71 protein-coding genes and 2 pseudogenes (2 of these 73 cut by a window edge) are annotated in these 55,496 nt (G+C 33.7%); 58 read left to right on the top strand and 15 right to left on the bottom strand.

The window, feature by feature from the left end:
• The 18 genes and pseudogenes from CQZ94_RS07855 to CQZ94_RS07770 all read left to right on the top strand — a co-directional run.
• Positions 1–425 carry the end of an LLM class flavin-dependent oxidoreductase gene (locus CQZ94_RS07855; RefSeq protein WP_105584930.1) on the top strand. Its footprint begins 562 nt before the window's first position, so 425 of the gene's 987 nt are visible here — the last part of the coding sequence; its start codon lies beyond the left edge, outside the window; the stop codon is at positions 423–425.
• Between the two features lie 230 nt (positions 426–655).
• A complete protein-coding gene (locus tag CQZ94_RS07850) occupies positions 656–2,731 on the top strand; it encodes a HelD family protein (RefSeq protein WP_105584929.1) in 2,076 nt (691 codons plus the stop codon).
• A gap of 83 nt (positions 2,732–2,814) precedes the next feature.
• The gene (locus CQZ94_RS07845) at positions 2,815–3,147 is read left to right on the top strand and encodes a DUF952 domain-containing protein (protein WP_105585139.1); all 333 of its coding nucleotides are present in this window, start codon (positions 2,815–2,817) and stop codon (positions 3,145–3,147) included.
• 189 nt (positions 3,148–3,336) lie between these two features.
• A complete protein-coding gene (locus CQZ94_RS07840; RefSeq protein WP_105584928.1) occupies positions 3,337–3,684 on the top strand; it encodes a PadR family transcriptional regulator in 348 nt (115 codons plus the stop codon).
• A complete protein-coding gene (locus CQZ94_RS07835) occupies positions 3,671–4,678 on the top strand; it encodes an HAAS signaling domain-containing protein (RefSeq protein ID WP_105584927.1) in 1,008 nt (335 codons plus the stop codon). The genes CQZ94_RS07840 and CQZ94_RS07835 overlap by 14 nt, the downstream gene beginning before the upstream one ends.
• A gap of 74 nt (positions 4,679–4,752) precedes the next feature.
• Positions 4,753–5,265 carry a GNAT family N-acetyltransferase gene (locus CQZ94_RS07830; RefSeq protein WP_105584926.1) on the top strand — a complete coding sequence of 171 codons (513 nt, stop codon included), beginning with the start codon at positions 4,753–4,755 and terminating at the stop codon, positions 5,263–5,265.
• Between the two features lie 178 nt (positions 5,266–5,443).
• Positions 5,444–5,644 (top strand): annotated as a pseudogene (locus CQZ94_RS07825) (serine hydrolase); the annotation flags it as partial.
• Positions 5,641–6,012, top strand: a complete 372-nt coding sequence (locus CQZ94_RS07820; protein WP_105584925.1) for a hypothetical protein — start codon at positions 5,641–5,643, stop codon at positions 6,010–6,012. The pseudogene CQZ94_RS07825 and the gene CQZ94_RS07820, both read left to right, overlap by 4 nt.
• Before the next feature lie 34 nt (positions 6,013–6,046).
• A complete protein-coding gene (locus CQZ94_RS07815; RefSeq protein WP_016095582.1) occupies positions 6,047–6,463 on the top strand; it encodes a GNAT family N-acetyltransferase in 417 nt (138 codons plus the stop codon).
• Between the two features lie 36 nt (positions 6,464–6,499).
• Complete coding sequence (locus CQZ94_RS07810) at positions 6,500–6,904, top strand: GNAT family N-acetyltransferase (RefSeq protein ID WP_105584924.1); 405 nt, start codon at positions 6,500–6,502, stop codon at positions 6,902–6,904.
• Positions 6,905–6,918: 14 nt separating this feature from the next.
• Positions 6,919–7,272 carry an MmcQ/YjbR family DNA-binding protein gene (locus tag CQZ94_RS07805; RefSeq protein ID WP_070143336.1) on the top strand — a complete coding sequence of 118 codons (354 nt, stop codon included), beginning with the start codon at positions 6,919–6,921 and terminating at the stop codon, positions 7,270–7,272.
• 21 nt (positions 7,273–7,293) lie between these two features.
• Positions 7,294–7,992: pseudogene (locus CQZ94_RS07800) on the top strand (class I SAM-dependent methyltransferase).
• 81 nt (positions 7,993–8,073) lie between these two features.
• Positions 8,074–8,460 carry a ribosomal maturation YjgA family protein gene (locus tag CQZ94_RS07795; RefSeq protein WP_105584923.1) on the top strand — a complete coding sequence of 129 codons (387 nt, stop codon included), beginning with the start codon at positions 8,074–8,076 and terminating at the stop codon, positions 8,458–8,460.
• Positions 8,461–8,485: 25 nt separating this feature from the next.
• Entirely contained in the window at positions 8,486–9,358 is an 873-nt protein-coding gene (locus tag CQZ94_RS07790; protein WP_105584922.1) for a phosphotransferase enzyme family protein, read from the top strand.
• Positions 9,359–9,411: 53 nt separating this feature from the next.
• Complete coding sequence (locus tag CQZ94_RS07785; protein ID WP_105584921.1) at positions 9,412–9,924, top strand: DNA topology modulation protein; 513 nt, start codon at positions 9,412–9,414, stop codon at positions 9,922–9,924.
• A gap of 54 nt (positions 9,925–9,978) precedes the next feature.
• Positions 9,979–10,656 (top strand): formylglycine-generating enzyme family protein, encoded by a 678-nt coding sequence (locus tag CQZ94_RS07780; protein WP_105584920.1) that lies wholly within the window; start codon positions 9,979–9,981, stop codon positions 10,654–10,656.
• 88 nt (positions 10,657–10,744) lie between these two features.
• Positions 10,745–11,947: a macrolide family glycosyltransferase gene (locus CQZ94_RS07775; RefSeq protein WP_105584919.1), complete on the top strand. Its 1,203-nt coding sequence runs from the start codon at positions 10,745–10,747 to the stop codon at positions 11,945–11,947.
• 300 nt (positions 11,948–12,247) lie between these two features.
• Positions 12,248–13,972, top strand: coding sequence for an ABC transporter ATP-binding protein (locus tag CQZ94_RS07770; protein ID WP_105584918.1), 1,725 nt, complete (start codon positions 12,248–12,250; stop codon positions 13,970–13,972).
• Between the two features lie 142 nt (positions 13,973–14,114).
• Here the strand turns inward: CQZ94_RS07770 and CQZ94_RS07765 are convergent, their stop codons facing one another.
• From CQZ94_RS07765 to CQZ94_RS07755, 3 genes are all read right to left on the bottom strand, one after another.
• Positions 14,115–14,549: a GNAT family N-acetyltransferase gene (locus CQZ94_RS07765; RefSeq protein WP_105584917.1), complete on the bottom strand. Its 435-nt coding sequence runs from the start codon at positions 14,547–14,549 to the stop codon at positions 14,115–14,117.
• A 102-nt stretch (positions 14,550–14,651) separates the two neighbouring features.
• Positions 14,652–15,314, bottom strand: coding sequence for a ribose 5-phosphate isomerase A (gene rpiA, locus CQZ94_RS07760; protein ID WP_105584916.1), 663 nt, complete (start codon positions 15,312–15,314; stop codon positions 14,652–14,654).
• Between the two features lie 4 nt (positions 15,315–15,318).
• On the bottom strand, positions 15,319–15,639 hold the full coding sequence (locus CQZ94_RS07755) for a 2Fe-2S iron-sulfur cluster-binding protein (RefSeq protein WP_105584915.1): 321 nt from the start codon (positions 15,637–15,639) through the stop codon (positions 15,319–15,321).
• Between the two features lie 143 nt (positions 15,640–15,782).
• Between CQZ94_RS07755 and CQZ94_RS07750 the strand changes: the two genes are divergently transcribed.
• Together CQZ94_RS07750 and clpP are read left to right on the top strand one after the other, a co-directional pair.
• Complete coding sequence (locus tag CQZ94_RS07750) at positions 15,783–16,469, top strand: RNA polymerase subunit sigma-70 (RefSeq protein WP_105584914.1); 687 nt, start codon at positions 15,783–15,785, stop codon at positions 16,467–16,469.
• A gap of 21 nt (positions 16,470–16,490) precedes the next feature.
• A complete protein-coding gene (gene clpP, locus CQZ94_RS07745) occupies positions 16,491–17,072 on the top strand; it encodes an ATP-dependent Clp endopeptidase proteolytic subunit ClpP (RefSeq protein ID WP_105584913.1) in 582 nt (193 codons plus the stop codon).
• 45 nt (positions 17,073–17,117) lie between these two features.
• Here clpP and CQZ94_RS07740 read toward each other — a convergent pair whose 3' ends face one another.
• On the bottom strand, positions 17,118–17,975 hold the full coding sequence (locus tag CQZ94_RS07740; protein WP_105584912.1) for a glycine betaine ABC transporter substrate-binding protein: 858 nt from the start codon (positions 17,973–17,975) through the stop codon (positions 17,118–17,120).
• 170 nt (positions 17,976–18,145) lie between these two features.
• Here CQZ94_RS07740 and CQZ94_RS07735 point away from each other — a divergent pair, with 170 nt between their 5' ends.
• A complete protein-coding gene (locus tag CQZ94_RS07735) occupies positions 18,146–19,351 on the top strand; it encodes a quaternary amine ABC transporter ATP-binding protein (RefSeq protein ID WP_105584911.1) in 1,206 nt (401 codons plus the stop codon).
• A complete protein-coding gene (locus tag CQZ94_RS07730) occupies positions 19,344–20,180 on the top strand; it encodes an ABC transporter permease (RefSeq protein WP_098266583.1) in 837 nt (278 codons plus the stop codon). Before CQZ94_RS07735 ends, CQZ94_RS07730 begins: the two co-directional genes overlap by 8 nt.
• Before the next feature lie 49 nt (positions 20,181–20,229).
• Here CQZ94_RS07730 and CQZ94_RS30860 read toward each other — a convergent pair whose 3' ends face one another.
• Positions 20,230–20,466 carry a hypothetical protein gene (locus CQZ94_RS30860; protein WP_142395779.1) on the bottom strand — a complete coding sequence of 79 codons (237 nt, stop codon included), beginning with the start codon at positions 20,464–20,466 and terminating at the stop codon, positions 20,230–20,232.
• 208 nt (positions 20,467–20,674) lie between these two features.
• On the opposite strand from CQZ94_RS30860, the gene CQZ94_RS07720 reads away from it, so the two are divergent.
• From CQZ94_RS07720 to CQZ94_RS07695, 6 genes are all read left to right on the top strand, one after another.
• A complete protein-coding gene (locus tag CQZ94_RS07720; RefSeq protein ID WP_105585138.1) occupies positions 20,675–20,848 on the top strand; it encodes a glycine zipper domain-containing protein in 174 nt (57 codons plus the stop codon).
• Positions 20,849–20,976: 128 nt separating this feature from the next.
• Positions 20,977–21,477 carry an HIT family protein gene (locus CQZ94_RS07715; RefSeq protein WP_142395778.1) on the top strand — a complete coding sequence of 167 codons (501 nt, stop codon included), beginning with the start codon at positions 20,977–20,979 and terminating at the stop codon, positions 21,475–21,477.
• Positions 21,461–22,285 (top strand): PP2C family serine/threonine-protein phosphatase, encoded by an 825-nt coding sequence (locus CQZ94_RS07710; RefSeq protein WP_142395777.1) that lies wholly within the window; start codon positions 21,461–21,463, stop codon positions 22,283–22,285. Before CQZ94_RS07715 ends, CQZ94_RS07710 begins: the two co-directional genes overlap by 17 nt.
• Before the next feature lie 23 nt (positions 22,286–22,308).
• Entirely contained in the window at positions 22,309–22,674 is a 366-nt protein-coding gene (locus CQZ94_RS07705; protein WP_105584908.1) for a DUF4181 domain-containing protein, read from the top strand.
• 30 nt (positions 22,675–22,704) lie between these two features.
• A complete protein-coding gene (locus CQZ94_RS07700; protein WP_105584907.1) occupies positions 22,705–23,142 on the top strand; it encodes an NUDIX domain-containing protein in 438 nt (145 codons plus the stop codon).
• Between the two features lie 23 nt (positions 23,143–23,165).
• A complete protein-coding gene (locus CQZ94_RS07695; RefSeq protein WP_105584906.1) occupies positions 23,166–23,549 on the top strand; it encodes a DUF4181 domain-containing protein in 384 nt (127 codons plus the stop codon).
• A gap of 94 nt (positions 23,550–23,643) precedes the next feature.
• On the opposite strand, the gene CQZ94_RS07690 is transcribed toward CQZ94_RS07695, so the two are convergent.
• Positions 23,644–24,489, bottom strand: coding sequence for an oxidoreductase (locus CQZ94_RS07690; protein ID WP_219845212.1), 846 nt, complete (start codon positions 24,487–24,489; stop codon positions 23,644–23,646).
• A gap of 261 nt (positions 24,490–24,750) precedes the next feature.
• Here CQZ94_RS07690 and CQZ94_RS07685 point away from each other — a divergent pair, with 261 nt between their 5' ends.
• The 5 genes from CQZ94_RS07685 (at position 24,751) to lpdA (ending at position 30,078) form a co-directional block, all read left to right on the top strand.
• Positions 24,751–25,230, top strand: coding sequence for a DinB family protein (locus tag CQZ94_RS07685; RefSeq protein WP_105584904.1), 480 nt, complete (start codon positions 24,751–24,753; stop codon positions 25,228–25,230).
• 169 nt (positions 25,231–25,399) lie between these two features.
• Entirely contained in the window at positions 25,400–26,398 is a 999-nt protein-coding gene (acoA, locus tag CQZ94_RS07680) for an acetoin:2,6-dichlorophenolindophenol oxidoreductase subunit alpha (protein ID WP_105584903.1), read from the top strand.
• A gap of 17 nt (positions 26,399–26,415) precedes the next feature.
• A complete protein-coding gene (gene acoB / locus CQZ94_RS07675) occupies positions 26,416–27,450 on the top strand; it encodes an acetoin:2,6-dichlorophenolindophenol oxidoreductase subunit beta (protein WP_105584902.1) in 1,035 nt (344 codons plus the stop codon).
• A 27-nt stretch (positions 27,451–27,477) separates the two neighbouring features.
• On the top strand, positions 27,478–28,680 hold the full coding sequence (locus CQZ94_RS07670) for a dihydrolipoamide acetyltransferase family protein (RefSeq protein ID WP_105584901.1): 1,203 nt from the start codon (positions 27,478–27,480) through the stop codon (positions 28,678–28,680).
• 15 nt (positions 28,681–28,695) lie between these two features.
• A complete protein-coding gene (gene lpdA, locus CQZ94_RS07665; RefSeq protein WP_105584900.1) occupies positions 28,696–30,078 on the top strand; it encodes a dihydrolipoyl dehydrogenase in 1,383 nt (460 codons plus the stop codon).
• A 119-nt stretch (positions 30,079–30,197) separates the two neighbouring features.
• Here lpdA and CQZ94_RS07660 read toward each other — a convergent pair whose 3' ends face one another.
• Positions 30,198–30,791, bottom strand: coding sequence for a hypothetical protein (locus CQZ94_RS07660; RefSeq protein WP_105584899.1), 594 nt, complete (start codon positions 30,789–30,791; stop codon positions 30,198–30,200).
• Positions 30,792–31,011: 220 nt separating this feature from the next.
• On the opposite strand from CQZ94_RS07660, the gene CQZ94_RS07655 reads away from it, so the two are divergent.
• The 4 genes from CQZ94_RS07655 to CQZ94_RS07640 all read left to right on the top strand — a co-directional run bounded on the left by CQZ94_RS07655 (position 31,012) and on the right by CQZ94_RS07640 (position 33,751).
• Positions 31,012–31,644: a DUF4085 family protein gene (locus CQZ94_RS07655; RefSeq protein WP_105584898.1), complete on the top strand. Its 633-nt coding sequence runs from the start codon at positions 31,012–31,014 to the stop codon at positions 31,642–31,644.
• Positions 31,645–31,727: 83 nt separating this feature from the next.
• Positions 31,728–32,129, top strand: a complete 402-nt coding sequence (locus tag CQZ94_RS07650; RefSeq protein ID WP_105584897.1) for an Rrf2 family transcriptional regulator — start codon at positions 31,728–31,730, stop codon at positions 32,127–32,129.
• A gap of 87 nt (positions 32,130–32,216) precedes the next feature.
• Positions 32,217–33,122, top strand: coding sequence for an NAD(P)/FAD-dependent oxidoreductase (locus tag CQZ94_RS07645; RefSeq protein ID WP_105584896.1), 906 nt, complete (start codon positions 32,217–32,219; stop codon positions 33,120–33,122).
• Between the two features lie 26 nt (positions 33,123–33,148).
• Positions 33,149–33,751, top strand: a complete 603-nt coding sequence (locus CQZ94_RS07640; RefSeq protein WP_105584895.1) for a class I SAM-dependent methyltransferase — start codon at positions 33,149–33,151, stop codon at positions 33,749–33,751.
• Between the two features lie 59 nt (positions 33,752–33,810).
• On the opposite strand, the gene CQZ94_RS07635 is transcribed toward CQZ94_RS07640, so the two are convergent.
• Positions 33,811–34,308, bottom strand: coding sequence for a hypothetical protein (locus CQZ94_RS07635; RefSeq protein WP_105584894.1), 498 nt, complete (start codon positions 34,306–34,308; stop codon positions 33,811–33,813).
• Between the two features lie 252 nt (positions 34,309–34,560).
• On the opposite strand from CQZ94_RS07635, the gene CQZ94_RS07630 reads away from it, so the two are divergent.
• From CQZ94_RS07630 to CQZ94_RS07605, 7 genes are all read left to right on the top strand, one after another.
• Entirely contained in the window at positions 34,561–35,328 is a 768-nt protein-coding gene (locus tag CQZ94_RS07630) for a DeoR/GlpR family DNA-binding transcription regulator (RefSeq protein WP_105584893.1), read from the top strand.
• 15 nt (positions 35,329–35,343) lie between these two features.
• Positions 35,344–35,940 (top strand): GNAT family N-acetyltransferase, encoded by a 597-nt coding sequence (locus CQZ94_RS07625; protein WP_105584892.1) that lies wholly within the window; start codon positions 35,344–35,346, stop codon positions 35,938–35,940.
• Positions 35,913–36,251: an NIPSNAP family protein gene (locus CQZ94_RS07620; RefSeq protein ID WP_105584891.1), complete on the top strand. Its 339-nt coding sequence runs from the start codon at positions 35,913–35,915 to the stop codon at positions 36,249–36,251. The genes CQZ94_RS07625 and CQZ94_RS07620 overlap by 28 nt, the downstream gene beginning before the upstream one ends.
• 17 nt (positions 36,252–36,268) lie before the next feature.
• Positions 36,269–36,442: a hypothetical protein gene (locus CQZ94_RS31140; RefSeq protein WP_181149450.1), complete on the top strand. Its 174-nt coding sequence runs from the start codon at positions 36,269–36,271 to the stop codon at positions 36,440–36,442.
• Positions 36,443–36,562: 120 nt separating this feature from the next.
• On the top strand, positions 36,563–38,413 hold the full coding sequence (locus tag CQZ94_RS07615; RefSeq protein WP_105584890.1) for a sigma-54-dependent Fis family transcriptional regulator: 1,851 nt from the start codon (positions 36,563–36,565) through the stop codon (positions 38,411–38,413).
• Positions 38,414–38,529: 116 nt separating this feature from the next.
• Complete coding sequence (locus CQZ94_RS07610; protein WP_105584889.1) at positions 38,530–38,775, top strand: DUF3977 family protein; 246 nt, start codon at positions 38,530–38,532, stop codon at positions 38,773–38,775.
• Between the two features lie 21 nt (positions 38,776–38,796).
• Positions 38,797–39,036 (top strand): YczI family protein, encoded by a 240-nt coding sequence (locus tag CQZ94_RS07605; RefSeq protein ID WP_105584888.1) that lies wholly within the window; start codon positions 38,797–38,799, stop codon positions 39,034–39,036.
• Between the two features lie 47 nt (positions 39,037–39,083).
• On the opposite strand, the gene CQZ94_RS07600 is transcribed toward CQZ94_RS07605, so the two are convergent.
• Positions 39,084–39,695, bottom strand: coding sequence for a TetR/AcrR family transcriptional regulator (locus tag CQZ94_RS07600; protein ID WP_105584887.1), 612 nt, complete (start codon positions 39,693–39,695; stop codon positions 39,084–39,086).
• Positions 39,696–39,854: 159 nt separating this feature from the next.
• Here CQZ94_RS07600 and kynU point away from each other — a divergent pair, with 159 nt between their 5' ends.
• From kynU to CQZ94_RS07575, 5 genes are all read left to right on the top strand, one after another.
• Positions 39,855–41,141, top strand: a complete 1,287-nt coding sequence (kynU, locus tag CQZ94_RS07595; RefSeq protein ID WP_105584886.1) for a kynureninase — start codon at positions 39,855–39,857, stop codon at positions 41,139–41,141.
• Positions 41,142–41,143: 2 nt separating this feature from the next.
• Positions 41,144–41,773 (top strand): arylformamidase, encoded by a 630-nt coding sequence (kynB, locus tag CQZ94_RS07590; protein WP_105584885.1) that lies wholly within the window; start codon positions 41,144–41,146, stop codon positions 41,771–41,773.
• 32 nt (positions 41,774–41,805) lie between these two features.
• Positions 41,806–42,645 carry a tryptophan 2,3-dioxygenase gene (kynA, locus tag CQZ94_RS07585; RefSeq protein ID WP_105584884.1) on the top strand — a complete coding sequence of 280 codons (840 nt, stop codon included), beginning with the start codon at positions 41,806–41,808 and terminating at the stop codon, positions 42,643–42,645.
• A gap of 126 nt (positions 42,646–42,771) precedes the next feature.
• Positions 42,772–43,689, top strand: a complete 918-nt coding sequence (locus tag CQZ94_RS07580) for a serine hydrolase domain-containing protein (protein WP_105584883.1) — start codon at positions 42,772–42,774, stop codon at positions 43,687–43,689.
• Positions 43,690–43,709: 20 nt separating this feature from the next.
• Entirely contained in the window at positions 43,710–44,345 is a 636-nt protein-coding gene (locus tag CQZ94_RS07575) for a Pr6Pr family membrane protein (protein ID WP_105584882.1), read from the top strand.
• A gap of 56 nt (positions 44,346–44,401) precedes the next feature.
• On the opposite strand, the gene CQZ94_RS07570 is transcribed toward CQZ94_RS07575, so the two are convergent.
• Positions 44,402–44,734 (bottom strand): DUF3889 domain-containing protein, encoded by a 333-nt coding sequence (locus CQZ94_RS07570; protein ID WP_105584881.1) that lies wholly within the window; start codon positions 44,732–44,734, stop codon positions 44,402–44,404.
• Positions 44,735–44,879: 145 nt separating this feature from the next.
• Here CQZ94_RS07570 and sleB point away from each other — a divergent pair, with 145 nt between their 5' ends.
• From sleB to CQZ94_RS07540, 6 genes are all read left to right on the top strand, one after another.
• The gene (gene sleB, locus CQZ94_RS07565) at positions 44,880–45,659 is read left to right on the top strand and encodes a spore cortex-lytic enzyme (protein WP_105584880.1); all 780 of its coding nucleotides are present in this window, start codon (positions 44,880–44,882) and stop codon (positions 45,657–45,659) included.
• A 15-nt stretch (positions 45,660–45,674) separates the two neighbouring features.
• Complete coding sequence (gene ypeB / locus CQZ94_RS07560; RefSeq protein WP_105584879.1) at positions 45,675–47,015, top strand: germination protein YpeB; 1,341 nt, start codon at positions 45,675–45,677, stop codon at positions 47,013–47,015.
• 26 nt (positions 47,016–47,041) lie between these two features.
• The gene (locus tag CQZ94_RS07555; protein ID WP_070143265.1) at positions 47,042–47,638 is read left to right on the top strand and encodes a YhcN/YlaJ family sporulation lipoprotein; all 597 of its coding nucleotides are present in this window, start codon (positions 47,042–47,044) and stop codon (positions 47,636–47,638) included.
• 104 nt (positions 47,639–47,742) lie between these two features.
• Positions 47,743–48,099: a hypothetical protein gene (locus tag CQZ94_RS07550; protein ID WP_105584878.1), complete on the top strand. Its 357-nt coding sequence runs from the start codon at positions 47,743–47,745 to the stop codon at positions 48,097–48,099.
• A 27-nt stretch (positions 48,100–48,126) separates the two neighbouring features.
• On the top strand, positions 48,127–48,624 hold the full coding sequence (locus CQZ94_RS07545) for a GNAT family N-acetyltransferase (RefSeq protein WP_105584877.1): 498 nt from the start codon (positions 48,127–48,129) through the stop codon (positions 48,622–48,624).
• A gap of 161 nt (positions 48,625–48,785) precedes the next feature.
• The gene (locus CQZ94_RS07540; protein ID WP_105584876.1) at positions 48,786–49,322 is read left to right on the top strand and encodes a DUF1697 domain-containing protein; all 537 of its coding nucleotides are present in this window, start codon (positions 48,786–48,788) and stop codon (positions 49,320–49,322) included.
• Positions 49,323–49,364: 42 nt separating this feature from the next.
• On the opposite strand, the gene CQZ94_RS07535 is transcribed toward CQZ94_RS07540, so the two are convergent.
• The gene (locus tag CQZ94_RS07535) at positions 49,365–49,769 is read right to left on the bottom strand and encodes a hypothetical protein (RefSeq protein ID WP_002110239.1); all 405 of its coding nucleotides are present in this window, start codon (positions 49,767–49,769) and stop codon (positions 49,365–49,367) included.
• A gap of 209 nt (positions 49,770–49,978) precedes the next feature.
• Between CQZ94_RS07535 and CQZ94_RS07530 the strand changes: the two genes are divergently transcribed.
• Both CQZ94_RS07530 and CQZ94_RS07525 read left to right on the top strand, forming a co-directional pair.
• A complete protein-coding gene (locus CQZ94_RS07530) occupies positions 49,979–51,148 on the top strand; it encodes a ParM/StbA family protein (RefSeq protein ID WP_105584875.1) in 1,170 nt (389 codons plus the stop codon).
• Positions 51,149–51,159: 11 nt separating this feature from the next.
• Entirely contained in the window at positions 51,160–51,495 is a 336-nt protein-coding gene (locus CQZ94_RS07525) for a hypothetical protein (RefSeq protein WP_105584874.1), read from the top strand.
• A gap of 130 nt (positions 51,496–51,625) precedes the next feature.
• On the opposite strand, the gene mleBCA is transcribed toward CQZ94_RS07525, so the two are convergent.
• Positions 51,626–52,480, bottom strand: coding sequence for a BCA family alpha/beta fold macrolide esterase (gene mleBCA / locus CQZ94_RS07520; RefSeq protein WP_105584873.1), 855 nt, complete (start codon positions 52,478–52,480; stop codon positions 51,626–51,628).
• A gap of 235 nt (positions 52,481–52,715) precedes the next feature.
• On the opposite strand from mleBCA, the gene CQZ94_RS07515 reads away from it, so the two are divergent.
• Positions 52,716–53,642 carry an NADP-dependent oxidoreductase gene (locus CQZ94_RS07515; RefSeq protein WP_105584872.1) on the top strand — a complete coding sequence of 309 codons (927 nt, stop codon included), beginning with the start codon at positions 52,716–52,718 and terminating at the stop codon, positions 53,640–53,642.
• Between the two features lie 61 nt (positions 53,643–53,703).
• On the opposite strand, the gene CQZ94_RS07510 is transcribed toward CQZ94_RS07515, so the two are convergent.
• The 3 genes from CQZ94_RS07510 to CQZ94_RS07500 all read right to left on the bottom strand — a co-directional run.
• Positions 53,704–54,408, bottom strand: coding sequence for a class I SAM-dependent methyltransferase (locus CQZ94_RS07510; RefSeq protein WP_105584871.1), 705 nt, complete (start codon positions 54,406–54,408; stop codon positions 53,704–53,706).
• Positions 54,405–55,307, bottom strand: a complete 903-nt coding sequence (locus CQZ94_RS07505) for an SMP-30/gluconolactonase/LRE family protein (protein ID WP_105584870.1) — start codon at positions 55,305–55,307, stop codon at positions 54,405–54,407. Before CQZ94_RS07505 ends, CQZ94_RS07510 begins: the two co-directional genes overlap by 4 nt.
• Positions 55,308–55,436: 129 nt before the next feature.
• Positions 55,437–55,496: the final stretch of a cell wall hydrolase gene (locus tag CQZ94_RS07500; protein WP_105584869.1), read on the bottom strand. The gene runs 369 nt beyond the window's last position; the window shows 60 of its 429 coding nt (coding positions 370–429); its start codon lies off the right edge, out of view — the gene reads right to left on this strand; the stop codon is at positions 55,437–55,439.

Here is a 55,496-nt window from a genome sequence, read left to right as displayed (position 1 = left end):
GTATGGGAAACAATTTCATGGGGCTTGGGTTTAGTAAATCACGAGATGAATTAGCAAAGCTGATTGATACTTACAAGAACACGTATCTAAAGTCAGGATACGGTAATCCAGAAGAGTTGGAAATCCCTATTGCATTTCATGTTCATGTTGGTGAAACATATGCAGATGCTGAATCAAATGCAAAAGGCCCTTATCAACTATTTATGAATACTCCGCGTGGGACGAATATTTCATATGAAGACCTTAAACATAAATTCAATCCAGTAATAGGAAGTCCTGATGAAGTTATTAAACAAATTCAGTCTTACAGTGAAATAGGTGTTACGAATTTTATGGCAGTAATGAATTTTGGTGGATTAGAACATCATAAAGTACTTTCATCTTTAGACTTATTTGGTAAGTATGTAATTCCTGCATGTAAGTGAAAAATTGATTGTTCCCCAAAATAAAAAAATGAATATAATTCTCATAAATAAATATAGAGAGAAAATTTTATTTTAAGGATACTTCAAAATCTTAGATAAAGAGGTATGGTTTTTTTGTGTTTTTCTTTATTTCGGAAAATTCTCACTTAGACTATTGACTTTATGAATGGATTTTTAATACAATTATATCTCGACTGAAAAAATTGGAACGGACAGGAGGGAATCATCAAATGAGCAACATTTTTGAAGAAGAGTTACAAAAAATGAAAGATACGTTAAGTACGATGGATGATCAATTAGAACAGCTTGAAAAAATCCCGGTTTATTATGGAGAAGATTTTAAAGAGCAAATTCTTGAAAGTATGAGGGAGTCTAATAGACAAAGCTTACGGATTGGTGTACAAGAGCCGTATTTTGGAAGATTAGACTTTCAGGAGGATGGCAAGGAAGTAGTTATGCCGATTTACATCGGTAAAGTAGGTGTTTCAGATAAAGATACGATGAAACCAATTGTAATTGATTGGCGAGCACCTGTCGCAAGTATGTTTTATTCATTTACTGGTGGTGATGAATTAGCATTTTATCATTCACCAGACGGATTAGTAGAAGGCGATGTTTATTTAAAGCGAAACATTTCCATTCGAAAAAGAGAGCTTGAACGTGTTGTTGATACATATGTGAAAGGAAATGAAGATGTCTCGCATGCTGATGATTTTCTTCTATATCGATTAGGTGAGAATAAAGATAATAAATTAAAAGATATCGTTTCGACTATACAATCGGAGCAAAATGATATTATTCGTGCGGAAAGAAACTTACCATTATTAATTCAAGGGGTTGCAGGGAGCGGAAAAACAACGATCGCTTTACATCGCCTTGCTTTTTTAATTTATGAATATCGTGAACAGCTAGAAGCGGAGAGAATGATCGTATTTGCTCCAAACAGTTTGTTTTTAGACTATATTTCGAGCGTACTTCCCGAATTAGGTGTAGGCAATATTAGTCAAACAACGTTTCCAGATTGGGCATTGCGTATGTTAGAGGGTTCGGTGAAACTAAAGCAGACAGAAGAAAAATTGAAAGAAGCATTTTCAATTAATCGCGATGAAAAAAAGGTTATGCTCGGTAAATTAAAAGGAACGCTGGAGTTTAAGTCGTTTATTGAAGAGAGAATGGTTCAATTTGAAAAAGATTTAGTACCGACAAAAGATTTTGAGGCGTGGGATAAAGCAGTTATTCCAGTGGAAGACGTTAAAAAATGGATGCAAGTTGAATATAAACATTATCCATTAAAGAAAAGAAGAGAACGTTTAGCCGGCCGTATGAAGCGCTGGATTGAAATTGAACTTAAAAAGTTTGGAGAAACAAACGAGAAAAAGTTACTAAAAAAAGAAGCTACAAAGAGATTGAACACATATATGAATTTTTGGCCGAAAATGAGCCCGCTTTCACTATACAGTTCAATGTTGAAAAGTAAAGAAATACTCGAAGTGTTACCTGAAGAACTTGTTCAAGAAACAGAAAAGAATTGTCGTAAAAAAGAAGTGTATGTAGAAGATTTACCAGCTCTAATTTACATACATCATCGAATAACTGGAATTGAAATTGGACAGAAGTTTCATCATGTCGTTATTGATGAAGCGCAAGACTTCTCACCATTCCAAGTTTATGTACTAAAAGAAATTACACTAGGTAATTCTTTCACCATATTAGGTGATTTATCTCAAGCGATTTATGATTATCAAGGAATTGAAGACTGGAATGCTTTTAAGGAAGTATTCCAAGAAACAGGTTATTATGAACTGACGAGAAGTTATCGTTCTACAAAAGAAATTATTGAATTTGCGAATGAAATAATTAAAAATGCAGAGATTCCAGTGGGACTGGCAACACCAGTTTTCCGTAGTGGTGAAGACGTTAAGGTGATCCATGCAGAAGATCAATTCACTGAAATTATGAAGACTTTACAGCACTTGCAAAATGAAGATGTGAAAACAATCGCGGTAATTGGAAGAACAGACGATGAATGCCGTGATATATATGAGAAGTTAACAAATACAGGATTAACTGTTAACGTGATTGAAGCAGATCAAAGTAAATACGAAGGTGGTATTTCGGTAGTACCTGTATATTTAGCAAAAGGCTTAGAATTTGACGCAGTACTTCTTATCGATGTCGATGAGGAGCACTACAAAAATACAAAGCACGATGCGAAATTATTGTATGTCGGATGTACGAGATCGCTTCATGATTTATGGATTTTCCATAGTGGGGAAGTGTCACCATTAATAAAGGGATTAAAATAATAAAAAAATTCAAGAGGCTTTTCTAGTAATGAACAGAAAAACCTCTTGTTTTTCTATATAAAGATATGGGGGAGAAAATGGGTATGGTCACAAAAGTAATAACAAAAAGAAATTGGGAAATCGCAAAAACAATTGGAGAGATTAATGAAGCCTCCCTTAAAGAAGAGGGATTTATTCATTGTTCATTATTAGACCAAGCTTTAAAAGTTGCTCAAAAACATTTCAATCATGAAAAAGATGTTTTATTACTTACAATAGATCCATCTCTTGTAAAAGCAGAAATAAAATATGAACTTGCTTCAAACGGTCAAGAATACCCGCATGTATATGGAGTAATCAATGTTGAGGCGATTGTAGAGGTTGTCCCATTTTCTAAAGAAAAAGGAGAGTTTATATTACCAGAGGTGCATAGTTAAAAGTATTATTGGTATTTAAGTTTGTTAGTGAGCTGCAAGAAAATAAGAAAAGTACAAATTATATAGTTTGTGCTTTTCTTATTTTCTGATTTTTATAAAAACCGATTGTTTTTGTCACAACTATACTGTACGATACATAGTATAAAACATATACTGTATGACATATAGTAATAAAAATGAGGTGGGTGAATGGAGAGTTTATTAAATTCATTAATTACAGAGTTAAGAAGAGGGACGTTGACATTAGCGGTTTTAAGCCAATTAAGAACACCGCAGTATGGATATTCACTAGTCCAACTATTAGAGAAATCAGGAATTATAATCGATCAAAGTACTTTATATCCACTACTTCGCCGATTAGAAAAGCAGGAGCTAGTGACGAGTAGCTGGGATAAAACGGAGAGTAGGCCTCGTAAGTATTATGTTTTAAGTGAATATGGATTAGAGATATTTTTACAATTGAAAAAGGAGTGGATAAAGGATTCGAAAGAACTTTATAACTTATTAAAGGAGGAGGACGAGAATGAGTTTGATTGATATCTACGTCCATGAAGTTGCGAAAAGATTACCTGAAAAAAATCGTGAAGATATTACACTTGAACTACGGTCAACAATAGAGGATATGTTACCAGACGATTATAATGAGGATGATGTGAAGAGTGTTCTTGAAAAATTGGGAAGTCCAGTTTCATTGGCTAATGGGTATTTGGATAGACCGATGCATTTAATTGGACCACGTTATTTTGATGGATATACGACATTATTAAAAATGATTATACCAATTGCAGCTGTTATTGCACTCATTTCAATGGTTGCAGAAAATCTTATAGGCTATAGTGGTGATCAAGCGGTATTAAATGTTATTTTAAAATTGATAGGTAAAGGCATTGGGGAAATTTTCGAAGTGGGCCTTCATGTATTTTTCTGGTTGACACTTGTATTTGTTATTTTAGAAAGAACGGATAAAGACAAAGATACCCAACCGTTGACGACAAGTTTTAAAAAATGGACGCCAGATGATTTGAAAAATATTTCGTATATCCCGAAGAAGAAAGCAATCTCAAAGTTTGAAGTTTTTGGAGGTTTGATGTGGACCGCAGTTTGGGCTACACTTTATTTTTATGCGAATCATCTCGTTGGCGTATATAATGGTACAGCAAATGGACTGAAGTTTGTCGCACCAACTTTTAATCAAGATGTTTTACTTCAATATTGGCCAATTGTTGTGATTATGATCGTTTTCGAAATAGGTATATCTCTTTATAAGTTAGTACAGGGACAATGGACGAAAAGGTTGGCAATTGGGAATGCAATTCTTCAAATAACCGGAACAATAGTATTCATTGTAATTGTATTAAATCCGCATTTATTTAACGAAGGGTTTATTGCGTATGTGTCAAATGTGTTTACTATTTCTCCAGAGGAATTTAAAACGTGGTTAATCGGCGGTGGAATTTTCTTTTACACGTTGTCTGCTGCGATAAATATATTTGATGGTTTCCGAAAAGCTAGTATTCGTGTGTGGAAATAAATCAGAAATTTCGGTAAAATAAAACTGTTAAAAAGATAGTGAAAGAAGATAAACATTATGAAAGGAAGAAAACAATGATAAGGGAAGCAACTAAAAGAGATTTAGCATATATTTTAGATATTTATAATGATGCGATACTTTATACAACAGCTGTATATGCGTATAAACTTGTAACCCTTGAAAATAGAATAGATTGGTATGAACAAAAAAAGGCTGATAGCTATCCAATTTTCGTATACGAACTAGATAATAAAGTAGTAGGATTTGCGACATTTGGTCCATTTAGAGCGTGGCCTGCCTATAAATATTCAATTGAACATTCTGTGTATGTTGATAAGGAATATAGAAAAAATGGAATTGGATCCTCTTTAATGGAAGAATTAATCACAATTGCAAAGAAAAGAGGATATATGACCTTAATTGCAGGAATTGATGCGGAAAACAAGAAAAGTATTGCCTTGCATCAAAATTATGGATTTGTTCATGCAGGAACAATAAAAAAAGCTGGTTATAAGTTTAATAGATGGCTAGATTTAGCTTTTTATCAATTGGAGCTTAACGGGCCTGAAAATCCTATAGAAGAATAGAGATATTTATTACTGTACAAATAATTTTAAAAAGAAATTGTATATATTTCAAAAGATAGTATGAAGAAATCTCATGCTATCTTTTTATATTCACCAACATAATTAAACAAAAAAGGTTTTTTACATTTTATATCGAATTTTCAGGGGTGATAAAACAATATAAAAATAGAGATGAATATATATGACAGGTGGATTACCCACAGCTACAATAAATATTGGTATAATGGGAATGTTTAATGAACTCCCGTTTCTTTATGTAATTGGAGGAAAAGATTTACCCGAGCGAGTTCATAATATAGAGGTCGATGAAACTATTACAACAGCTTTGAAATACATATACAAAGAATATAGTGAAAGCATGCTAGGAGTGAGCGATTGAAAAGAAACTTAAAGACTTCAACAATCATTATTTTAATTATAACGATTATTGCTCTTGAAGTTGGAATCGCACTATACGATCACAATTTGTCATTAGATACAATTTACTTTGCAGCGATTCTTATTTTTATTGTATTGCTTTTTGGCACACGTGTTTCTGAAGAGAGAGAAAGTACATCGAAACAGAGACGAAGACAAACAGCTCTTATATTTTGGCCATCTATTTTATTATTAATTGTTAGTTTTGCAGTTATAAGTTATGTAAGAACAGGCCATGTCTCTATACCAGGAGTAATTGGTTTTTCGTGCTTTGTTACATATGGCGGATTTGTATTTATTAGTATTTTAAAGAAAAGAAATAAAAATTAAATGTGGCTTACTAAGTTGAAAGGAAGAAATATATATGAAACACATAGAGAATGGTACTCGCATTGAAGGAGAATACATAAAAAATAAAGTAATTCAATATAATATGTCCATCTTAACAGATGAAGTAAAACAGCCGATGGAACAAGTAAGTTTTGTAGTGAAAGATGAGGAAGGAAAAATTTTCGGTGGCGTAACAGGAACGATGTATTTTTATCACCTACATATCGATTTTTTATGGGTTGATGAATCAGTTCGCCACGATGGATACGGCAGTCAATTGTTACATAAAATCGAAGAAATTGCGAAGGAAAAAGGGTGTCGACTAATATTACTAGATTCATTTAGTTTCCAAGCACCAGAATTTTATAAAAAGCACGGATACCGAGAATATGGTGTTGTTGAAGATCATCCGAAGGGGCATAGTCAACACTTCTTAGAAAAGAGATTATAATAATATTATGTATACTAACTAATGGGAGAAAGAAAAATGTACACATATAAATTTCAACATGAACAACCGATTTGTGCAGGGAAAATAAAGCAGCTTTATGATTCTGTCGGCTGGTGGCCAGAAAGAAAAGAAATCGATATTGAAAAAATGTTAAAGAATAGTATAGCAATCGGTGTATGGGAAAAAAATGAATTAATTGGATTTGCTAGAGTTGTTTCTGATGGTGTTTTTAGAGCATACATAGAAGATGTTGTCGTACATGATAGTGTAAGAAATAAAGGTATTGGAGAGAATATGCTTACAATGTTACTTCGAGAGGTATCTCATATTGATATTGTTAGTCTATTTTGTGAAGAAAAATTAATAAAGTTTTATGGTGAACAGCAGTTTAAAGCGACGAAGCAAATTGTGATGCATCGTAATCAAATAGTGAAAGAATAAGAGGTGCTAGAAGAATGAATGCAACGAGAGAGTATTGTTTATCGAAAAGAAAAGCGACAGAAGATTCTCCAGATGGCTGGAGTGCAACATGTATGAGACTCAATAATAAAATATTTGCGATAGTGAACCATGAAGAAGGTGAAAAAGCTGCGATTACATTAAAATGTGATCCAGAACTCGCATTAAGAATAAGAGAGGATTACCCAGAAACAATAATTCCTGGATATCATATGAACAAAAAGCATTGGAATACAGTGTACATACATAAAGATGTAGGACAAGAACAAATTAATAAGATGATAGATTGGTCGTATGATTTAGTACTACAATCATTTTCAAAGAAAAAGCAGCAAGAGTTATTGGATTAATATGTATTAGGAGTGGATGTAATGAAAGACTCAGTAAAAGATACGTATGATAAATTAGCGAGTACATATAAAGAAAATCTAGATTTGGTAAATCCATATAACAGTTATTATGAAAGACCTGCGATGATGGAGATTATTCCAAAGAAACTAGAAGGGAAGAGAATACTAGATGCTGGATGGTATACTTCTCAATTCGTAGGAAGAGGAGCAAACGTTACAGCAATTGACGTAAGTTCTGAAATGGTAAAAGCCGCAAAGGAAAGTACAGGTGATAAAGCAACGTTTCTTTGTCATGACCTTCAAGAAACATTACCATTTGAAGATAATGCTTTTGATATGATTGTAAGTTCGCTTACTCTTCATTACTTGCAAAATTGGAGTAATGTATTTCAAGAGTTTCATCGCGTCCTTAAACCAGGTGGTTTATTTGTGTATACCGTTCATCACCCATTTATGGATTTTACAAAGTTTCCGTGTGAAGATTATTTTAAAACGCAATTGCTAGTAGATACTTGACGGAAACCCAATATTACAATTGAAGTAAGTTTCTTTAGAAGGTCACTTCAAGATATTATAAATGAAACAACGAGTAATTTTGTATTAGAAGAGTTAGTCGAGCCGAAACCGATTGAAAAGATGAAGGAAGTAGATGAAAAGTCATATTATTATTTAAATACTAACCCGCATTTCCTTATTATAAAAGCGAAGAATACAAAGTGAAACCGTATATAAATAGCTAGTAAAATGATTATATTTTACTAGCTATTTGCAGTTTTACATTATATATTAGGAGATTTTGAAATGAATACGAAACGAAATAGATTACTATATGCAATGTTTACTATAGTTGTTATTATTTTAGGTCTTAGTTCAAGAAAGTTTGCTTTTGTGTTACCTGATTTATTAAATGATTACTTAGGTGATGCTTTATGGGCACTAATGATTTTCACGGGATTTGGTTTCTTATTTCCTAAAATAGAAACGAAGAAATTAGCTTTTATTAGTTTGATATTTTGCTACGGGATTGAAATTAGCCAATTGTACCATGTACCTTGGATTGATAATATTCGTGCAACGACTTTAGGTGGTCTCGTATTAGGCTATGGATTTTTGTGGAGTGACTTAGTGGCTTATACAATTGGTGTTGGAGCGGGAATGCTTTTTGAGTTTATATTATGGAAGAAATAAGAGAGTTAAAAAGGAGTATTTGTATATGGAGGATATTTTAGAAATTGCAAAGTATTGGTTTCAAGATAAAAATCTCGCGGTTACTGTAATTCAACCGAAAGTAACAAAAATTCATTGTAATAATAAAACGTATATTTTAAAAGAAAAAGGATCCATCAAGCAGCTTCTAAATGAATTAAATGTATTGGAGCAGCTGTATGAAAAAGGAATTAAGGTACAAAGAGTAGTAGAAACGGAAAATGACGAAAAGTATGTATTATATAAAGAAAAATATTATTGCTTATATGAGTATTTTGCCGGAAGTGTTTTAGAAATAAAAGATACGAACAAGCTGACAGGGCTAGCAAGCACAATTGGAGAAGAAATAGCTACTCTACATAAAGCACTAAATTCAATGGATAGTGCTAACGAGCTAATAAAAAGGGATTTGTATAAAGTGGTATACGGATGGGCTTTACCGATTTTAGAAAAGCATGAGCATGTTCATCAGGATGTAATTCAAAAAATGGATCAAATACATACAGCTTTCAAGGAAACGGCGCACTTATTACCGAAACAAATTATTCATCGTGATATGCACTTATCGAATATTATCTTTCAAGACAATGAATTTCAAGGGTTTATAGATTTTGAGCTTTTAGAAAGCAATGTAAGAGTATTCGATTTATGCTATTGTTGTACGAGTATTTTGAGTGAGTTATATAGTAATGAAAGCCTAAAAGGGAAATGGTTTCAAATCGTAAGCAAAATCTTTGAAGGATATTATAAGCAAAAAATTTTAACGAGAGAAGAACTACAATCCATTTGGTATGTCATACTTTCTATTCAAGTTATATTTATTACTTATTTTGTTCAGTTACCAGATTTATTAAAGATGAATGAAGAAATGTTCTTCTAGATTTTTGCTAATAAGAAAGATATTGAAGAATCTATAGAAAGGACCATACTAATATGAAAAAAATAATATTAATTGGTTCTGGTGGTTCAGGAAAATCTACATTAGCTAAGCAGTTAGGAAATAAACTAAATATTAAGGTGTATCATCTGGATGCACTATTTTGGAAACCGAATTGGCAAGGTGTTCCGAGAGACGAACAAATAACAGTTCAAAACAACTTAATTAAAGATGAGAAGTGGATTATTGATGGGAATTACGGCGGGACAATGGATATAAGAATTAACGCAGCTGATACAATCATCTTTCTTGATATTCATAGAACGATTTGTATTTATCGTGCTTTTAAAAGAATTGTACAATATCGAAATAAAACAAGACCGGATATGGGTGCTGGATGTGAAGAAAGGTTTGACTTACAATTCTTCAAATGGATATGGGAGTATCCTAAGACGAAAAGACCTTCAATTTTCAAAAGACTAAATCAATTAAGTCAGGATAAAGAAATTATTATTTTAAAATCTCCAAATGAAGTTCAGCGATTTTTAAAAGAAGTGCAGCAAGTATAAACTTATGCACTAAAAGAGTAAATTTTGTTCCATTTTAAAATGGAGGGGATAACATTGAATGAAATCATTCGCTCGATTGATTCTTATATGGTAAAAATTCCAGCAGGAGAGGTGGTATTAAGAGATGATCGAATAAAAAAAGAATGGCAAGTTCAAATTAAACCATTTCTTCTTGCAAAGTATGTTGTAACGATGGAAACATATTATGCTATTACGAATAGTACAGCAAATAATAATAAAGATAATCATAAACCAGTTGTAAATATTTCATGGAATGATGCAATTGCTTTTTGTAATTTACTTTCTAAAAAAGCGGGATTAACAGAGTATTATTCTATTAGTAATGACGGCCAAAAAGTTAGTTGTAATGTAGAGTCCAACGGTTACCGATTACCTTCTGAGGCAGAGTGGCAATACGCATGTAAAGCAGGTACAACGGGATATACGTATGGGGAACTTCAGAAAATAGCATGGTATAATGAAAATTCAAGTGGACGAATTCATGACGTCGGTAAAAAAGAGCCGAATACATGGGGACTTTACGATATGTTAGGGAACGTTTGGGAATGGTGCTATGATTTGTATGATGAAAAAGTGTATGGGTCGTACAGAATTTTTCGTGGCGGTAGTTGGGCTGAAGCTGCTAGAGGTTGCGGCGCTACTTGTCGCCGTCGTAGCCATCCTACATTTCATATAGATGATCTCGGTTTTAGGATTGCTAGGTCAATTTAGCAGGAAAATGATACATATAAAAAGCAAAAGGTATGGAGAGTACTCATAATAACAACATAGAAATGATTTAACTTAAGGAGTGTTTATAATGACGCGTGTTTTATTCATTAACGCTGGATCAGAAGGACATATAAACCCAACATTGAAAGTTGTAGAGGAACTGATTTCCCGCGGTGAAGAGGTCGTTTATTTTTCAATAGAAGCTTTCAGGGAGCGTATTGAGAAGACAGGTGCTACGGTACGAACAATTGATGATCAAAAATTTTTACAAGCTTTTCTTTCCGGTGGCCGAAATTATTTGCATGAAAGAATAAATGGTCTATTACATACAGCGGATGTTGTAATACCTAGTGTTCTAGAACAAATAGAAGGAGAACACTTTGATTACATGATTCATGATTCCATGTTTGGCTCGGGCCATTTAATTGCTCAAATTCTTAAGCTTCCAGCAATAAATTCGTGTACATCTTTTGCACAGGATGAAACATCGTTTAATAAAATGTTAGAACATCTTTCGCAAAACATACCAGCAGAAATTCACCATAAAATAAACGATGATTTTCATAACTTAGTAACAAATATTCAAGATAAATATGACGTTGAAATTAAAACACCGTATGATATCTTTTGTAACCCAGCACCATTAACTATTGTTTATACAACAAAGGAGTTCCAACCTTTTAGTAATACGTTTGATGAAAGTTTCAAATTTGTAGGACCATCTATTTCTGCACCAATAGTAAAAGATAGCTTTGATTTTAATTTAATGAAAGAGAATAGCCCGATTTATATTTCATTAGGTACTGTTTTTAATGAAGCAATTGATTTTTATAAACTTTGTTTTAAAGCATTCGAAAATAGTGAGCATACAATTGTAATGGCTATTGGGAATAAAACGAAAATAAGTGATTTGGGGGATATTCCGAAAAACTTCATTGTGAAAAATTATGTACCACAAACTGAACTGCTTACATATACAAAATTATTTATTACACATGGAGGAATGAATAGCACACATGAAGGCTTATATAACGGTGTTCCGCTCATTGTAATTCCGCAAAGTGCAGATCAGCCAGTAATTGCAAAGCAAGTAGCAGATCTTGGAGCAGGTGTTAAGTTACATATGAAAGAATTAACTGCAAGTCAGTTACGTGAAACAGCAGATTATGTGTTAGAAGATTCATCTTTCCATAAAGCTGTTGCGAATGTGAAGGACTCCTTCCGGAAGTCAGGTGGGTATGAGCAAGCTGTTGATGAGATTTTAAAGTTTAAAAGTAAATACGATATTTAATTCAAAACTTAAATTTATATAAAAACAAGTGTCTATATTACATGGTATAGGCATTTTTTGTTAATATATATTAACAGTTTCATGTTATATAAAGTGGTGCTCCCCATCCTTAAGTTGATGGGGAGCACCACTTTTTCGAATGAAAAGAAGAGATTTCTTAATATTAAGATATAAACTTAAATTTCTATGATTGTTCCATATTACGCTTTATAATGATAAAATGGTATTTTGTGGTTATAAAATTGCATTATCCTATTGAAGCACTATTTGAATTAAATAATATAAAGGAGTAATTAGAATATGGAAGAGGAAAATAATTTTTCAATTAAGAAAATGTGGAAGATAACTAATCCTTCTAAAATTCATTTTATCTCAGGATTAGTATTATCTATTGTTTCAAGTGTAATTTCATTGATAATACCTTTATTAATAAAAGATATAATGGATGAACTTTCGAAAGGCATATCTTTTGGTTTAATAAGTCAAATTTCTATTTTATTAATTTTGGAAATAATTTTTTCAGCTTTTTCTCTTTATCTACTATCTAAAGTAGGGGAAGAAATAGTGAAAAACTTACGTGATAAACTTTGGGAGAAGTTTTTGAAATTACCTGTAAAATATTACAACGATAATAAATCTGGTGAGATGGTAAGTAGAATAACTAGTGATACTACTGCAATAGTGAATATTATTTCATCTGAAATTGTTGATTTAATCACGAGTTGTATAACATTAATACTTTCTTTAATTATTTTATTTACGTTAGATGTTCCAATGACATTGGTTTTGATTTTAGTAGTACCAATAACCCTTTTTATTGTAATTCCTTTGGGAGAGAAGGTATATGATCTTTCTTTTCAAGAACAAAATAAAATGTCTCAGTTGACGGCTTATTTATCACAAACTCTTTCTGAAATAAAGCTTGTGAAATCTTATAATACTGAATTGAAAGAAGCGGAAAATGGCAAAAAACATTTTGAGTTTCTTTATAAGAATGGAATAAAGAGGGCTAAAATTAATTCTATATTGACTCCAGTTTTAGGGACATTTACTACTTTAGTTTTAATTGGTGTAATAGGTTTTGGTGCCTGGAGGGTAGATCAAGGTCTTATTAGTTCTGGTGAGTTAGTAGCATTTTTATTGTATTTGTTTCAAATTATGTCTCCTTTTATACAAATGAATCATTTTTTAACGAGTTTTCAAGAGGCAAAAGGATCTATGAAAAGATTATTTGAAATTTTAGAAGAAGAAGAGGAAGTTCAAGTTGTTACTAAAACATGTATTGAATCTCCAACACAATTAGAGTTTAAAGATGTTTCTTTTAGATATGATGAAAAAGAGAATGTTATTGAAAATATTTCTTTTAAAATTAAGAAAGGTTCTTTAACAGCACTAGTTGGACCAAGTGGTTCTGGAAAAAGTACGGTATTTTCGTTAATAGAAAGATTTTATGATCCAACTAATGGAGATATTTTACTAGATGATGTATCTTATAAAAATATACATGTAGAAGAATGGAGACAGAAATTTAGTTATGTTTCGCAAGATACTCCAATTTTTTCAGGTACAATTAAGGATAACATTTTATATGGGAAAAATGATAAGGTTACAGATGATAAATTGATAGAAATTGCAACATTTGCAAATACACATGAATTTATTGTTGATTTATCGGATGGGTATAATACGCAGGTAGGAGAAAGAGGTAATCAACTTTCAGGTGGACAAAAACAACGTATTGCAATAGCTAGAGCTTTAATGCGTGATGCGGATTTCCTGTTATTAGATGAGGCTACAGCAAATCTAGATTCTGATTCAGAAAAACAAGTACAAAAGGCTATAAATACATTAATTCACAAACAAACAACTTTTGTAATAGCTCATAGGCTGTCTACTATTATACATGCTGATCAAATTATTGTATTAGAGGATGGTAGAATTACAGGCTTTGGAACTCATGATGAGTTATTAAGTAATCATGAGTATTATCAAAAAGTTATTAAACAGCAATTCGAAATACAATAATTCACAAATCAATACAAGTTTAATAGGGAAATTAAAAACCCATTACAGTGAAGCATATGATAAGTTTTATGAAATCAACGAATAGGATACAGAAAGGGTATTATATGAATCCATAATGTAGATTCATATAATACCCTTTTTATTACGCCAATATTTTTGTCATAAGAATATGAGGAATGCCATCTTCCATAAATACATCAGAAGAAGTTTGATAGCCTAATTTTTTATAAAATCCTTCAGCTTGTGTTTGACCGTGTAGTTTAACTTTATTTGCTTCTTTGTTACATGCAATTTCTTCTAGTGCTTGAATGATTACTTTACCTAATCCGTATTTACGGAAGTCTTTTAAAATACAAATTCTTTCTAGTTTACCAACACCGTCAACAAATCGTATGCGGCCAGTTCCTACAGGAAGCTCATTATGAAAAACTAAAATATGTTTACATTCTTCACCAATTTGGTCAAATGTATCGAATTCATCTTCAAGAGGAACACCTTGTTCTTTTACAAATACTTCTTTTCGAATGTGAAAGGCAGTTTCTAAATCTGTAAGTTCTGTTATGAGTTTGGATTGCAAATTGTTCAGTCCTTTCTAGTGTGATATGAATGTGTTTTCATAGTATATCATACAGTATCGTTATAAAAGGAAAAAGAAAAACTGACTTTCAAAAGTCAGCCTTTAAAATTCCTTTATGCCGTTTTCTGTTCCGATGATTGCTTTGCTCGTCATATTTATAAATAATCCTGTTTCGACTACACCAGTAATCATCTTTAATTCTTTATGTGTTTCATTTGGATTTAATATTTTATTTGGAAAGATACAATCAATAATTAAATTACCGTTATCGGTTATAAATGGTCCAGCACCTTTCATACGCAAATGTGTATTGCACCTTAAAGTTTGAATTCGTTTTTCAGTTTGTTTCCATGAAAAGGGGGTGATTTCAATGGGAAGTGGAAATCCTCCTAAATGAGTAACGATTTTCGATTCATCAGCAATAATTATTAGTTCTTTAGAGGAGGAAGCAACAATTTTTTCACGAAGTAATGCACCACCACCGCCTTTTATAAGCTGTAAATCAGAATCAATCTCATCAGCTCCATCGATTGTAAGATCAAGAGTTTGTATGTCGTTTAAAGAAATTAATGGGATGGATAGTTGCTTTGCTAATGCTTCAGTTTCCTTTGATGTCGGTACAGCTTGAATGGTTAAACCTTCTTGTACACGTTTTCCTAATTTTTGCATCGTCCAAAATACTGTAGAACCTGTACCAAGCCCAACCTTCATTCCATCTTTTACAAAGCCAGCAGCGTATTCACCGGCGAGCTGTTTTAAATTCATCGCTTTACTCCGCCGGACGTGGTCCAGCATCAAGACCTGAATTTTCGACTGTAAGTACCGGACGAACGACTATATCTTTATGTACACGCATTTGACACGATAAGCGTAAATGATCTTCAATTCCTTTTTCCGTAATCGCGCTTTTTTCATTAGTGTCTGCTTCACAAAAATCACCGGCTATAATTTCTACTCTACAAGTTGTGCAACGAGCTTTCCCGCCGCAACGATGAAGTATGTGTACACCGTTATCTTCAATTGCTAATACTAACTTTGTACCTTCCTTTACATCAAAAGTTCCAGTACCTTCAATTGTTAATTTTGGCAAATTTGTTCCTCCTCACGTAAAATTGTACATAACATATTTATGACCGCGAATTCTTGAACATAAACATTATTTTTTTATTAGCCCCGTAACTTTTTTATTTATTCAATCGTTTATTAAGTAAGCGCTGAAAAGGAGTGGTTATTTTGTGCACAAAAGTAACTCGGATTTTAAAGAATCATATCGATATGAATCATTCAAATATAAATTTTTTAATTGAGAATTATGCGGAGTTAAAAAGATATTGTACATTTTTAACGAAAAACAAATGGGATGGCGAAGATCTCGCCCAAGAAACAGTGTGTAAAGTTCTTCAAAAATATAGTAATAAAGAAATTTGTAGAACGCTTCTCTATAAAATAGCTAGAAACCGTTGGCTAGATCAAGTGAAGGTAAAATCAGTTCAAGAGAAAATGGAAGAGCAAAGTACATTTGAAGAACCGCATGAAAAAATTGCAGATTTGCATGAAATGGTAGGGAAAGTATTATCTTCATTAAATGTACAACAATCCGCAATTTTATTATTAAAGGATGTTTTTCAATATAGTATCGCTGATATCGCTAAAGTATGTTCTGTATCAGAAGGAGCAGTGAAAGCTTCTTTATTTAGGAGTAGAAATAGGCTGAAAACTGTTAGTGAAGAAGGGACTGAGATAGTCGAATACACAGATGATATTGAAATTGTAGTAACGTCTATTCGTGAAGAAAGGCCGGAATTGTTAACTAAGCTTCTTCCAACAATAGATTTTACTAAGTTACCAACTAAACAGCCAGTCTTATTATTCAGTGCGAAAAGCCCTTCTTCCTACAGTTGTATGCTTTGCGCGGCATAACAATTATTGGGGGGATTAAACATGAATACAATTCCATACGTCGTAGAACAAACGAAATTAGGAGAGCGTTCTTATGATATATATTCGAGGTTATTAAAAGACCGCATTATTATTATTGGTTCAGAAATTAATGATCAAGTTGCGAGCAGTGTAGTAGCACAATTATTATTTTTAGAAGCGGAAGATGCAGAGAAAGACATATATTTATACATCAATAGCCCAGGCGGATCAACGACAGCAGGTTTTGCAATATTAGATACGATGAATCTTATTAAGCCAGATGTGCAAACACTTTGTATGGGATTTGCAGCATCATTTGGTGCATTGTTACTCTTATCAGGTGCAAAAGGAAAACGATTTGCGTTGCCAAACAGTGAAATTATGATTCATCAGCCGCTTGGTGGTGCGCAAGGGCAGGCAACTGAAATCGAAATAACAGCAAAAAGAATATTAAAGTTAAAGCATGATATTAATAAAATGATTGCAGATAAAACAGGCCAACCAATTGAAAGAGTAGCACATGATACAGAAAGAGATTATTTTATGACGGCAGAAGAGGCGAAGGAATATGGAATTGTAGATGATGTCGTTACGAAAAAATAACATAAAGTAGGCTAGAGATTATATTTTATTCTCTAGCCTACTTTTTTAATCTTTTACCCATTCATCGACTAACGATTGATTCTTTTTTATCCATTTTCGAGCAGCTTCTTCCGGATCTTTCGTTTTATTTAGCATGACCATTAAAGTACCTAGTTGTTCATCGTTCATTTTCCATTGATCAAAGTATTTCACAATATCCGGATGATCTTTTTCGAAACCTTTGCGAACGGAGTAATAAATGTCATCTTTTTCACCATATACTTTCTTAGGGTCTTCTAAATATTTTAAGTCAAATTCTGAAAAGCCCCAATGTGGGTTCCAAAGCGTAACAGCGATTGGTTTCTTTTTCGTATATGCCTTTTTTAATTCGCTCATCATTGCAGCTTCTGAAGATTGGACAAGTTTTAATTTTATATCATATGCCTTCATTGCTTTATCCGTTAAATTCATAAGGCTACTACCCGGTTCAATCCCAACAATTTTATTATCTAGCTCATCTTTATGTGCGTTTAAATCTTCTATGCTGTTTATGTTTTTCATATAAGAAGGGACGACCAAACCAAGACCAGTACCTTCATACCATTTTGATTTTAAGACAATGTCATCTTTATAACGATCATTTAGCGGTCTATCAGTAACAGGTAGCCATACTTCTAAATTAGCATCAACATCACCACGGGCGACACCAGTCCAAATCGCAGCTTTTTCTAAATACATGAGCTCAACTTTGTAACCTTTTTCTTCTAATAAAACTTTCCACATGTTTGCAGTTGCAATATTTTCTTTCCAACTTGTTACACCAAGTTTAATTTTCCCTTTCGAATTTGCATTTGTTGCATTACATGAAGTGAAAATCATAGTAATAAATAATGCAAGGCATATAAGCCATATTTTCTTTCGCATCGAAAACCTCCTAAGTAACGTTTGCCTTTTTAAATAAATGTATAAGTAAGCATTCTTATTATGAACGGAAATGAGAATTTTAAAGAAAGCTTATGAATGTAATTTTTATGTAATATTTCTTTGTAAAATCGCAACACTATATGAAAGATGGGTAGAAAAGGAGTAGTGACATGGATAATACAAAGGTGCGTGTTGAAAACGTAACAAAAGTATTTGGGAAACACCCTCAAAGGGCAGTTGCTTTATTAAAGGAAGGAAAAAGTAAATCTGAAATATTAAAAGAAACAGGAATGAACGTTGGGGTGAAAAAAGCGACGTTTGAAGTATATACGGGAGAGATTTTTGTCATTATGGGTTTATCCGGTAGCGGAAAATCTACGTTAGTTCGAATGCTAAATCAATTAATTAAACCGACAGCAGGGCATATATACATAGATGGTGAAGACATCGCAACGATGGGAAAAGAAGAATTGCGAAGAGTAAGAAGGACGAAAATGAGTATGGTTTTTCAGAAGTTTGCTTTATTTCCGCATCGTACAGTGATACAAAACGTTGCGTACGGGTTAGAAATTCAAGGAGTTCCAGTAGAGGAACGAGAAAATAAGGCGTTAGAATCGTTGAAGTTAGTAGGACTCGATCATCATAAAGATAATTACCCAAGTCAACTTAGTGGTGGTATGCAGCAGCGTGTTGGAATCGCAAGGGCACTAACGAATAATCCAGATGTATTACTAATGGACGAGTCATTTAGTGCATTAGATCCACTAATTCGAAAAGAAATGCAAGATGAATTGTTAGAGCTACAAGATAAAATGGAAAAAACAATTATATTTATTACACACGATTTAGATGAAGCGCTTCGAATTGGAGATCGTATCGCATTAATGAAAGATGGAGAAATCGTTCAAATTGGAACGCCGGAAGAAATTATGATGAGTCCTGCCAATGAATTTGTAGAGAAATTCGTTGCGGATGTGAATTTAGGAAAAGTAATTACGGCGGAATCTATATTAAAACGACCGGAGACTTTATTAATTGACCGTGGACCGCGTGTAGCACTTCAAATTATGAGGAATGCGGGTGTTTCTACAGTATATGTTGTAAACAAAAAGTATGAGTTCTTAGGTATATTAACAGCAGACGATGCGAGCAAGGCGGTACAAAAGCAGTGGCCAATTGCTGATTTATTACTTAACGATATTCCGCACGTTTATTTAGATACTTTACTTGAGGAAACGTATGCAAAAATGGCGGAGATGAAATATCCGTTACCCGTAATTGATGAGAAGAAAAGGCTAAGAGGAATTATTAAACGTGAAAGTGTCATTCAAGCTCTTGCAGGAAACATTGAGGAAGAGGTGAAGGACGATGAATAATATTCCGCGTATTCCATTAGGCGAATGGGTTGATTCATTTGTTGCAAGTTTATATGAGCACTTTGAAGGGCTGTTCCGAGGATTCTCATATATTATCGGTGGATTCGTTGATTTACTCACTAATTTTTTAACAATAATACCAGCCATATTGATGATTATTATCCTATGTTTCCTCATTTGGTACACAACGAGAAAATTATCTTTAGTCATTTTTACGCTCATCGGATTATTATTTATTTTAAATATTAACTACTGGGCACAAACGATGCAAACATTAGCACTCGTACTTACGTCCGTTATTATTTCAATTATTGTCGGAATTCCAATTGGTATTTTAGCATCTCAAAATGAGCGTTTCTCAAAATTTTTAAAACCGACATTAGATTTTATGCAAACGATGCCGGCCTTCGTTTATTTAATACCAGCCATTACGTTTTTTGGTGTAGGCGTTGTTCCTGGTATTATTGCTTCCGTTATTTTTGCAATGCCGCCGACAATTCGCTTTACAGACCTAGGGATTAGACAAGTTCCAGAAGATTTAATTGAAGCAGCGAATGCATTTGGATCCACAGCATCACAAAAACTATTTAAAGTACAATTACCACTCGCAACCGGAACGATCATGGCTGGAGTGAACCAAAGTATTATGCTGTCGTTATCAATGGTTGTAACAGCATCACTCGTAGGAGCACCAGGACTTGGAGTTGATGTTTACCGTTCTGTTACACAAGTAAATATCGGAATGGGATTTGAAGCGGGACTAGCCATTGTTGTCATTGCGATTATATTGGACCGCATTACACAAGGATTTCATCAAAAAAGAAGATAAAAAGAAAACACACTTTATTATACAAAGTGTGTTTTTTTGTTTGAAAAGATCACATACGAACAATAACAGAACCGCCAGCTGGTGCACAAACTTGGTTTTGCTGTTGTTCCATTGATTTTATTAAATGATTGTTTTCTTCGATTAAGCAGATTAACTTAGCTAATTGGCTTTCAAGGCTTGCGATGCGCTGCATCATATATTGAGAATCATGATGCAATGTATTTCTTACTGGATGGGGGGAGTAAGCATATTGTTGATTTATATTTGGATTCCAATGAGGATACATTTGAATCGTTCCTCCTTCAATAAATTACTGATTTTTCTTATAGTAAATGCCTATGTAATGGTGACTTGAAAATTCCTTCAAACGAAGAGGATTATGTAGGGGAAATGGAAAAGTAATAAAGTACATTTTTTGAAATTTTTAAGCGGAATAGGAAATATATTAGGAGACAGCAACGTTCATGTAAATGGATATTATATGGGGAGAAATTATGAGAGGAGATGCTATTTTGGCTAATAATAAAAAAAGAAATGACGCAATGGCAATCGGTGTCGCTATAGGCATTGTAATCGGTGTAGTTCCTGGTTTATTTGTTGATAATTTAGTAATCGGAATTGCGATTGGAATAGTAATTGGTATCGGGATTACAGTTTTGAAGAAATAATGAGTTGTAAATTTTAAGTATGAAATTTGATTGAATCGTATATATGATTTTAAGGGGAGAATTGTAACATTAAGTGCGTGAATTTTCGGAATATAAAACCTGTTTTTCCTTTTTTTATGATATTATATATGAAAAGGATGGTGATAAATATGTCCATAAACAATCAAGCAGAAAAAAACTGCTTCATTTGCGAAAAACATAAAGGAAACATTATAGTTCCAGGCGGTGCTATTTATGAAGATGATCTCATATACGTTGGACATGTCCATTGGGAGAAGGAAGAAACTTACCTTGGCTACATAATGATTGATATAAAGAGACATGTACCTGGTCTTGCTGAATTAAATGAAGATGAGGCAAAAGCATTCGGACTTATAACAAGTAGAGTAAGTAAAGCACTAAAAGAAAGCGAAGGTGCTGAACATATTTATACCTTCATTTCAGGAAATGGTGTACCACATTTACATATGCACATTATTCCGCGTTATCCGAATACACCAAAAGAGTTTTGGTCACCGACTGAAGTAGCAAATTGGACTGGCGCACCATATGGTGACGCGGAGGAAATAAAAAAACTATGTGAAAGAATACGAAAGTATATGGTGAATGAGTATGCATACAACAAATAATACACAATATTCATGGGTTGGAAATACGGAAATGTGTTTAGGGGAAATTTCAGTAAAGCAATATGGTGATATTGTACTTGGTAAATACGGTGGGAATATAAGTGCTGGGGCGAAAAAGAATGAAGACGGTGCATTAGTTTGGTCAAATGGTGATTGGGAATTCGCCGTTATATTAGACGGGCATAATAGTGCAGAAAGTGTTGATTTAGTAGTACATACAATCGAAAAAGAATATGAAAATATAAAAGTAATTATGAATGAACCGGTTAAAACAGTATTTCGATCTGTTGAAAATCATATACTTACAACTTTTCAATCACAGTCATTTAAAGAAGAATGTGAAAAAATTAAAGGTGAGACAGCTTGTTTAATCTGTGTAAGAAAAGAAAACTATATATGGTGGCTATCTATTGGAGATTGTCTAGTTTATGTATTTCATGATGAACTACATAAATTAGGGCAATATACATTAAATCAACGTCATTTTTACGAATGGATTGGTAATGTAAATACATTTGATTTACCTGTACCTTGCTATTCATCAGGAATTCGTGAATTACGTACTGGAAAGAATCGAATTGTAATGGTGACAGATGGTGTATTGGAATGTGGGGAACGACGATATGAAACACCTGTAAATTTGTATAATGCTATGAGCGGAAATAATAAAACACTTAAAGAAAATATTCACAATGTTTTAGAACACGTGCATCATCAGTTGGGGCGTGATAGTGCGACAATTATTAGTTGGGATGTTGAAAATAAAAGGAATGCTACGTTTCCGAGTGACCAGCCGGAGAAAAGGTAAAGGAGGAGGCCTTTCTGTTTCTTTTGAAACTAATTGTCTTATTGTTATGGATTATAATTTTAATTTTTTTAGAAAAAATCGTGAGAAAGAAGTTAAATATACCGAGACAAACAGGATGGAATAGTAAATATGTCAGTCAATCACATAAATGGGGGCACTGGATTATCATTATTTCTTATGTAGTACTTATGATGATAGTTTCAATTTTGAATCCAATATACATGACTGATATACCAATTTTCTTTTTTATGACGTTGTACATTTTTCAAGGGTATATGCAGTGGAAATATGATAGGCAAACAAAAGAATATATTATTTCGTTTGGAATTGTTCCGTTATTAATAATTACAGGTATTATTTTGAATGTATTCTATAATACGTATTGGTGATGAATGGTCATACAGATAAAGGGTGAGAAAATGATTAGACCACGTTTACGGACAGAAGTAATGATTGTAAACGAAGAACATTCTAAAGTACTAGTACAATGTGATGAGAACGAATCATTTTATCGTTTTCCAGGTGGTTTTATTGAATTTGGTGAAACGTCAAAAGAAGCAATAATTCGAGAGTTAATAGAAGAATACGATTTGAAAGTTGATGTTCAAGAGTTAGCAATTGTAAATGAACACATTTTTGAGTGGAACAACGAAAAAGGTCATCATTGTACATTGATACATTGGGGAACTGCTCAAGAGGTAGTTACAAATGAAATAAGGCATAAAGAACATGAGGATATTATATTAATTTGGAAAAGTCTAGAGGAATTAAAGAAGAAACCAACATATCCTGAAGGAATCGTAAGTTATTTAGAAGTGAATAACCGTAATATAGTCCAATTTATTTCAAATAATTAAATGAAGTAATAGGAGGGGTGAAAATGGGAACTTCTACTTTTTGGATTATAACTATTGTTTTTTGTATAGCTGTCTATTTTTTTGATAAGTTTTTAAGAAAAAAATTAAATATGCCCAAGAGTGGTTTTTGGGGATATAAGAAACATGTAAATAGTTCACATAAAAAATTGGAAATAGGACTACTTTTTATTTATTTAATAACTAGCTTTATATTTATCTTTAAATTCGAAAGTGTTAATATTGCTTATGTCATTTTTACTTATTTAGGGGGGACGTTAATCTTAAGAGCATTGATGGAATGGAAGTATGATAGAGAATCGAAAGAATATATATTTTCGATAATTGGGATATTCACGTTTATTTTTATGACTTCAATACTATTTTACTTCTTTCCATCTGCTGCATAATAAAATGATTATTGATGGTACAAATAATGAAATCATGAAGTAAATAATAACCATTTATCTGTTCGATGATAAATGGTTATTATTTACGTTAAAGTTACATCTTCTTAAAACTCCTCAAAACTAGAAATTCCCACAATCTCCAAGGAAGAATCTTCTTCGCAAAAATCATAAATTTTACACCTTTTCCAATTGGATATCGTAAATTAGTACGCTTTGCTTCAGCAATTTCAACGATTTTATTGGCAACATCTATCGGATTACCAAATGTATCGCTACCACTATTAATATGTTTTTGTATTTTATCCATATATTCTTTGTATGGAGAGATAGTATCAGATTGGTTTTCAGCTAGTTGTTTACCAACTTCCCATATGTTTGTGTTATAAGAACCTGGTTCAAGTAAAGCAACATCTATTCCGAAAGGTTTTACTTCTAAGCGAAGTGATTCACTCCAGCCTTCTAATGCATATTTGGAAGAAACATACGGGGATAAGCCAGGGAATCCAACTTGGCCACTAATGCTGCTTATATTAATGATTTTTCCACTTTTTTGTTCTCTCATATATGGTAAAACAAGCTGAGTGATTGATATAGCTCCAAAAAGATTCGTTTCAAATTGTTTGCGATATTCCTCTACTAGAATTTCTTCTACAAAGCCTCCATTTGCATATCCTGCATTGTTTATGAGAAGGTCTACTCTATTAATTTCTTTTAAAAACAATTGGAAGTTATGTATAGAACTTTGATCTGTTACATCTAATTGTTGAACTTTTATGTTTTGTTGTAAGTTGAATTTAGCAGCTTGAGCTAGTAAGTCTACTTGTTTCTCAAGATTGCGCATTGTAGCGATAACTAAATAATCTTTTTTTGCGAGTTCAAGTGTCGTTAATAGTCCGAATCCACTTGATGCTCCTGTAATAACCGCGATTTTTTTATTCATTGGTCGCTCGCTTTCTTTTTCTTTTATCATAACGAGTTATAGGAAGAAAATCTATTAATCATACGTGTAGTTTCTATGCATATATTCGTTTGGATAGAAATTTGTATTATTTCTATATTCTATGAGATTATTTATGGGTAAAGTGCTTTCGGATTCTTTATTTGCATAAGTATGAAAATGGTTTTAAAAAAGGGAATTGTGTGGACTCAGCGTATATAGAGAAGTAAGTATTATATAAGCTAATGAAATGAGGGAAGAAAAATGGCCCATGTGAAAGATGTATTAGCAGATCAGTTATTAGCGAATGCAAATGATCCCAGTTGGTATATGCCATTTTCAGATGCAGTTAAGGATTTATCAGAGAGAGAAGCCTTCTGGAAACCGAATGAAGAGAGTAATAGTATAGCTGAAATTGTACAACATTTACTGTATTGGAACTCAACGTGGCAAACTAGATACAAAGAATCGAATGTTAATGCCGTACCCGCTATTGGTGATAATAACAAAAGTTTTATGTTGTCAGATAATCAAACCTTTGATGAGTTAAGAGAAAAACTATTAGAGAAACTGTTACAATGGCAAAAACTCATCGATGAAGATAAGGTTGAAAGTGATGTAATTGGATTTCCTGTAAGTGCGAAGTGGTGGGAAGTGTTAGCTAATGTAACAACTCATAATGCGTATCATATTGGTCAAATTATTTACATCCGGAAATTACAGAAAAGTTTTGATAGTGAATAATGTAATGATTCTCTAATAGGGTGAACAAAAGTGGACAAAACGAGACAACTGTCTCATTTTGTCCACTTTTTTGCTTTTAAAAGGAAGAGAAAACCTATTAAATCAAGGATTAATATGTGGCACGGTACTTGCAATATAATAGACGAACAAGAAAATAGGAGGGCTGGACATGTTAAAAACAACTGAAAGTAAAGGGAATGAAATTACGAAAGAACAAGCTCGTTGGATGTACGAAAAAATGTTGGAGATTCGTAAGTTTGAAGACAAGGTGCATGAATTGTTCGCGCAAGGCGCTCTGCCAGGTTTCGTTCATTTATATGCTGGAGAAGAAGCGGTAGCAGTTGGTGTATGTGCCCACTTAACAGATAGCGACAGCATTACAAGTACACATAGAGGTCATGGGCATTGTATCGCAAAAGGTTGTGATTTAAATGGTATGATGGCTGAACTTTTCGGGAAAGCGACTGGGTTATGTAAAGGTAAAGGCGGGTCAATGCATATTGCCGATTTAGATAAAGGAATGCTTGGTGCGAATGGGATTGTAGGCGGTGGTTTTCCACTTGCTTGTGGTTCAGCATTAACAGCTAAATATAAAAGAACAAAAGATGTGAGTGTTTGCTTCTTCGGTGATGGAGCGAATAATGAAGGAACATTTCATGAAGGAGTTAACTTAGCGGCGATTTGGAAGTTACCAGTTATTTTCATTGCAGAAAATAATGGTTATGGCGAAGCGACAACATTCGAATATGCATCAAGCTGTAATTCTATTGCAGATCGCGCGAAAGCTTATAGCATTCCAGGTGTTCAAGTAGATGGGAAAGATCTTCTAGCCGTATATAAAGCAGCAGAAGAAGCAGTGGAACGCGCACGTAATGGCGGTGGCCCAACAATTATTGAATGTATAACATATCGTAATTACGGTCATTTTGAAGGGGAAGCACAAACATATAAAACTACGGAAGAGAAAGAAGAACATTTAAATGAAAAAGATGCGATTATTCATTTTCGCAAACATTTAATTCATGAAGGTTTATTAACTGAATCTGAGCTTGTTGATATAGAAAAAGCAGTAGATGAAGCGGTGCAACAATCAATTGAATTTAGTGAAAATAGTCCATATCCGGAAGATGAAGAATTATTAAAAGATGTATACGTGTCTTACAAATAAGAGGAGGGTGAAAAACAATGACTAGAACAGTAAGTATGTCAACTGCAATAAATGAAGCGATGAAATTATCAATGCGCCGTGATGAAAACGTCATTTTAATAGGTGAAGATGTTGCGGGTGGTGCGCAAGTTGATCATTTGCAAGATGATGAAGCGTGGGGCGGTGTTCTTGGTGTTACGAAAGGGCTTGTGCAAGAATTTGGCCGAAATCGCATTTTAGATACACCAATTTCTGAAGCTGGTTATATGGGAGCTGCGATGGCAGCGGCGGCAACTGGATTACGTCCGATAGCTGAATTAATGTTTAATGATTTTATTGGTAGTTGTCTTGATCAAGTTTTAAACCAAGGTGCAAAATTCCGTTACATGTTTGGTGGGAAAGCAAAAGTACCAGTTACAATTCGTACGATGCATGGTGCTGGATTTAGCGCAGCAGCTCAGCATTCTCAAAGTTTATACGCGTTATTTACGAGCATTCCAGGTATTAAAGTTATCGTTCCGTCCACTCCGTATGATGCAAAAGGTTTATTATTAGCGGCAATTGAAGATGATGATCCAGTAATCTTCTTTGAAGATAAAACGCTTTACAATATGAAAGGTGAAGTGCCAGAAGGATATTATACAATTCCATTAGGAAAAGCGGATATAAAACGAGAAGGATCTGATGTAACAATTGTCGCAATTGGAAAGCAAGTTCATACAGCGCTCGCTGCTGCTGAGCAATTAGCAAAAAAAGGACTTGAAGTAGAAGTTATTAATCCGCGTTCTTTATCACCACTTGATGAAGATACAATTTTAGCATCTGTTGAAAAAACAAATCGTCTTATCGTAATTGACGAAGCGAATCCAAGATGTAGCATTGCGACTGACATCGCAGCGATTGTAGCGGATAAAGGTTTTGATTTATTAGATGCGCCTATTAAACGAATTACAGCGCCACATACACCAGTTCCGTTCTCGCCACCACTTGAAAAATTATATTTACCAACGCCAGAAAAAGTGATTGAAACTGTATCGGAAATGATTGGAGATCGTTCGTTATTAAATGTGTGATGAAACGATGAGAAGGGAGAGAGAAAAATGGCTGTTGAAGTTGTAATGCCGAAGTTAGGAATGGCGATGAAAGAAGGTATTATTACGAGTTGGAATATTAAGGCGGGTGATAATGTAGCGAAAGGTGAATTAATCGCTAGTATTAACTCAGAAAAAATTGAAACAGAAATAGAAGCACCAGCTGATGGTACTGTACTGGATATAGCTGTAAGCGAAGATGAGGGAGTTCCGCCTGGTACTATTATTTGCTATATAGGTAAACCGAATGAAAAAGTAGTAGCGCATGGAGCTGTAGATAGTATAGAGGAATCTGTACCTAAAGAAGTAGCTCTTCAAAATGTACAGCATCCAGAACCGTATGCGAAAGAAGGAACGAAACAAAGAATAAAAATTTCTCCAGTAGCGAAAAAAATTGCGAAAGCTGAAAAACTTGATATTGCTACATTAATAGGAACAGGTCCTGGAGGAAGAATTACGAAGATAGATGTATTACAATCACTTGAAGAAAAAGTAGCTATTCCAGAAGTAAACGGAAAAGAAGAAAGTAAAGCAATTCCTATTACTGGTATGCGTAAAGCGATCGCAACTCGCATGCATACAAGCTTACAAAATAGCGCGCAATTAACATTAACAATGAAAGTAGATGTTACAGAATTAGTTGCTTTACATAAAAATATGGCTGAAGTTGTGCAAAAACGCTATGAAAATAAATTAACAATTACAGATTTCGTCGCACGCGCTGTTGTATTAGCACTTCGTGAGCATAAAGAAATGAACAGTGCTTATATAAATGATACAATTCATCAATTTGAGCATGTTCATTTAGGAATGGCAGTAGCGTTAGAGAATGGGTTAGTCGTTCCAGCTATTTGCTTTGCAAATCATTTATCTTTAGTAGAGTTATCTAAAGAAATTAAGAAAGCTGCGCAAAAGGCAAGAGAAGGTAGTTTAAGTAGTGATGATATGCAAGGAACGACATTTACAATTAGTAATTTAGGAAGTTTTGGAATTGAGTACTTCACACCGGTATTAAATACACCTGAGACTGGTATTTTAGGTGTAGGGGCAATTGAGCATGTTCCGATATATAAAGGAGAAGAATTACAAAAAGGAAGTATGTTACCTTTAAGTTTAACATTCGATCATCGTGTATTAGACGGTGCACCAGCAGCTGCGTTTTTACGCACAATTAAACAATATTTAGAAGAGCCTGTAACAATTCTTTTATAAAGAGAAGGTGAGAGAATGAGTAAATTAGTTGTAATTGGAGGCGGCCCAGCTGGTTATGTAGCGGCGATAACCGCTGCTCAAAGTGGTAAAGAAGTCGTTCTTATTGATGAAGCGGATCTTGGTGGAACGTGTTTAAATGTTGGGTGTATGCCTACGAAATCATTGTTAGAAAGTGCTGAAGTATACGATATTATTAATTATGCGAATCGTTTTGGAGTATTAGTAGATAATCAGAATGTATCAATTGATTGGAAACAAATACAGACGAGAAAATCACAAATTGTTACACAGCTCGTACAAGGTATACATTATTTAATGAAGAAAAATAAAATTAAAGTTTTAAAGGGAAAAGCAAAATTTGTAACGGAGCATCGTTTACAAGTTGTGCAAGGTAATAAGGAAGAAGAAGTAGTTGATGGTAATCAATTCATTATCGCATCGGGATCAGAACCGACTGGGCTGCCATTCGCACCTTTCGATGGAAAATGGATATTAAATAGTAGTCATGCGATGGCTCTTGAAAACATACCAGATTCATTACTTATCGTTGGCGGTGGTGTAATAGGTTGCGAGTTTGCAAGTATATATAGTCGTTTTGGAACGAAAGTAACGATTGTTGAAATGGCACCGCAATTACTACCTGGTGAAGATGAAGATATTGCAAGCATTTTAAGAGAGAAACTAGAAAAAGACGGCGTAGAAATTTTCACAGGAGCAGCTTTAAAAGGATTAAATAATCATAAAAAACGAGCGTCGTTTGAATATAATGATAGTATTTACGAGGTATCTCCTGAGTATGTTCTTGTCTCTGTTGGCAGAAAACCACGAGTACAAGGATTATGTTTAGAGAAGGCTGGAATCCAGTTTTCAAATAAAGGAATTACTGTAAATGAACATATGCAAACCAATATATCGCATATTTACGCAGCGGGTGATGTTATTGGCGGGATTCAGCTTGCTCACGTAGCTTTTCATGAAGGAGTGACAGCAGCACTGCATGCAAGTGGAGAAGGTGTTAAAGTAAATTATCACGCTGTACCTCGTTGTATATATACAGCTCCTGAAATTGCAAGTGTTGGTTTAACCGAAAAAGGAGCTAGAGAGAAATATGGTGACATCCTCATCGGAGAATTCGCATTTACTGCAAACGGAAAAGCTCTTATTTTAGGAGAACAAACGGGTAAAGTAAAAGTCATTGTGGAGCCTAAATATCAAGAAATTGTAGGGATCTCTATTATCGGTCCTCGTGCAACCGAACTAATCGGACAAGGAACGGTGATGATTCATACAGAAGTAACGGCTGATATAATGAGAGATTATATTGCAGCACATCCAACTTTATCTGAAGCGATTCATGAAGCACTACTTCAGGCGGTAGGACATGCTGTGCATGCTTGAATGTAGAAAGACCAGTCTAAAATGACTGGTCTTTCTACTATCTAATAATATTTAAGTAGCAATTTGTGTGAAACTATATAAAAATATAGTTCCACCTATTCAATTGAAATGCCCTGTTACTATTTGATTTCAATTGCTGAAGTTATATCGTTCCAATCCGTAGCTAAATTAGCAGTTTGACCATACCAATCAGAGTGTCTAAAGGAGACACCTTTTCCATATCCTTGAGTTGAAGAATGTTCCCATAGCGTTGTTGAATAACTTGCAGAAGGTGAAGCTGTACTTACAGAAGAAATTCTGTCGTTCCAGCTAGAAGGTAGGTTTTTAAAGCCGCTGCTCCAATAAATATACTGTCCACCTTTATTTTGATGCTCATAAAAATCGGTACTACCAGCACCACTACCTAAAGGGTTAATTTGATTTTTAAGTGCCTTTTTATCCTTTTCAATAAAAGCATTCAATGTTTCTCTGCTAGTAAAGCCATAAGCTAACCAATCTCCATTTTCATTTTGCTTAGGTAGTACCATAGTAATTTGGATGTCTTTTTTTGATTGATCGCTTAATTTTGTGAATGAATTAACATTCTTTTCATCAACTTTTAAATAATCAAATGATTTAATTGTATTATCTTTTTCTGCAGCACTTACTACTCCTAATCCTCCAGTTAATGCAAAACCTGCTACTAATGTCCCTGCTACTAATTTCTTCAACATATAACCATCCCTTTTTGTTTAGATTTTTGTACAGGAAAATCTTGTACAAGTAAAATGTAATCTAGTTTTATATTTTTGTAAATATTCTGAAGTTTTAGAAATAATAAACAGAATATTTACAGTTTTACATTTTCTTTTTAGAAAAAACAGTTATTAGAATGATATAATAAATAGATTAATTACTTTTTCTGGATATAAATATATTTTAGGAGAGATGTTTTTGAAATATTTCACAAAAGATCGGTATAAAGAAATGCAAATTTCAGGATGTGTAAAATTCATAGAGTCGATAGAAGAATGGGAAAAGATGGAGCAAGATTATAAACAAAGTTTGAAAGAAGAGGTGGAAGAAAGGAAAGAAGAATTATTAAAGTTTCTTCCTGAGTCACTGCATCCGTATATTCATAACAACACAATTAATTCAGAATGTCTGCCCGATGAATTAAAGAAATTTTTGCTGGAGTGGAACGAGGATTACGAGAAAAGAATAACTCATTTAGATCAATCCTATATAGAACACTTTAATTTTATTAAGAAAAATCTTCCGTCAAATGTCGTTCAACTTCCTGAGTTCTCTCTACATGATAGTGTGGTTCTTTCAACAGAGAGAACATCAAAAGATACACTAACTATATTTTTGGATTATAGTGGTACTTTTAGCGATTTCGATAAACTTCAAGTAACTTTTACAGGTGTGACGAAATGTTTTATGCCGGAAAATTTTGAAGGTGCTTGGTGGCTTTATCATGAAATAGAGCTTACTGAAGATGGTTTTGAATTGGGTATTTTATTTGATTGTCCATTTAAAGAGGTGATAATTTGTGCAGAGGATGTACAAATCGAAAAGGGATAACCCTTGGTGCATTACAAATGTTTGACACGATAAAAAAATAAAGTTATTGTAGATACACGAAGTCTACAATAGGAGTCTACAATATGAAATATTCTAAAGCTACAAATTATGCTCTTCATACAATGCTTTTTCTTGCAAAGGCTACACCAAATAAACTCGTTAGTGTTCATCAATTAGCAGAAATGCAAAAAGTTTCACCTACGTACTTGTCAAAAATATTAACAAAGTTGACTAAGGAAGGCGTGATTCATTCATCCTCAGGACCTAAAGGTGGTTATTCACTTAGCAGTAATTGGGAAGATATCTCTTTTTTAGATATTATACATGCTATTGAAGGGAAAACATCATTATTTGAATGTTGTTTGCATCATGAACCTGGATGTGTAATAAATGAAGTAATGCTTGAAGCAGAGGGGAAAATGGAAGAAGAGCTAAGAAATCAAAAAATAGCAGATCTTACGAAGAAAATAACGGTGGATTTTTGATCCGCTTTTATTTTTTAATAATATTAAAGATAATAACACTCTTTAATATCTTTAATATAAATGTTAATTATTGGAGGGTTTTTATTTATGAAATTTATTGATTGTGCTGTTATAGGTGCTGGTCCAGCAGGAATTAATGCAAGTTTAGTTTTAGGGAGAGCTCGTAAACAAATAGCGTTATTTGATAATAGAACGAATAGGAATCGTGTAACACGAAAGTCTCACGGATTTATTACACGTGATGGGATTAAACCAGAAGAGTTTAAGGAATTAGGGTTAAACGATTTGAAGAAGTATCCATCGGTTCATTATTATAAAAAAACAGTTTCAACGATAACGAAGAAATCTACTGGTTTATTTGAGATTGTGACATCGGATCATACAAAATATGTAGCGGAAAGAGTTTTATTAGCAACGGGTATACAGGAAGAATTCCCATCCATCCCTGATGTACGGGAATTCTATGGAAAAAGTTTATTTAGTTGTCCGTATTGTGATGGATGGGAATTAAAAGATCAACCTCTCATTATTATTTCTGAAAATGAAGATTATACGTTGCATATGACAAAATTAGTTTATAACTGGTCTACAGATTTAGTAATCGCAACAAATGGTAATGAGTTAAGTAAGCCTACTATGGATGAACTGTGTAATAAAAATATAAGAGTTATTACAGAGCCTATTCATGCACTACATGGTGAAGAAGGTTATTTAAACCAAGTAAAGTTTCGTTCAGGTTTGCATATCGAAAGATCTGGAGGATTTATAGTACCTTCTTTCTGTAGGCCAAATCGATTTATAGAACAACTTGGTTGTGAACTGCAAAGTAATGAAACTTTTGTAATAGATGATTTTGGTCGTACTTCAGAAAAGAATATTTACTTAGCAGGAGAAACAATTACTCAAGGGCCATCTTCATTAAGTATTGCTGCATCACAGGGAAATAAATCAGCGATAGCAATTAATAGCGATATTACAGATGAGCGGTTCTAACTAGAATTTAGAAGGAGGAGAAGAAGATGAATAATTTTTGGGATGATCGATTTAAATCGAATGAATATTTTTATGGGGAAGAACCTAATATATTTATTCAAGAACAAGCATTTCGTTTGGTAAATCACAATAAAGTAATAGCTTTCGCAGAGGGAGAAGGTAGAAATGCTATTTTTCTAGCAAGACAAGGACACGAAGTAACAGCTATTGATTATTCGGAAGGTGGATTAGAAAAAACAAAAAAATTAGCCGCGAAGCATAACGTAAAAGTGCATACAAAAAAGGTAGATTTATTAGCTGATAGTTTGCCAGCTAATGAATTCGATGCGGCAATTATGGTATTTGGACATTTTCATACTGATAATCAAAGAATGATATTAAATAAAATGATTCATACGATAAAGCCTGGTGGGTTAATAATGATTGAAGTTTACTTGAAACAGCAATTAAATTATGGTACTGGCGGGCCAAAAGATATTGATATGCTGTATGATCCAATTGATATTCTTACTTGGTGTGAAGAACATGAGGTAATTCATTTCTTTAATGGAGAACAAGAGCGAATTGAAGGGAAAGGACATACTGGTTTAGCTCATGTTATTCAAGTTGTTATTAGAAAATCAGTGTAAATGTTGGTGAAAGTTGAATGCTTGAATGTAAAAATACCAGTCATTTAAGACTGGTATTTTTATTTAGATACTAAATTATCAAGCTTCCAATATGTATTTGTTAATGGAGCAACTTTACTATCTATATACAAATACATATTATTTAAATCTTTAGGTGAAGTTTTCATTTCAAATACAACGTCAGTAGTTAAAGAGAATTCGAGTGGAACATTTTTATATTTCTCATCATCTACTGAATGAACTTCACCTTCATATTTTTGACCAGTTTTTTCATCTTTTATGAAATATTTTATCTCTGAAAGATCAATTGTTTGTCCGTCGGCTCGGACATTATTAATCATAACACGAGTTGTAAGGCGCCATTCTTTGTCTATTTTTTCAAATTTTGCATTTTCAACTGTTGCTCTATAGTATTCGTTTTTAACTATTTCCCCATAGTGCATTGCATTCTTTTCGAGAGCGCTCTTCTCTTGTTTTGGTGTAGTACTACCATTACATCCTGCCATTATTCCTGTAAATATTAATGCTGTACATGTTACTTTAATTAAAGATTTCATAGTAATTCCTTTCTATATTAAAAAGTAAAACATAGGAATAATTTTACATCAACAGGAAAATAAATGGAAGTCTTTTTGTGGAATATGCAAATATGCATGTATTTGGTATTGAAATTAATTAAATAGAAAGAAGAAAAAACTTGCATAAAGCTGGAAGAATAAGAATTGAAAATATTGTAAAACAGAAAAAACATGCATATAATTGAATGAGAAGGATTAAATTTCTGAATCTTCAATAACGGTGGTGAGAACATGTTCACAGAAGAGCGTAGAGAGAAAATTTTAGAGCTACTTAAAAAAGACGGAAGAGTAATCGCAAAAGATCTTGCAGAAATATTTGATATGTCTATCGATTCTATAAGAAGAGATTTTTCTATTATGGAGAAGGATGGTTTGTTAAAAAGGACACATGGGGGAGCAATTGAACTTACGCGAGTGAGAAACTTAGCTGCTGAACCATTTAAGCGTTATAGTGATAGTTCAATATACGAAGAATCAATTGCTAAAGTTGCTACATCTTATATACAAGAAGGAGATTCTGTTTTTATTGGTGGGGCTTCAATTCATTATGCAATGTTAAAATATTTACCTAAAACATCATTTACAGTTATTACGAATTCTATAGAAATAGCTAGTAAGTTACGGGAATATGAGAACATTGATACGTACTTAATTGGTGGCAAGGTGAAACCATCAGGAAATATGACGGATACACTTGCCTCGGAATCGATTAGTAGTTTTACTATTGATCTTTATTTTTCTACAGGTGGTGGCGTTTCATTATATGGTATAAGTACTGCAACACCAGAAGTTGCTTATTTCGGAAAAGCAGTAAGCAAAATTGCTCGAAGAAATATTTGTTTAGCATCCCATAATAAACTTGGTGTCGAGTGTTTTATAAAAGGAGAGTCTCTTAATGAAATTAATCTTATCATTACAGATGGAGAAGCTCATAAAGAAATAATTCAAGAGTTTGAGAATCAAGGTAAAAAAATAGTGATTGCCCAATCTACTGAATAACAAAAGGAGTTTACTATGATTATAAAAGGGAAAGAGTTTTGTATAAAAGGACTAGAGTATACGATTAGATCTGCAGCCAAGCATGATGCAGAGCAGCTATCGAAAATAAGAGTACAAATCGATGGAGAAACTGAAAATATGGATAGAGAAGAAGGTGAGGGATTTATAGATACGAAAGGATTTCAGCAAATAATAAAAACGGATAGTGAAAAGACGAGAAATATCTTTTTAGTTGCGGAAGTTCATAACCGTATCGTTGGATTTTTAAGATGTGAAGGATCTGATTTAAAGAGATTGTCTCATAAAGTAGAGTTTGGCGTTTGTATTTTAAAAGAGTTTTGGGGATATGGGATTGGCAAAAATCTTTTGCAAGAATCTATCAATTGGGCTGATGCAAATGAAGTGAAAAAGATAGCGTTACAAGTGTTAGAAACAAATGCAAAAGCAATTCAGCTTTATAAAAGATTAGGCTTCGAAGTAGAAGGCGTTCTGAAAAATGATAAGATGCTGTCGGACGGTAAGTATTACAATACGGTTGTAATGGGTAGGGTGAATGGTACTTTTCATAAAAGAGGTGAAGAAGTATGTTTTACAGAAGGAAATACTATATAGTGAAAAATGAATTCATTGAAATATTTAATAATCATTTCAATGATACAAATTTACCAAATCAATTAAAGTACGGTTCTCGTTTAATAGGGCGCTGGATGAAAGGTAATAATGATGGTACGACTGAAGTATTTGCAATATGGGAATATGATAGTTATGAAGATTATGAAGAAATTGAAACGGAAATTAGAAATGATAAAATGCATGTTAAAAGAATACATGATTGGTATGAAAAACATGGCGGGAAAGAATATGTTTTACGAGAGTACATAATAGAGATGAAAAATGAAGAGTTACTATGTACTGTAAAATGATAGAGGAGTGAAGCCAAATGGGGATTAGAACGAAATTATATTTTAGTTTAGCATCTACTATTTTATTTATCGTTGCAGTGGTGATATTCTTTTTTTATAATAATCCGATAAAGTGGTTTTGGTTCTGTATTTTACTAGGATCAGTTATACAAAATATAGTTTTATTTAAAAAATATAAAGAACTCCATTAAGATATTCAAATTATTAACATATTTGTGTCGTCTTTCTAATTGTATTGAAAATGCATTTACCCAGTTTTATAATAAAAGTATGTTTTAAAATCTCCAAATAATTAAAGGGGAGATGATACTATGTTAGCTTCACCGTTTTACTTACATACATGGAAAAAGTTTGTGGATGAAGGCATTCTAGATTCTGATCGTATGAATCAAAGAATTTCAGAGTCATGGCATCGATGCAAACAAGCAAATGTAAATCCTCATATGAATAAAGGTCAGAATATTTTGACTTCTGTTGTTTTTCAAGATCAAAAGCAAAAGAGTGAAATTTTTCTTGATATAGCATTACCTCATTTACAAAATATGAAGAAAACAATTGATGAATTGCAAATGATGGCATTATTAATTGATCCAGATGGATATGTGCTTTCATTAAGTGGAAATAAACAAACATTAAAACGAGCGAAACATATTAATTTCATAGAAGGCGTGAAATGGACAGAAGCTGCAGTTGGGACAAACGCTATTGGTACGGCTCTAGCAATTGAAGAGGCCATTATGATAACTGGTACAGAACATTATTCTGTCGCATCTCATAGCTGGAGTTGTGCAGCAGCTCCCATTCATAATGATGATGGGAAATTAATTGGTGTTCTTGATTTCTCTTGTCCGATTGAGTTTTCACATCCGTATATGCTCGGTATGGTAACTTCAATTACGCATGCGATTGAACGTGAATGTAGCATTCAAATACATCAAAATGAACTACACTTAATTCACCGCTTTTTAGATGTAATTGACAGTGATGAACAAGTTGTTATTTGTAACCATCGTGATGTTATCGTTTCTGCGAGTAAGAGTGTTCGCGAACGAGTATCTAATTGGTCACGAATGAAACTTGAAAATTTAATGCAAAATGGATTGAAAACTAAATTAGAAATACCTGTATATAGTAATGATAGATTGATAGGGAAATGTATTTATTTAAAGGGAAATAAACAAACGAATTTATATTCTACTTTTCCATTAATGAAAGGGATTTCTTTTCCTGGAGTTATTGGGACAAGCAACTTATTTCAACATACATTAGAAGAAATTAAGCTTGTTTCACCGACAGATGCTAGTGTATATGTATGTGGTGAAACAGGTGTGGGGAAGGAATATGTCGCTAGAGCAATTCATGAAAATAGCCCAAGGAAAGGTGGACCTTTTATAGCTGTTAACTGCGGTTCGTTGCCGAAAGAGTTGATGGAAAGTGAACTGTTCGGTTATGCTGAAGGGGCGTTCACAGGAGCACGCAGGCAAGGATATAAAGGTAAGTTTGAACAAGCGGAGGGAGGAACAATCTTTTTAGATGAAATTGGAGAAGTTCCTCCTGAGATGCAAATAGCACTTTTGCGTGTTTTACAAGAACGAATAGTAACACCAATTGGGAGTTCAAAAGAAATTCCAGTAAATATTCGTGTTATTACTGCGACGCATAAAGATTTATTAAGATTAGTAGAGGAAGGGGAATTCCGTCAAGATTTATATTATCGTTTACACGTTTATCCAATATACGTTCCATCATTATCAGAAAGAAAAGAAGATATCCCGTATTTCATACAAGATTTTTGCGAGCGAAAGCAATGGAATATTCAATTTCCCGCTAGCATTATCATTCAATTTACACAACATAAATGGCCAGGAAATATAAGAGAATTATTAAATGTATTAGAACGCATTTACATTTTGTCGCAAGGACGGGAAATATGCGAAAAGCAAATATCATTTTTGTTACAAACGATGATGGGAAATCAAAACCAACTTGAATTACAAACAGAAAATAAAGAGGAACATACGCTAAATTTCCGTGAAAAAGTACAGCGCGATAGCATGATGGAAGCGTTGCAAAAGACGAACGGAAATGTTTCATTAGCTGCAAAATTATTAGATGTACCACGTAGTACGTTTTATAAACGAATGCAAAAATTTAAGTTATAAAAGTAGATTTTTGTAATCTACTTTTTCTTTGTGAGCTCACGTTCTGTCGGAATATGCGCTTGCCAGGGAAATAATAGAATGTTAAGAAAAAAAGATTTCCTAAAGGAGAGTCTTAAGTGAAGTATATTGAAATTGGAATCGGGAATAGGTGGTTCGTTCGAACGGAAACTGAAAATAAAGATGGAACTGAATTTGAGGAGCGAGGAATTATAAAACCGATTTATTTTGAGTCTTTATATGTACGAATTTGGTTACGGAAAACTTGTTTTATTTTAGATACGAAAGAGGGTTTTAAGAAAGTAAGAAAAAGTAGAGCTGAGTATAAGTTTATTGTTGGAATGGTGAGTAGGTTAAAACAATAGAATCAAACAGGAGGTGTTCTTATGATTAGAATTACCACATTCATACTCGCAATTATTGTAATGGTCTATTCCATCTATAGTTGGAATGATGATTCGAAACAAAGTATGCTTATTCTACAATTGCTTCTAGGATTTATGTTAGCTGGTATGGGGGTGCAAAATTTTAAGAAAGATGAAAAAGAGAATAAAAATTTGGGGATTATTCTCTTACTTGCATCGCTATTTTGTATTTTTGTATCGGTAATAAAATATTTAAAATAAACCGTTACTAAGCATATTGAGTAACGGTTTTTTGAGGTTATAATGTGCTATTTATATAACCCTGTCTTATACATTTCCGTCAAAGTATACACAATTTCTTCTAAATCTATCTCTTTATCATTTTGCACAATTGTCCAGAGGAACATTTCATTCATAGAGAACCAACCGCGTGCGACAATCTCTTTATTTAACGCAGTTCGTGCTAATCCATTTTCTTGGGAATGAGTAATATCTTGCATAATACGTATTACAAAACGTTCTCGGATTTCATTCCATTTTTGACGTATTTCTTCAGAGGTTCCTATTGCTTCTTCCACAACTTGTAATAGTGCTCTTTCTTCCTCAGCTAATTGTAAAAAAGCACGTACTTGACTTTGGATCATACTGTGTGCTTCTGTCTTTGTTTGAGGGGAGAAAGAGCGATCAGCAATATCATAAAAGCGATTCATAACATCTTCCATCAAAACGACGAGGAGAGCATCTTTGTTTTTAAAGTATACATATGCTGTTCCATAACCAGTTTCTGCATGTTTAATAATTTGCGTGATTGTAGTTTTCTGAAATCCGTTTTTTATAAAAATAGTATAACCGGAATGTAATAGTTTCTTTTTTGTTTCTAAGGAGCGGTGTTTTCTTGTTGAAAGAGTAGAATTTTTCAAGGAATCACCTCTTTTTACTGAAATATCTGAAAATATAATTGTATTGTAAAAGAAGTTCGTATATAAAGTCAACTGACATAATATCATTGACGCTATATCAACTTAGGTGATATATTTCAATTAGTTAGAATAAAAAGAAAATTAAAAGAAGGTGACACCATGTATAAAGAACCATTTCAACCAACTTATGAGTATGCGCTTGAATGTGATAAACATGATGAACTGAAAGATTTTCAAACTGAATTTTATAAAAAAGAAGGAACAATATATTTAGATGGTAACTCTTTAGGGTTGCTTTCAAAAAGAGCAGAGAAATCGTTACTTACGTTGCTAGATTCATGGAAAGAGTATGGAATTGATGGATGGACTGAAGGAGAACATCCTTGGTTCTTCCTATCAGAACAGCTAGGGGAATTGACTGCACCTCTTATTGGTGCTTTACCAGAAGAAACGATTGTAACTGGTTCTACGACTACGAATATACACCAAGTTATTGCGACGTTTTATGAGCCGAAAGGAATACGCACAAAAATTCTTGCTGATGAATTAACGTTCCCATCAGATATATATGCGCTCCAAAGTCAAATTCGTTTAAAAGGATTAGATCCAGATGAGCACCTAATGAGAGTAAAGAGCAGAGATGGTAGAACATTAAATGAGGAAGATATCATTCATGCGATGACTGATGATATCGCTTTAATTTTATTGCCTTCTGTACTATATAGAAGCGGACAGATTCTTGATATGAAGCGATTAACAGCTGAAGCTCATAAACGTGGTATTCATATCGGTTTTGACCTATGTCATTCAATCGGCTCTATTCCGCATCATTTTAACGAGTGGGATGTTGATTTCGCTGTATGGTGTAATTATAAATATTTAAATGCAGGACCTGGTGGTGTAGCAGGGTTATATGTGAATAAAAAACATTTTAATAGACTGCCAGGATTATCTGGTTGGTTTAGTTCTAGAAAAGATAAGCAGTTTGATATGGAACATTCATTAACTGCAGCTGATCATGCTGGGGCGTACCAAATAGGAACACCTCACGTATTGAGTACGGCACCATTAATTGGTTCTCTTGAAATTTTTAAAGAAGCTGGCATTGAGAGATTACGTGAAAAATCATTACATATAACAAGATATATGCTCGATTTAATTCAATTAGAGTTAAAGGATATGGGATTTACAATCGGAAATCCGCTAGAGGATGAAAAACGAGGCGGGCATATTTATTTAGAACATGCTGAGGCGGCACGTATATGTAAAGCGTTAAAAGCAAATGGAGTGATTCCAGACTTTAGAGCTCCAAATGGAGTTAGACTTGCACCGGTTGCTTTATACAATACGTATGAGGAAGTATGGAACTCTGTACAAATTTTAAAGAAAGTTATGAAAGAGGAAGAATATAAAAACTTTGAAAATAAGCGAGAGGTTGTGGCTTAAGCATGAAAACATCGCAGTGGATTGATATTTCACAACCGCTAAATAATGATATCGCGACGTGGCCAGGGGATACACCGTTCTCGTATGAGGTTTCATGGTCAAAAGAGGACAGTGGTTCAGTAAATGTCGGAAAGTTAACGATGAGTATCCATACTGGCACTCATATTGATGCACCTTTTCATTTCGATAATGACGGCAAGAAGGTGTTAGATTTAGATATACACGTATATGTAGGCGCAGCACGAGTTATCGATGTTTCAGGGCTGGAGAGTATCGGTAAAAAGGAATTAGAACGATTTAACTTAGAAGGTGTAGAGCGATTATTATTACGTACATCTTCACATGGTAAAGCGCAAGAATTCCCAGAAGAAATCCCGTATTTACGTGCTGATATTGCACCTTTTCTATCAAATAAGGGCATTCGTTTAATTGGGGTAGATGTACCTTCTGTTGATCCTTTAGATGATAAAGAACTAGCAGCACATCATCAATTATTTAAACACGGAATTCACATTTTAGAAAATGTCGTACTAGATCACGTAGCAGACGGCGATTACGAACTTATTGCCTTACCACTTGCATTAACAGATGCAGATGGGAGTCCAGTTCGCGCTGTTATTAGGCCAATATAAGTAGAAATATATAAAAGGGGCGTTTGACTAATATGAAAGAAAACGAAAAAGTAATTATGGAAAAAGGGATTCACACTGATTTTAAGGAAAATATGACGTACGGAGAGTATTTACAGCTAGATAGCTTATTATCTAGTCAACAAAGATTATCAGATCATCATGATGAAATGTTATTTATCGTTATTCACCAAGCGAGTGAGCTTTGGATGAAACTAATTTTACATGAACTGAATGCAGCAATTGAATCTATTAAAAATGATAAATTAGCACCTGCATTTAAAATGTTAGCACGTGTATCAAAAATTCAGTCGCAAATTATTCAATCTTGGGATATTCTTGCGACATTAACGCCATCAGAATACATTGAGTTCCGTGATTCACTTGGTCAGGCTTCAGGTTTTCAATCATATCAATATCGAATGATTGAGTATGCACTTGGTTATAAAACACCACATGCATTAAAGATTTATGAAAAGGACCTAGAATTACATGCTCGTCTTCATAAAGCACTTCATGCACCAAGTTTGTATGACGTTGCGATACAAGCGCTTGTTAAAGAAGGATTCCCAATTCATAAAGATGTGTTAAATCGTGATATTACGCAGCCTTACGAAGAGGATGCAACTGTAGAAGCGGCTTGGATAGAAGTATATGCGGACGTGCAGAAATATTGGGATTTATATCAGCTTGCAGAGAAATTAATCGATATTGAAGACTGGCTACAACAATGGCGTTTCCGTCATATGAAAACGGTAGAACGAATTATTGGTCATAAAATGGGAACAGGTGGCTCTTCTGGCGTATCTTATTTAAAGCGAGTGCTTGATCAATGCTTCTTCCCAGAGCTTTGGAACGTTCGAACGAAATTATAAGAATAAACTTGTCAGCTGATAAAGGCTGGCAAGTTTATTTTTTTGTTTTAAAAACAAATATGATTTAATAGAGAGAACGAGATGAACAACAAATATTACATAATCATTTAGATGGAGGAAGACTACTTGAATTTCGAGCAATTACAAAGTAAATTTGAAAAGAAAAAAGTTAATACATTTCTTGTTTATCAAAAGGGGGAATTAACGACTGAATACTATAAAATGATAGACTGTGCAAATGACTTATTTAAAATTAATTCGATTACAAAAAGTATCGTATCTATATTAATTGGTATCGCAATTGATAAAGGATTTATAAATAATATACATACACAAATCACAACATGGATTCCAAATGTACCGGAGAAAAAGAGGGAACTAACGCTGTATCATTTATTAACGATGACAACAGGAGAAGATTGGCAAGAGTTCGGAAATGGGGTTGTTTTCCCAAATGATTTTGTGGAATCACACAATTGGGTGCAATACATTTTAGAAAAACCGCTCATTGAAGAAATGGGTACGAAAATGAATTATAATTCAGGTTCTTCTCACTTACTTAGTTACATCATTCAACAAGCAACTGGAATGTCGACGGAGCAGTTCGCGAAAAAGTATTTATTTGAGCCGTTAAACATTACGGAGTATGAGTGGCAACAAGACCCGCAAGGTATATATGTTGGCGGATTTGGTATGAAAATGAAATCTATAGATTTATTAAAGTTAGGAAAAGTATGTTTGCACAATGGATATTGGAAGGGGAATGAAATTGTATCATCGAAATGGTTAGAAGAATCAGGTGAGGCTCTATTTGAAACGTATGAACATGTCGGGGCATATGGATATCACTGGTGGGTATTAAATAACGAAAGATTTCACATACCGTATTGTATGTATTTTGCTATGGGATATGGAGGGCAATACATTATTATCATTCCGCAGTTAGAGCTCGTAGCTGTAATTAGTAGTCACATGCCAAAACGTGGCCTCGTACCATTAAAGTTATTTATAGAGCATATAAAAGAGAATTCCAATCATAAATAAGAAGAGGAAGGAGGTGTTTTATGAGAAGTACAAAAATGATAGCGATTTATAGACTGTTATTAAGTCTTCTAGCGTTTAGTGCACTTATTACTCAATTTGTTACAAGAGCACAAATGAAACCGTTCAATCCAGTTAATTTTTTTAGTTACTTCACAATTGAAAGCAACATTTTAGTGGCGGTAATTCTGCTATTAAGTAGTTTGGGGACAGCCACACTCGGACGTTCCGAGCAGTTTGGAGTTCTTCGCGGTGCAGCTACAGTTTACATACTGACAACAGGACTTATTTATTTTTTGTTATTAAGGGGATTAGAAGAATCACTTCAAACGCCGATACCGTGGATAAATACTGTGCTTCATTACATCATGCCATTAGCAATGATTTTAGATTGGGTTATAAATCCACCTACTAAGACAATCACGTGGAAACAAGCTACTAGTTGGCTGATTTTCCCGCTTTTATATGTTGTCTATAGCTTAATGCGCGGTCCATTCGTTAATTGGTACCCATATCCGTTTCTCGATCCGAGAATAGGTGGATATGGGAAAGTACTTTTATATAGTATCGGAATAGCGGTTGTAATTGGAGCTATTTGCGGATTAGTAAAAATGTTAGGGAATCGATCTTTGCATATGAAAAATAATCCTCCTTATTAAGTAAAAAGTACATAAAGAAACCTCTGTCTGTATGTAAAGACGGAGGTTTCTTTATTTTACCGATTTGTTTTCTGAAATGACATCTTTAAAAATTTCTCTGTTTTCGTATCGAATTCTACATCAACAAAAACACCATATTCTTTCCCACCTTCACGCAGCCACAGCTTAAACTTTTCAACTGTTATTTGAACAGTTTTTGGTTTTCTACCTATATGAAGGTAATCAATAATCTCTGCTTTCGGATATTGTTCTTTCGTTTTTTCAACGGCCAGTTTACCCCATTTTGCATAGGGCGGCTGTGCGTGAACTATAGATGGACCAGTATATATATTTGAACATGTTGTTAGTAAAAAAATCGAGAATGCTATACGTGTGAAGAAATACTTCATAATAAGCTCCTTTTACTCTTTTTTTATATTGTGTGCATATATCTTCAAGCATATAAGTTTGGCTTTTTTTGTCTTCTTTACATAAAAGCTTCACATTTACAAAACATAACCATGAATTCATTACTGTAATTAAGGAGGGAAATATATGCGTCAAAAAGGTTTTTTGAAGATAGCGGTTTTACTTACCTTTATTGGCTTATCTTTAATGGTAAGTAGTATACAAACCAAAAATGTAGAAGCCTTTTCTAATCAAGTTATCCAAAGGGGAGCATCTGGAGAAGATGTCATTGAATTACAATCTCGTTTGAAATATAACGGATTTTATACGGGGAAAGTTGATGGTGTTTTCGGATGGGGTACATATTGGGCACTTCGAAACTTTCAGCAAAAATTCGGATTGCCGGTTGATGGTTTAGCGGGTGCTAAAACGAAGCAAATGCTTGTAAAAGCGACGAAGTATGATAAGTCGACCGCTAATAAAGGTACTACAACTAATAAAGGGAATAGCGGTGGTACTGCACAAGAAAATAAACCACCACAAAGTAAAGGGACAAATGTTCCAAACGGTTATTCTCAAAATGACATTCAGTTAATGGCAAACGCTGTATACGGAGAGTCACGTGGCGAGCCATATTTAGGACAAGTTGCAGTGGCTGCGGTAATTTTAAATCGTGTCACAAGTGCATCGTTTCCAAATACCGTTTCAGGTGTAATCTTTGAACCGAGAGCCTTTACAGCAGTAGCAGATGGACAAATATATTTAACGCCAAATGAGAATGCGAAAAAAGCCGTATTAGATGCAATCAATGGATGGGATCCAACAGGGAATGCACTATATTATTTCAATCCAGATACTGCGACAAGCAAATGGATTTGGACTCGTCCACAAATTAAAAAAATCGGCAAACACATTTTCTGTAAATAGAGCGGAGGTGGAAACATGTTAAGAGGTATTATCATTGTATTATTAACAATAGGTGTAGTCGGAACAGGATATTGGGGCTATAAAGAGCATCAAGAAAAAAATGCAGTATTAATTAGAGCGGAAAATAGTTATCAGCGCGCGTTTCATGATTTAGCGTATGAGGTTGACTTATTACACGATAAAATCGGGACAACACTTGCGATGAATTCACGTGCGTCTCTATCGCCAGCATTAGCAGATGTGTGGCGTTTAACATCTGAAGCTCGTTCTGATGTAGGTCAACTACCATTAACATTAATGCCATTTAATAAAACGGAAGAATTTTTAGCGAATATCGGTGATTTTAGCTATCGTGCAGCGATTCGTGATTTAGAAAAAGAACCGCTAAATGATCAAGAGTATAAAACATTGCAAACTTTATATTCAAATGCAGGAAATATACAGGATGAACTAAGAAAAGTGCAACATCTTGTTTTGAAAAATAATTTACGCTGGATGGATGTAGAACTGGCACTTGCGTCTAATCAAGATCCAGCAGATAACACAATTATTGATGGATTAAAAACAGTAGAGAAGAATGTAACGTCATACTCATCTACTAATTTCGGTCCTACTTTTACAAGTGCACAAAAAAATAAAAAGGGCGGATTTGAAGCAGAGGGTAAAGCGATTTCTAAAGATGAGGCTGCAAAAATCGCAAAATCATTTTTAAATTTAAAAGGAAATGAAAAAGTAGAAGTTGAGAAAAGCGGAAAAGGCGCAAAAGAATCTTTCTACAGTGTGAAAATTAAAGATCCAGCAACAAACAACGAATTTCACATGGATATTACTGGGAAAGGTGGATACCCAATTTGGGTAATGAATAATCGAGAAATTAAAGAACAAAAAATTAGTTTAAATGATGCAGGAAGTAAAGGATTGACGTTTTTAAAGGATCACAAGTTTACAAATATGGAGCTGTTTGATAGTTCTCAATATGATAATATCGGTGTGTTTACGTACGTTGTAAGTGAAAATGGAGTGCGTATTTATCCAGAAGCAATTCAAATGAAAATTGCTTTAGATGATGGATCGATTGTTGGTTTTTCTGCAAAGGAATATTTAGCATCGCATCAAAAACGAACAATTCCGAGTGCGAAGCTAACTGCTGCTGAGGCGAAAAAGAAAATTAACCCCGATGTAAAAGTTATGGAGGAACGTAAAGCTGTAGTAGTAAATGACTTGCATAATGAAGTACTTTGTTATGAATTTATTGGTACTTTAGGGAAAGATACGTACCAAATTTTCATTAACGCAAATAGCGGTGCAGAAGAAAAAGTGAAGAAGATGCAAGCTGTTGAAAAAATTTATGATTAAACATCAATGATAAAGTGGTGAAAATAATGAAAATCATTATATATATGTTAATGCTTTGTTTCGTCATTACTGGATGTAGCATTGGAAAAAAAGACAATCCTAATGAAAAGCCAGAACAAAAAAATGTCTCGATGAAAAATGTTAATTATACAAACAAATCAAATAAGCCAAACGAAAAAGCTGCTGATCATTTAGCATCTTTAGCTGCAAGTGTACCAGGTGTGAATGATGCGACAGCGGTAGTAGTGGGGAAATATGCTGTTGTAGGTATTGATGTAAAAGCGAAACTTGATCGAACTCGTGTTGAGTCAATTAAGTACTCCGTAGCAGAAAGTTTGAAGAATGACCCAAATGGTGCTAATGCAGTCGTTGTAGCAGATGTTGATACGTATGAAAGATTAAAACAAATAGGTAAGCAAATTAAAAAAGGTAAAACTGGTGAAGGTATACTTGATGAACTAGCAGCAATTGTTGGCCGAGTAATGCCGCAAGTTCCAAATGATATGATTGAAAATAGAGAAACGAATCCGATTAAAGATAATGATAAACAATTACCAAAAGATGAAGAACAAGAACTACGAAAAGAACAAGAAGATCAGTCAAATAACCATTTGAAAAAATAGTGAAAATCCCGTACTAAATTGTACGGGATTTTTCTTCAAGATTAAATATTCAGTTTATTTTTAAGGGAATATATGGTTTAATAATGAGGGGAGGGACAACCGTTATGATGAAAAAAAGCGCACTCATATTAGGTGTTTTATGCATAGGTTTTAGTATGACAGCGTGTGAACAGAAGAAAGAAGTGAAGAAGAAAACAGCTACGTCTTCTACTATAACGGAAAATAAAAAGCAAGAGTCCATTAATATAAATCATTTCTCAAATATTAATGAAGGAATGACTTATACAGAAGTGAAAGATTTAATCGGTTTTGAAGGGGATTTACTCATAGAAGAAGGGGAAGAACATTCTACACAAATTAAACAAATTTTTGCTTGGAAAGGCAGCGATCCAAAATCATTTGCTGAAATTACATTTTTGGATGGAAAGGTGCATTCTAAAACACAGCAAGGTTTAAGTTAATAACTTGAAGGAATGGGAGAGTTAAGCATGAACATACATACAGGGGAAATACAATTAGTTCCGTATAAGGAGCAGTATAAAGAGATAATACAATCATTTACTTTACCAAGTGAACAAGTTCAATTTACGGCGAATCCAGGTGAATTACTGGAGAAAGCGAAAAATGATCGAACTAAAAATGTTGTTATTATTTTAGATTATAATGGAGTACCTGTCGGTGTATTCGCATTACAAACAGGTGACAGAGTACAGGAGTTTACAGAAAATAAGGATGCCATACTTTTAACTTCTTTTTCCATTAATCATAATAAACAAAGGAAGGGATATGCTAAAAAATCATTGGCGTTATTACAAGACTTTGTAAAATATTATTATCCAATAAAAAATGAAGTGATTCTTGCTGTAAATGAAAAAAATATTCCGGCACAAAAGTTATATGAAAAAGTTGGGTTTCAAGATAAAGGGTATAGAAGAATGGGACCGATTGGACAACAATTAATATTGCATTTACTTATTGCAAAATAATGAAAAGAAACTTACTCTTGAAAAAAATCATGTAGTAAGTTTTTTTGTTTGAGATATTGTCCATGCATGCTATGTTAGAAGAATTAAAGCCAGTATCCGAGAAATATAAATGTGCAAAACAAACCGATTGCTAAGCATTTAAATACGTGAGGGGTAATTATATGACAATTTATATTGCACTACTACGGGGGATTAATGTAGGTGGACATAAAGTAATCAAAATGGCAGATTTGAAAAAACTGTTTGAATCAATAGGGTTAAAACAAGTGAAAACATATATTCAAAGTGGAAATGTAGTATTTGAATCAGAAGATGATATAAGTTTTCTAAAGGAACGGATTGAATGTGAAATTAAGAACGTTTTTGATTTCGATGTTCCGGTCATGTTAAGAGCAAATGATGAATTTATTAATATTATTAAAAAGTGTCCTTACGAGACCCATTCGTTATTAGAAGGAGAAAGTGTACATGTGGCCTTTTTAGCTAATCCACTTTCTGAAGAAGACAGTAAGCGGTTACTTATGTACAAAAGTGACATAGAAGATTGCCATATCGAAGGAACAGTAGTGTATTTATTTTTCAAAAAAAGCATTCGGAATTCTAAACTAATGAACCAGTTTCAAAAATTACATACGCCAGCTACAGTAAGGAACTGGCGGACTGTGAAAAAGTTAAAAGCAATAGTAGAAGGGATTTGAATATAAAAAATGTGGTTTTCTGCATATAGAAAACCACATTTTTTATTTATATTGTTTTGCGACAATGAGTTCAACAATAGGGAAAATAAGAAAGGAAGAACAGAGTGCAATAAAGAGTGGAAGGTTTTTTACACCATCTAAATTGGAACCCATAGAAAATCCTTCTGAGCAGAGTAATATAAGGAACATAACACCTACAAGCACAAAATACGCGATTTTAAAGCTTTTATATGTAATTTGTTGTCCCATCTCATCTTGACTTTCTTTCGATACTCCGTTTGGATCTCCCCATGTAATATGATTAATTAAATTACTAAGTATTAAAGAAGCAGCGAAAATCGTTCCGCCCAAAATTGAACCTTCAGTTGCGTATTTGTATGCGCCATGTCCGAGTATCGCGATTAACGATAAAACAATGATTACAAAAATAATCTTTTTAGTATTCAATATATAATTGCACCTCCACGATTGTAAAAAACTCTTTACAATCATAGTATAAAATTGGAAAAGTTTTATGTCAAATGCTTTTTACACGAGAAATGAATATTTGTGATATTTTGTTTAAAGGATGAAGAAAAAATTAAATTACATTTGAATGTAAAAGAATGGGCTCGCATATATTTGGAAGGGATGTCAGATTAAATTAGGGGGTAGTTATGTCTATTCTTTTAAAAGCTGGTGCAGATGCAGGAAATAATGGTTTGAAGTTAATGGTGAAAGGGCAGGAACCTATTTTTATTCCGAGTATTTATTCTTTATATATAGGTGAGCCTACGGGGTTGTTAGATGAAGGTGATGTTTCATCGTCAGAATTAGAGAATCACATTGATGTGACCATTAGTTCTCCATCGCTAATGTTAAATAACGTACGATACATCGTTGGAGAAAAAGTGATTCAAGATCAATTAAAAGGTACTGAAGTAGAGAAGAAATCAAATAAATCTACTGATGAGTTAATGGTTATTACAATCCTTTCAGGTTTAGCGATAAGTGCTATGCGTCAAAGTCCAACTTCAAGTCATATTAATATTCGTTATGATTTATCGGTGGCTCTTCCAATGCAACTTATTACACAGGAAATCGCTGCTGAAAATGCGAAACGGTATATGGGTAATCACAAGGTCATATTCCATTATCCAAATGGGCGCGATGTTACGATTAATGTTTCTATTGAGTTTTGTAAATGTCTACCTGAAGGCGCTTCTGGGACGTGGGGTATTGTATATGATGAGGAAGGAAATGTTGTGAAACATAAAATAGAATGTGAACAAAATCAAGTTTCAGAAATTGATTTTGTAGATAAAACTTTATTGTCTTTTGATATTGGCGCGGGGACAACGGAAGAAGTTGTTTCATTAGGGGTAAATTTCCGTCCGCAATTAAGTAAAGGATTATCGTACGGTGTAAAAGAAACGTTACTACAAATTATTACGAGGTGGAATCGGAAATATCCTACGAAAACAATTGATAGTATTACAGAATTTAACCAAATTTATTTAAATGAAAAGCACCCAAGAAATGCATTGTTAGTTGAGGAATCACAACCAGCGTTTTTAGGTTTAGCAGCACGTGTCGCAACGGATATTATTAACAAAATTGATGATATGAAAGACGATCCATATGTATTTATTTATGGTGGGGGTGCAGTTATTATTAAAAATAGCTTGAAAATGATTTTAAAACAAAAAGGACGCTTGAAAAATGTGATTTTTGTAGATAACCCGTTATTTACCAATGCTCGTGGGTTATTAGTATATACATGCTCGCCAAAATATAGAGAGCATAAGCAAAAAGAGTTAGGGTTCACAAACTTAACGATAAGTTAGTTGGTGGAAGTATGCGATCTAGGCGATATAAACGTGGTGATCGAGTGAAAATTAATATTAATAAATCAGTATCGCCTGAAATGATTGCTTGGCTTAATAAACAATCTAATCCAACTAATTTCTTTTTCTTTGCAGCCCAGCAATTATTTAAACAAGTAGGAGATATTGATGTATCAAAAACCTTGCCAAGTAGCCATGTTTTTTCTTTATATGTAGAACCGTCATCTCTATTAAAAGTTGAAATGAATCCATTTAAAAACGTATCACTAGAAAATAGTAAATCCACCGAAAACGTAAAAAAAAAATCGTGGGAATCTGTTGATCAGTTAGATTGTCCATTCTTTTGAACATAGAAAAATATAGGTAGAGCCCATCACTATACATAAGGATTAAGTGATGGGCTTTTGTTATTGTATCGTAATTTCTATAAAAAGAAGAGTGCAATACAATTTGTGTCCTTCTATTAGTTGCTTAATTTTATATTTTGCATGTATGTTCTGAAACTGCATTTATAATTTCATCCCAGTCATCGTAATGATTCTCATGCCCTGAACCTTCTAGGGTTAATAGCTTTGAATTCGGAATTTCATCGGTAAGTGCGAGTCCATGTTCAAGTGGTAAAGCTGTATCGTCCGTACCGTGAATTATTAAAGCAGGTACTTGTATCGATTTAAGTATACCTTCATAAGAATCATCACCTGTAAGAAGAGCGTGATTAAACATACTTAGTAGATTGTCAGCTCGCTCTATTTCTTGTTTTACTTGTTTCAAAGTTCTTGCTTCATCAAATATACGCTTTGATCCACAGAGTAGACGTGATCCTGTAACTAAATATTTCGCTATAACATCTTTATTTGTCCAATCTAAATTTGCACCATTAGCATGATGTGTCAAAATTCTTTCATCCATTGGAGGCAAATCACGAGTATTGTTATCAGATCCAATAACGCTTGTTGCTAGTAATGTTAAGGTTAAAATTCTTTCTGGGTGTTTTACTGCAGCAATTTGAGCAATCATACCTCCTAATGACATGCCCAGAAGGTGTGCCTTGTCAATATGATACGCATCGAGTACCCCGATTGCATCTTCAGCCATGTCTGCTACAGTGTAATTGGAAGTCCCAGGCTCATATGTAACAGAGCGCCCAACATCACGGTTATCATAGCGAATGACAAACCTTCCTGTGCTAGCCAACCTTTCACAAAATTCTTCATCCCAATAAACCATTGAACACGTAGCTCCCATAATTAATAATATTGCTGGGTTATTAGGATTGCCAAAGCTTTCTGTACATATATCAATACCGTTTACTTTGAAAACTTGTTCACTCATAGTACACTCTCCGTTTCATTTAAAGTTCATTAATAATTAAAGAAAATATAACTTTGGGTGTTTATTAGCCTTAAATTAGATTGTATTTAAGTGAAATAAATGTTTTTTGCACTCATGATGCTTAATTAGTAGAGCAGCATAAATATCACCTCTAAACATATTTATTGTCATTCAAGGCGAAAAATTTTGAAAAATAATTGTTTTTTATTAAAATAAACAGCAAGGGGGGGAGGAAATGAAAGCAATTGTTATTAATCAATATGGTAGTGTTGAAGAATTACAAGAAAGACAAGTTTCAAAGCCGGTTGTTAAATGTAATGAAGTATTAATACGCATACACGCAACATCTGTAAATCCTGTAGATTGGAAAATAAGAAAGGGAGACTTACAAGAAAAGTTACAATTTTCATTTCCAATTATTTTAGGATTAGATGTCGCTGGAGTAATTGAAGAAGTCGGAGAAAATGTGCAGTGTTTTAAAATCGGGGATAAAGTATTTACGAAACCCGAAAATATAGGGAAAGGTTCTTATTCTGAATACATTACAGTGAAATCAAATTTAGTAGCGCAAATGCCTAATAATCTTAATTTTGAAGAAGCAGCATCTATACCTCTTGCAGGACTTACAGCTTGGCAAAGTCTTGTTGATTATGCACAAATAAACGAAAACGACCGAGTATTAATTCATGCTGGAGCGGGCGGGGTAGGAAGTTTTGCAATTCAAATCGCGAAATCATTTGGGGCTTTTGTCGCGACAACTGCAAGTAGTAAAAATGAAGAATTTTTAAAGCGTTTAGGGGCTGACCTGGTTATTGATTATAAAAAAGATAAATTTGAAGAGCTACTATCAGATTATGATATTGTGTTAGATACAATCGGCGGAGAAGTACAAGAAAAAAGTTTTCAAGTTATTAAATCTGGTGGCGTTCTAATCTCAATCGTCCATGAACCGCTTCATGAAGTAAAGGGAATAAAATCAGGTTTTTTATGGTTAAAACCAAGTGGAAATCAATTAGACGAATTATCAGGTTTGATTCAGGCAGAAAAAATCAAACCAATCATTAGTAAAGTTGTTCCGTTTAATGAAGAAGGAATTAGAGAAGCTCATATTTTGAGTGAAAGTCAGCATGCTAGAGGGAAGATTGTAATTAAAATGGAATAAACTTTACATAAATATGCGAGTGGTGACTGGATAAAATAAAGATTGTCCCCACTCGCATATACTATAATTTTTGAACGACATAAGTAATCGCATTCGTTTTTAATTTAATGTTTTTTCCGTTACGTACAATATCATACGATAAACTCTTTATTTCAACTTTTACTTCTTGCCATTCAGAATAAACGCTTTTTAGTGTCCATATCATTTCTTCAGTAGGAAGGTTAATTTCAACTAACGCATCTAATTTTTGATTCGTTTCCAAGCCAATCTCTTGAATGTTAGAGTTGACTATTAAACAGTTGATACCGCCACTCTTTGTCCCATATTTCATAGAGTGAAGCACTTTCTTAAAATCTTCTTCTGATTTGACATGTTCTAAACTTGATACTGCAACGATGTAGTCATAAGTATTAGGTGCAATATAGTAGTCTTCAATTGCTGAATGTTCTGTTTTTATCACTTCAATTACACCATGTTCATTGCTGTACACTCGTAACTTCGTTAAAGCCGAATCAAGTAGATCAACACAAGTAACAGTGCCGCCAGTATTCATGATTTTTTGTGCAATTGGAACACTGTTTCTACCGACACCAGAGCCAAGGTCAAGTATTTGTAGGTTGTTCTGTCCTTTAAAATAGTCCATCAAGTCCATAACTGTTTTAACAGGTTTATAAAGCCAAGATCCCACTTCGAACAGTTTATATTGCTCATAGCAAAGATCGTGATACTTTTTCTCTTCTTGTCTTATGTAATCGATTCTGTTCATAATGTTTCAGCTCCAATGTTTTCATAGCGAAATGAATATGTTGGACAACCTTTAACGTTCGTTTGAATTCGAAATATACCACCAGCATGTGGGTACTGTTTTAATTCCTGATCCGTCATTCTTGTTCTGGCTGTTGTTATATATAAATCGGTTAAATTTGGCCCTCCAAATGTACACGACGTTACATATAACGCAGGAATCGGAATACTTAAAATTCGTTCTCCAGTCAAGGGATTCCATCTAGTAACCTTCGAGCCTCCCCAATGAGCAATCCATAAACAGCCTTCTTCATCAATTGTCATACCATCGGGTAGACCTTCATTTTCAGGGAAGATGATAACATCTGTTGGATTGCTAATTACACCAGTATGTATATCATAATGAAAACGGACTACTTTTTTAGTAGGTGTATCAATAAAATAAAGGTATGTATTGTCAGGAGACCATGCTATGCCGTTTGATGTATTTACATGTGACACTTTTTTCTCTACTTTGAGATTATTATTTAAAGAATACAAGGAACCGGCGCCACTCATACCATATAAGTCAGTAGTACCCGCCCAAAAGCGGCCAGCTGGATCGCATTTCCCGTCATTAAAACGATTTTCTATTAAATGTGGCTCAGGATCATATATATGTGTAAGTTTTTCTGTATTTAGATTAAGAGAGTAAAAGCCTTTTTCCATAGCTAAAAGTACTACATCATCTAGATATGGAACGACACAACCGATTTGTTGATCGAGAGTAATCACTCGGTTCATATTACTAGCAGGATTGTAGAGGCATAATTTCTTCTCCATAATGTCAACCCAATATAATATTTGTCTTTTCTCATCCCAGCAAGGACCTTCACCTAAACCTGCTTTTGCATCTACGACTAATTCAATATTTCTGTGCAATATGTTTCACCTCAATTCATTAAAGATACATATAAAGTTCGATAAAAATGGAGGTAAACCTTTTCTAAAATACAGTTAAAAGCAACGCAAGCAATCAATAGAATAGGTACTTGCGTTGCTTAATTTTTGCTATCGTGAATACATTTTTGGACATTCATCACCACGTGGTTCGTAAAAACAATGGCTTTT

It is taken from the genome of Bacillus sp. MYb209 (assembly GCF_002975175.1).
Taxonomy (GTDB): domain Bacteria; phylum Bacillota; class Bacilli; order Bacillales; family Bacillaceae_G; genus Bacillus_A.
Note: the sequence above shows the minus strand (reverse complement) of the source record. Positions and strands in the feature narration are given on the sequence as shown.

Excerpts from the sequence above, each read along its gene's own strand:
- mleBCA (WP_105584873.1), bottom strand. The coding sequence starts at position 52,480 with ATGAGTGAACAAGTTTTCAAAGTAAACGGTATTGATATATGTACAGAA.
- acoB (WP_105584902.1), top strand. The coding sequence starts at position 26,416 with ATGACTAGAACAGTAAGTATGTCAACTGCAATAAATGAAGCGATGAAA.
- CQZ94_RS07700 (WP_105584907.1), top strand. The coding sequence starts at position 22,705 with ATGATTAGACCACGTTTACGGACAGAAGTAATGATTGTAAACGAAGAA.
- CQZ94_RS07695 (WP_105584906.1), top strand. The coding sequence starts at position 23,166 with ATGGGAACTTCTACTTTTTGGATTATAACTATTGTTTTTTGTATAGCT.
- CQZ94_RS07770 (WP_105584918.1), top strand. The coding sequence starts at position 12,248 with ATGGAAGAGGAAAATAATTTTTCAATTAAGAAAATGTGGAAGATAACT.
- sleB (WP_105584880.1), top strand. The coding sequence starts at position 44,880 with ATGCGTCAAAAAGGTTTTTTGAAGATAGCGGTTTTACTTACCTTTATT.
- kynB (WP_105584885.1), top strand. The coding sequence starts at position 41,144 with ATGAAAACATCGCAGTGGATTGATATTTCACAACCGCTAAATAATGAT.
- CQZ94_RS07615 (WP_105584890.1), top strand. The coding sequence starts at position 36,563 with ATGTTAGCTTCACCGTTTTACTTACATACATGGAAAAAGTTTGTGGAT.
- CQZ94_RS07630 (WP_105584893.1), top strand. The coding sequence starts at position 34,561 with ATGTTCACAGAAGAGCGTAGAGAGAAAATTTTAGAGCTACTTAAAAAA.
- CQZ94_RS07645 (WP_105584896.1), top strand. The coding sequence starts at position 32,217 with ATGAAATTTATTGATTGTGCTGTTATAGGTGCTGGTCCAGCAGGAATT.
- rpiA (WP_105584916.1), bottom strand. The coding sequence starts at position 15,314 with ATGAATTTAAAACAGCTCGCCGGTGAATACGCTGCTGGCTTTGTAAAA.
- CQZ94_RS07835 (WP_105584927.1), top strand. The coding sequence starts at position 3,671 with ATGAGTTTGATTGATATCTACGTCCATGAAGTTGCGAAAAGATTACCT.
- ypeB (WP_105584879.1), top strand. The coding sequence starts at position 45,675 with ATGTTAAGAGGTATTATCATTGTATTATTAACAATAGGTGTAGTCGGA.
- CQZ94_RS07815 (WP_016095582.1), top strand. The coding sequence starts at position 6,047 with ATGAAACACATAGAGAATGGTACTCGCATTGAAGGAGAATACATAAAA.
- CQZ94_RS07840 (WP_105584928.1), top strand. The coding sequence starts at position 3,337 with ATGGAGAGTTTATTAAATTCATTAATTACAGAGTTAAGAAGAGGGACG.
- CQZ94_RS07540 (WP_105584876.1), top strand. The coding sequence starts at position 48,786 with ATGACAATTTATATTGCACTACTACGGGGGATTAATGTAGGTGGACAT.
- CQZ94_RS07555 (WP_070143265.1), top strand. The coding sequence starts at position 47,042 with ATGAAAATCATTATATATATGTTAATGCTTTGTTTCGTCATTACTGGA.
- CQZ94_RS07710 (WP_142395777.1), top strand. The coding sequence starts at position 21,461 with ATGCATACAACAAATAATACACAATATTCATGGGTTGGAAATACGGAA.
- CQZ94_RS07525 (WP_105584874.1), top strand. The coding sequence starts at position 51,160 with ATGCGATCTAGGCGATATAAACGTGGTGATCGAGTGAAAATTAATATT.
- CQZ94_RS07625 (WP_105584892.1), top strand. The coding sequence starts at position 35,344 with ATGATTATAAAAGGGAAAGAGTTTTGTATAAAAGGACTAGAGTATACG.
- CQZ94_RS07685 (WP_105584904.1), top strand. The coding sequence starts at position 24,751 with ATGGCCCATGTGAAAGATGTATTAGCAGATCAGTTATTAGCGAATGCA.
- CQZ94_RS07650 (WP_105584897.1), top strand. The coding sequence starts at position 31,728 with ATGAAATATTCTAAAGCTACAAATTATGCTCTTCATACAATGCTTTTT.
- CQZ94_RS07620 (WP_105584891.1), top strand. The coding sequence starts at position 35,913 with ATGTTTTACAGAAGGAAATACTATATAGTGAAAAATGAATTCATTGAA.
- CQZ94_RS07735 (WP_105584911.1), top strand. The coding sequence starts at position 18,146 with ATGGATAATACAAAGGTGCGTGTTGAAAACGTAACAAAAGTATTTGGG.
- CQZ94_RS07830 (WP_105584926.1), top strand. The coding sequence starts at position 4,753 with ATGATAAGGGAAGCAACTAAAAGAGATTTAGCATATATTTTAGATATT.
- CQZ94_RS07730 (WP_098266583.1), top strand. The coding sequence starts at position 19,344 with ATGAATAATATTCCGCGTATTCCATTAGGCGAATGGGTTGATTCATTT.
- CQZ94_RS07845 (WP_105585139.1), top strand. The coding sequence starts at position 2,815 with ATGGTCACAAAAGTAATAACAAAAAGAAATTGGGAAATCGCAAAAACA.
- CQZ94_RS07605 (WP_105584888.1), top strand. The coding sequence starts at position 38,797 with ATGATTAGAATTACCACATTCATACTCGCAATTATTGTAATGGTCTAT.
- CQZ94_RS07850 (WP_105584929.1), top strand. The coding sequence starts at position 656 with ATGAGCAACATTTTTGAAGAAGAGTTACAAAAAATGAAAGATACGTTA.
- CQZ94_RS07660 (WP_105584899.1), bottom strand. The coding sequence starts at position 30,791 with ATGTTGAAGAAATTAGTAGCAGGGACATTAGTAGCAGGTTTTGCATTA.
- lpdA (WP_105584900.1), top strand. The coding sequence starts at position 28,696 with ATGAGTAAATTAGTTGTAATTGGAGGCGGCCCAGCTGGTTATGTAGCG.
- CQZ94_RS07775 (WP_105584919.1), top strand. The coding sequence starts at position 10,745 with ATGACGCGTGTTTTATTCATTAACGCTGGATCAGAAGGACATATAAAC.
- CQZ94_RS07670 (WP_105584901.1), top strand. The coding sequence starts at position 27,478 with ATGGCTGTTGAAGTTGTAATGCCGAAGTTAGGAATGGCGATGAAAGAA.
- CQZ94_RS07805 (WP_070143336.1), top strand. The coding sequence starts at position 6,919 with ATGAATGCAACGAGAGAGTATTGTTTATCGAAAAGAAAAGCGACAGAA.
- CQZ94_RS07640 (WP_105584895.1), top strand. The coding sequence starts at position 33,149 with ATGAATAATTTTTGGGATGATCGATTTAAATCGAATGAATATTTTTAT.
- CQZ94_RS07510 (WP_105584871.1), bottom strand. The coding sequence starts at position 54,408 with ATGAACAGAATCGATTACATAAGACAAGAAGAGAAAAAGTATCACGAT.
- CQZ94_RS07690 (WP_219845212.1), bottom strand. The coding sequence starts at position 24,489 with ATGAATAAAAAAATCGCGGTTATTACAGGAGCATCAAGTGGATTCGGA.
- CQZ94_RS07715 (WP_142395778.1), top strand. The coding sequence starts at position 20,977 with ATGAAAAGGATGGTGATAAATATGTCCATAAACAATCAAGCAGAAAAA.
- CQZ94_RS07545 (WP_105584877.1), top strand. The coding sequence starts at position 48,127 with ATGAACATACATACAGGGGAAATACAATTAGTTCCGTATAAGGAGCAG.
- CQZ94_RS07740 (WP_105584912.1), bottom strand. The coding sequence starts at position 17,975 with ATGCGAAAGAAAATATGGCTTATATGCCTTGCATTATTTATTACTATG.
- CQZ94_RS31140 (WP_181149450.1), top strand. The coding sequence starts at position 36,269 with ATGGGGATTAGAACGAAATTATATTTTAGTTTAGCATCTACTATTTTA.
- CQZ94_RS07785 (WP_105584921.1), top strand. The coding sequence starts at position 9,412 with ATGAAAAAAATAATATTAATTGGTTCTGGTGGTTCAGGAAAATCTACA.
- CQZ94_RS07795 (WP_105584923.1), top strand. The coding sequence starts at position 8,074 with ATGAATACGAAACGAAATAGATTACTATATGCAATGTTTACTATAGTT.
- CQZ94_RS07810 (WP_105584924.1), top strand. The coding sequence starts at position 6,500 with ATGTACACATATAAATTTCAACATGAACAACCGATTTGTGCAGGGAAA.
- CQZ94_RS07530 (WP_105584875.1), top strand. The coding sequence starts at position 49,979 with ATGTCTATTCTTTTAAAAGCTGGTGCAGATGCAGGAAATAATGGTTTG.
- CQZ94_RS07635 (WP_105584894.1), bottom strand. The coding sequence starts at position 34,308 with ATGAAATCTTTAATTAAAGTAACATGTACAGCATTAATATTTACAGGA.
- kynA (WP_105584884.1), top strand. The coding sequence starts at position 41,806 with ATGAAAGAAAACGAAAAAGTAATTATGGAAAAAGGGATTCACACTGAT.
- CQZ94_RS07720 (WP_105585138.1), top strand. The coding sequence starts at position 20,675 with ATGAGAGGAGATGCTATTTTGGCTAATAATAAAAAAAGAAATGACGCA.
- CQZ94_RS30860 (WP_142395779.1), bottom strand. The coding sequence starts at position 20,466 with ATGTATCCTCATTGGAATCCAAATATAAATCAACAATATGCTTACTCC.
- kynU (WP_105584886.1), top strand. The coding sequence starts at position 39,855 with ATGTATAAAGAACCATTTCAACCAACTTATGAGTATGCGCTTGAATGT.
- CQZ94_RS07575 (WP_105584882.1), top strand. The coding sequence starts at position 43,710 with ATGAGAAGTACAAAAATGATAGCGATTTATAGACTGTTATTAAGTCTT.
- CQZ94_RS07790 (WP_105584922.1), top strand. The coding sequence starts at position 8,486 with ATGGAGGATATTTTAGAAATTGCAAAGTATTGGTTTCAAGATAAAAAT.
- CQZ94_RS07570 (WP_105584881.1), bottom strand. The coding sequence starts at position 44,734 with ATGAAGTATTTCTTCACACGTATAGCATTCTCGATTTTTTTACTAACA.
- clpP (WP_105584913.1), top strand. The coding sequence starts at position 16,491 with ATGAATACAATTCCATACGTCGTAGAACAAACGAAATTAGGAGAGCGT.
- CQZ94_RS07515 (WP_105584872.1), top strand. The coding sequence starts at position 52,716 with ATGAAAGCAATTGTTATTAATCAATATGGTAGTGTTGAAGAATTACAA.
- acoA (WP_105584903.1), top strand. The coding sequence starts at position 25,400 with ATGTTAAAAACAACTGAAAGTAAAGGGAATGAAATTACGAAAGAACAA.
- CQZ94_RS07550 (WP_105584878.1), top strand. The coding sequence starts at position 47,743 with ATGATGAAAAAAAGCGCACTCATATTAGGTGTTTTATGCATAGGTTTT.